The organism is Sabulibacter ruber, assembly GCF_017355955.1.
Classification (GTDB): domain Bacteria; phylum Bacteroidota; class Bacteroidia; order Cytophagales; family Hymenobacteraceae; genus Nibribacter; species Nibribacter ruber_A.
The window spans coordinates 1,151,155-1,208,825 of the sequence record NZ_JAFFID010000001.1 but is presented as its reverse complement, the minus strand read 5'-3'; the positions used below and the strand labels follow the sequence as shown (position 1 = coordinate 1,208,825).

The window sequence follows — 57,671 nt, the reverse complement described above, 5'->3', positions numbered from 1 at the left end:
GCACATCGTGGAGGACGTGTCTGAACTGTGCACCAACCTGGCCATCATCAATAAAGGAAGAATTCTGTTGGAGGCGCAAACGCAGAAGGCGGTGGCTTCCCTGAGTGGAAAGGTATGGCGCATGCTCATTGAGAAAAAAAAGCTGTCTGCTGTAACCCAGGAGCACCAGGTCATTTCTGCCAAGTCTCTGGGAGGGCGCACCCTGGTGCACGTGTATAGCCCGGTAGACCCAGGCAGCGGTTTTGAACCCGTAGTGCCAGACCTGGAAGATGTGTACTTCAGCGCCATGACCGGGGTGCAAGGGCAACACGCAACGCTTATAGAAGTGGAGGAGGTACAGCCATGAAGTTCCGGAAGATTTTTCACCTGGAGTTTACCTACCAGCTTCGGCAGGTGTCTACGTGGGGGTACTTTGCGGTCGTGTTCGTGCTGGCGTATCTCTTTCTTACGGCCAACTACGCTTCTGATGCGCGGGAAGGGTATGTCTTGCTCAATGCACCCATTGTTATTGCTGCCGTCACCGTGTTATGCTGCGTTTTCTGGCTGTTGATGAGCGGAGCGGTAGCTGGCGATGCGGCGGCAAGGGATGTGCAGACGCGCATGGTCTCCCTCACCTACACCTCGCCCGCCAGCAAAAAGGACTATCTGGGCGGAAGGTTCCTGGCAGCCTTTCTGCTCAACGTGCTCGTCCTGCTAGGCATTCCGGCGGGTATCTTCCTGACCATCTATTTCACGGGGATAGAAGCTGAAATTCTGGGTCCGTTCAGACTATCGGCCTATCTCAGTTCATACTTCTATCTGGTGCTACCCAACGCGTTTATCGCCACGGCTATCCAATTCTCTATGGCGGCCCTTACCCGCAAAGGCATGGCCAGCTACCTGGGCGGCGTTCTGCTTTTTGTGGCGGCCTACGGGGTGGGGCAGGGTTTGGGCGTGATAAAAGGCCCCATAGACTGGGGCACGCTCGTTGACCCCATGGGTTTTACGCCGGTGCTAAGCCATTTAAGTCTTGAATGGAGCCCCCTGGAGACGAATACGCGCCTACTTACCCTAGAGGGAGCATTTCTGGCGAACCGTGTACTTTGGCTGTGCCTAGCGATGGGCATGCTGACGCTCACCTATTTCCGTTTTCAGTTCATTTTACCAGAAACAGGCCAAAAACGGAAACAGACCCTTCAGCCAACTACTACAAAAGCTACGCTGTCGTGGCTGACTTGGGAAAGAGCCGAATCGTTGCCGCAGGGGCGGGGAAGCTTCAGTTTCAATACCAACCTGCACCAATTAAAGCTTCTCACATTCAACTCCTTCTGGGCACTGGCAAAAGCCAAATCTGGACTGCTGTTGTTGGGTTTTATTGCGGTGGTGGTAGGTCTGGCCATGCCCGGAAATTTAAAGAACAAGGGCGTTCCTATGCTGCCCAGAACCGACCAGGTGTTAACTATTCTGGCGGCTCCCTTCACCGAGCCCGGAAAGTTCTGGATAGTCATTTTCCTGCTCGTTATTTTCTACGCCGGCGAGCTGGTCTGGCGCGAACGGGAAAGCGGCCTCCACCAGCTCTCTAACGCGGCCCCGGTGCCCGAATGGGTGCTTTTCCTCAGCAAGTTTTTATCGCTGGGTCTCCTGTTGATGGCCTGCCTCGTTTTCCTGTTGTTTTCCGGAATTCTGGCCCAAATCGGCATCGGCGGAGCCGAGGTGGAGGTAGGACTATACCTGAAAGTGCTCTTCGGGTTTCAGTTGGTAGAATGCCTGCTTTTTGCCCTGCTGGTGCTGGTGGTGCACGTGGTGGTCAATCAGAAGTACCTGGGGCATTTGGTGATGCTGCTTGTTTTTGGTCTCCTGATGTATGCCCCTAACCTGGGGCTGGAGCACAAACTCCTTGTATTCGGGTCTAGCCCCAAATGGTCTTACACCAACATGGGTGGATTTGGTCCATCGGTGGCGCCGTGGCTGTGGTTTAAATCTTATTGGGTAGCGTGGGCGCTGCTGCTGGCGGTGGTGGCAAGGTTGCTTTGGGTACGTGGCCAGGAACAAAGTTTAAAGGCGCGGCTACAGTTGGCTCGTCGTCGGTTTACCCGCACTACGGCGTTGACCACGGTCGTGGCGGTGGGAGGGATTCTCCTGTTGGGCGGCTTTATCTTTTATAACACCAACGTGCGGCATGACTACCTCAACTACTCAACCTTAGCTGCGCAGCAAGCAGCCTACGAGCATCGCTATAAACAATACCAGAACGTGCCCCAACCTTTGCTCACTGGCGTAAAACTGCAGGTAGAAATGTACCCTTCCCAGCGGACGGTTGAGATATCTGGCACTTACCTGTTGGTAAATAAGAGCCAGGTGGCCATTGACTCAGTGCATTTGGCGCCAGGGGCGGGCGTTGAAACAACTTCGGTTCACTTTGACAGACCAGTAAATGAAGTGCTTTTGGATGAGGAGCTAGGCTTCCGCATGTACGCCCTGGCGAAGCCCCTGCACCCCGGCGATTCGCTACGCCTCAGTTTTCAGGTAACCTACAAAGCCCGTGGCTTTGCCAACAACGGAGCCGATGCACAGGTGCGGGAAAATGGCACCCACTTCCGGAATATGGAGTGGCTTCCGGTCATCGGATACCAGCCGTACCGGGAACTGGATGAGGCCGCTGCCCGAAAAACGTATGGCCTGACGCCTCGCCCCGCTACTACCTCGCTCTACGATGTGGCCGCCCGCCGGTATGCCGCGTTTCCTGAGCGCATCAGCTTTGAAGCCATTGTAGGTACCGAGGCCAACCAACAGGTGGTGGCGCCGGGTACTTTGCGCCGGACCTGGACCAAAGACGAACGCCGTTACTTCCATTACGCCACAGATGCCCCCATCCGGAATGAATACGCTTTTTACTCGGCAAATTACGCGGTGCAGGAGGGGAAATGGCGAAACCCGTCGGCTAGCCTGGGGCAGGAAGTTTCTATCCAGATTTTCTATCCGCCGGGGCTTACGAAGAACCCGGAGCGGATGGTTAAGAGCGCAATTGCTTCGCTGGACTACTACACGAAGCAGTTTGGACCCTACCCGCACCGTCAGCTTCGGTTCGTGGCGCATCCTGGGTATAGCTTCGGGAACCACGCTGCGCCCATCAACATTACCGCGGAGGAAGGCTTTTTCCTCCTGAACCCGGAGGCGGATGAGCGAGGTTTTGACTTGGTGACAGCCGTGGTGGCGCACGAGGTAGCGCACCAGTGGTGGGGAAACCAGCTCAAACAAGCTTATGTGGAGGGAGCCGGCTTGATTTCCGAGAGCCTAGCCTGGTACTCTGCCATGGGCGTGCTGGAATCAGCCTACGGATCTGCGCACAAGAAAAGGCTGTTAAGTTTTCTGATGGAGGAGTACGAAAACCCGCAGACCAAAGCAGCCTTACCGCTGCTGCACGCCGACGACTGGTACCAAAGTTACCGCAAAGGCCCCATGGCGCTGTATGCGCTGAGCCAGTACATCGGCAAAGACAAGGTAAACGGGGCGCTCCGAGGCTTGCTCCAGAAGCACCCTCCAGGCAAAGTCCCGTTCCCCACTTCCCTAGACCTCTATCAGGAACTGAAAGCGGCCACCCCAGACTCGCTCCAGTACCTGCTTCACGACCTCTTCAAGGCCAACACCTTCTGGGACCTGAAGGCGAGCAAAGCCATCGTGAAGCAGACCAAAGGGGGCGCCTGGCAGGTGAGCATCAATGTGCAGGCCCGCAAAACGGTGGTAAGCGAAGCCGGTTTGGAGAAGGAAGTTCCTTTAAAGGATTGGATGGAAGTAGGAGTTTATGCAAGTGCCAAAGCGGGAGAGGAGCTAGGCAAACCGCTTTACCTACAGAAACATTTCATTCATTCAAAACAGCAGACCATCACGGTGACGGTGCCAGACAAGCCCTCACAAGTGGGTATAGACCCCAATCACCTGCTGATTGACTGGAACCTGAAGGATAATGTAACAGAAGTGAAAATGTAGCGTCGTTACACTGTAACGACGTGTCTCTATGCAACAAAAACGGTTCCTCTTGTACATACCTTTCTTCTAGGCATAAAAAACGGTAACCTTTGTAAGGTATGGTTCAAGAAGGTTTGAAAAGGCTATAGCTGCGAAGAACCACGTCGTTACAGTGTAACGACGCTACAAATGAATCACCTCTTATGAGAAAAGAAGGCCTTGCAGATCTACGATTTGCAAGGCCTTCTTTTTTATGAGTTAAGTGTACCCTAAGCTGTAACTTCTTGAATCAATTTAATCCTAAGGTTGCAATGGGTATTTGAAGGCACATAGTCACAATAGCCCTTTTTACTTCTTTATTTACCTCTCTGCGTCACAGTCTGCGAGCTGTGCAGCGGGGCGTAGAAACTTCCCACGACTCTTGGCTGAAGTACTGACGGTTGGCAGAGGAGGGGTGCCTACGTACTTAAACAGAAGGATGTAAGTGCCACTATTTTGGCATCAGCTTCTCTTTCCATTTTCACATCCTGATGCTCAAAATACAGCCGTAGCACCCACATAAGCCCCAATGACATCAGCACTGCAACAACTGCAAGTATTACCGTAACCTTCAACCTAACCGGTTTGGGGAATCCCCGACGAACCATCCAACGGTTCATGAAGACAAGGAACGCAACGGAGGTACTGGTAAGAAAGGAAAGAAGGAAAGTATCTGAAACCATCATGTCAATTAAGCATCTGGAATAACCAGATTCCCCAACACAGGAATTCCAAACTGGAAAGGACTATTACCAACTAAAGAAGATTTCTGTCACCAGGCGAATTCCTCCCACTTATCTTCAGCTTACGATAGATGAAGAACAAGATAATAGGGGAGATGAACAAGGCAATGAATACTAGCATGGGAATGAAATTGAGGCTATAGTGCCCCTAGAGATCACATAAAGCCCCAACACGACCAACCATTCAATCAACCACCGTCATCAGGTAAACACAGACAGAGGTCAGAATAACACGGACTAGGCCAACTGAATGCAATAATAACCCAGTGTCTATGAAACCCTATCTCCCAGTTTCCTGGTCTTTGACCACCAGATACCTGATCCACAGGAAATCATCATAGATGCGGTCCACGGACTTGATTTTGAACTGCGTGGCTTTCCTATTTTCATATCCTTCCGCTGCCTCAAACACCGTAGGGGAACCTATGGTACCGTCGGCTACCGGGGCCAGAACGAGGCTGAACTCGTCTATCAGGCCTGCTTCCAGAAAAGAGCCATTCACGTGACCACCGCCGTCAATGCGCACCGTCCTCATACCAAACAGGCTGTAAAGTTTTCTGAGCACCAGGTCAAGGTCTAATTCCTCTCTTCCTCCGAAGATGTACGACACGTTCTTGCTTCTGAGGTGCGCCAAATAGCCGGAAGGCACTTTTTCGGTCAGGACCTCAATCACGTGCTCGGTAGAGACCATGTTGGTATCCCAAAAGCATTTCCCTGATGGGTCAATTACCACCGCATAGGTTTTCGCCTTCTGTTCCGCCACAAAATCTTCCTTCGGGATAGAATCATGATCTCCCTCTAGGGAATAGGTTTCTTTGCTGGAAAATTCCTGCATAGTCACCCGGCCCACTAACCAGGCATCTGCTTCAATTTTCTCGGCGGTTTCTTCAAAGTACTTATGATGGTCTTTAAATCCCCAGATATTCTGTTTGATCCGGCCATCTACAGAACCCAGCATGTGGCAGATGACATAGGGCTTATTGGTTTCTAACATTTACGTTTTTGCTTTATAAATTTAAAACTAAGCAATAAATCCATTTTAAGTGATTTGATGCTTAATGGAAGTAAGGACAAAATTCACCTTTCTTTCTGCCAAGCAAAGTTAGCGGCGAAGTAGTTGTAAGGTTTTATCGTCTTGTTTGCCGTTGAAGAATTTCTGCAAAACTTCTCTGAACACAGGGTTTGTATCTGGTAAAGAAGCGAACAAGGTCATAGAAGATTTGAGTTTCAAGTCATCAGGGCTTCCAAAAATGCGGTGGGCATTGTTCTCTTCCAGTTTCATAAGTGCCTCGCAGATCTGCACGAGCCTGCTGCCTAAAACAGGATGCTTCATATAAGCATCGGCTTCCTGTAGGTCTATGATCCCGTAGAAGTTGGAAGTCTCGCTAAAGCCCAGCCCCTTTATCTGGGGAAAGATATACCACATCCAATGGCTTTGTTTTCTTCCTCTTCTAATTTCAGAAAGCGCCACCTCATAGTCTCTTTCCTGAGCGCTCAGGAATCTTTGCAAGCCGTTCTCTTTCATGGGAGTGGTATAAAAATATTTCTTCGGATGTATACGGCAGATTCTTCTCAGAATGATGAATCTAATTTAGATGGGTCAGTTTGATTTAGCTATAAACATTGTCCCCTGTAGTACCCCTGAGAACAAGCAAGCATTAAACAACTGTTCACTTAAAAGCAAAAGGTCGGGACCAGTAATTACTGGCCCCGACTCTTAGAAATACTTACCTACTTACTCAACCACAAACTGCCGGTATGATTTAGACTTGTAGGAAAGCATTCTGGAAATGCTTTCCAGGTTTACCTGGGCACTATGCAGAGGTGATAAAGGAGATGAGGTCCCGGTTCAGCTTTTCTTTGTGGGTGTAGAAAAGCCCGTGGGGTGCATCCTCATACACCAGGTACCGGCTGCCGGGGATCATGGCGGCGGTGCGGTCGCTGCTGGCTTTAATGGGAACGGTTTCGTCGGCGTCGCCGTGAATGATCAGGGTCGGTACCCGGATGGCCTGCACGTCGGCCCTGAAGTCGGTCTGGGCGAAAGCTATGACGCACTGCTGCGTGGCTCTTGGGGAGGCGACTGAGGCCAGCATACGGTAATAGTCCAGCAGGGGCGCGCTGACCGGGTGGTTCATCAGGCTCACCCCAAAGAACTTCTTACCGAAATCGTCCAGGAACCCGATCCGGTCCTCCTTGAGGTTGGCCATGATCTCCTCAAACACGCTCTGGTCTACCCCCTCGGGGTTTTCTGAGGTCTTGGCCAGGAAAGGAGGGACGGCGCTGACCAGCACCAGCCTGGATACGCGCTCGCTGCCGTACCGGCTCAGGTACCGCACGGCCTCGCCACCACCCATTGAAAAGCCCACCAAAACGGCGTCGCGTAGATCCAGGTACTCCAGGATGTCTCTCAGATCGTCGGTGAGGGAGTCGTAGTCGTAGCCCTGCCACGGTTTGGCGGAATGTCCGAAGCCCCGCCGGTCATAGGCGATGACCCGCAGCCCGGCACTGACAAGGTCATCTACCTGGTACTCCCACATTTCCTTGCTCAGGGGCCAGCCGTGAATCAGCACAACCGGGCGCCCCGCACCATAGTCTATGTAGGAGAGCTGTAGCTCCTCACCAGTAGTCGCATCCTGCTTGACAATGAATTTCATAGGTTTATTAAGGTTGGTGGTTGGGGATATAAGTAGGTACAGCTATCCCCCTGCTTTTGTTTGCCACGTACAGTATATTCACCCAAGAAGGTTTGTTCATTATACCTCTTCGGTACCGATTCGGACACCTAAGGACCTGTCAAGGGGAAGGACGGGCATTCGCGAGAAGGGGCGGTGGGGATAGCCCTAATCACCCGTTCGACATCCAAGAGGAAAAGTTCAACTTGGGAATCCGTAAGCCCGCTTTTCTGTCTATCTCCTCCATTATGATGAGCGATTTCACCGCCATGTCCTGGTCAGAGGAGGAAACCCTTGCTATTTTCTCCAGATTGGTTTTGGATAGCCGCCTATGAAATAAGTGACTATTGGGACGTAGTTTGCAGGGACGCAGAACAGGTTGTACACCGTGTTGTTTGCGTTCAGGAGCATACTCTCTGATAGCCCACGTCAAAGCCATTAGACCCGCCCAGGTTTGTCACGGCACCTTTTCGAGCTGTGAATCTCTATCAAAATCTTGGTTAAGACTCGGCAGTCACTCCCCGGTTAGTGAAAGGTTTCTAATGGGCAAGACAATTTAACCTGTACACCTATATAGGTCTACAGTTGAATCTGCGTGCATCCTAGTGGAGGCGCCTACCGTTATACTGTTCGTACAGAGACGGAGCTTTCCGGTAGCCAAGTTGGGAACAATCCAATGCGTTAACATTTACTTATTTCAAAACAGATACACATGAAATGGCAAGGCAGAAGACAGAGCAGCAATATAGAAGACCGTAGAGGAGAAGCAGGAGGCGGGTTCGGAGGTAGGGGAGGAGGCATCAGCCCCATGCTGCTTATACCCTTGTTCCGACTACTTTTCTCGAAAGCAGGGCTGGTTGTAGTCGCTATACTGGCCGTGGTGTTTTTTCTGACGGGAACCAACCCCATAACCCTCCTCCAGCAGTTCGTGGGTGGAGAACCGCAGTACGCCCAGTCAAGCAACTCCCCGCGGAGTCCGGAGGAACAGCAACTGGCCGAGCAGACAGCCACAGTGCTGGCAGATACAGAAGACGTTTGGAACAAGTTACTGCAAGGGTACCGGGAGCCTACGCTGGTTCTGTTTTCGGACCAGGTAAAATCCGCCTGTGGGCTTACCTCATCCGCTTCGGGGCCCTTTTATTGTCCCGGAGATGAAAAGCTGTACATAGATCTGAGCTTTTTCGGGGAGATGGAAAACAGGCTGGGAGCCGAGGGAGACTTCGCGCAGGCTTATGTGGTAGGCCATGAGGTAGGGCACCATGTGCAGAAGCTCCTGGGTACCATGGAGCAGGTAAATGCGATGCGGGGCCGGTTGTCAGAAACGGAATTCAACCGACTGATGGTAAGGGTAGAGCTTCAGGCTGATTTTTACGCCGGTTTATGGGCCCACCACACGCAAAGGGCAACCGGGTTCCTGGAGCCCGGAGACCTGGAAGAGGCCCTGAATGCGGCAAGCGCCATTGGTGATGACCGCCTGCAGAGGCAGTCCACCGGGAGAGTGGTGCCGGACTCCTTCACCCACGGCACCTCTGCCCAAAGAGTCAGGTGGTTCAGGAAAGGCTTCGAGACAGGCGACATGTCACAGGGGGATACTTTCAACGCAACCGAGTTGTAGGGCAACAGCAGTGACGGAAAAATCGGGGTTGGATCACTAAGGAAGGTGGGGTTTGCAAGGTTCAGTAATTAGTCACAAATAAATCAGAGGAAACAATGACTACAAGATCAGGAGACCAACAGAAGAAGCAGCGCCAAAAAGAATTTAAGGAAAGGAAAGAGCATCAGGAACTGCTGAAAGCCGCAGCAAAGAAAGCTAAACGCGATGCAGCAGATAATGATGATGAAATTGACAGGAATCCCAAAAAATAGGATTGAATTGGAAAAGCAAGGACAGTTAGAGGTATTGGCATAGCCTGAAGTAATAGGCAAGGTAATTCTAACGATTTGCATACGCATCCATATAGGCCGTAGGAGATACCCCGTAGAGTTCCTTGAATGCACTAGAAAAAGACGTGAGGCTTGAGAAACCCACCGCAAAGGCCACCTCAGAGATATTCAGATGTTTGCTGGAGAGGAGCTCTGCCGCTTGCTGCAGGCGAACATTCCTGATAAAATCACTTGTGGATTGATTCGTGAGTTCTTTCATCTTACGATGTAAGTGTACCCGACTGATACCAATCTCCCTGGTAATCATTTCTATGTTCAAGGCCGGGTTGCCTATGTTCTTGTTGATGATCTCAATGAGTTTAGCCAGCAGTTTTTCATCTGCTGACTTAAGGGCAACTTTCTGAACTTTATCGGTCTGGTGCTGATTGCCGCTGAAGTTGTTTCGGAGCATCTTACGGTTCTTGATGATGTTCTGAGCCGTCTTTTTCAGGATTTCAATGTTGAAAGGCTTCACCAGGTAGGCATCGGCCCCAATACCCAAGCCTTCCAATTTGTCTTCTTCTTCTGATTTGGCCGTCAGGAGGATAATAGGAATGTGGTTAACGGTCACATTCTGTTTGATTTTCCTGCACAGGGTAATGCCATCCATTTCTGGCATCATCACATCACTGATAATCAAATCAGGTGTTTTGTTCAACAAAAGGGAAAGAGCTTCTTTACCATTTGAACTTTCCATAATGTGAAACTCGCTAGAAAACTCCTCACAGATATACTTCCTGATTTCATCATCATCATCCACCACCAACACGTGGCTTTTGGTGGTGGATTTTGGTTTAACCTTTTCCACTACAGGCGCAAGTGTTGGTATAACTTGCACGGCAGGCTCAGATTTCGGCAAAGAAACCGGTGTTTCCAGGAGTGTTTCTGTCTGTAGGTGGTCTTTCCCAAGGGGTAAACGCAAGATGAAGCGCGTTCCTCGCCCATCGGGGTTGCCTTCTGCCCTTATGCTGCCATGGTGAAGGGCCACAATGGACCGGGTCAGGTGCAGACCAATGCCAGTGCCTCCCACAAAATGGTTATGGGCGGCCTCCACCTGGTAAAAGCAATCAAAGATTTTCTCCCGCTCGCTTTCCTCTATGCCAATTCCATTGTCAGAAATAATAACCTCACAATAGTTGCGCAGTTCATTTGGCGCGGATAGGTCTTCCCCGGCGTGGAGGTAAACTTCAATTCTTCCGTTTTCGGGTGTGAACTTGAAGGCGTTTGAAAGCACATTAAGAATTGCCTTATCAAACTGGTTGGGATCTACCCACACCGGTAGCTTTTCAACGTCATGATGGAACAGGAAGTCGATGTTTTTGGCCTGGGCTTGCTCGTCGAAAATGGCGGAAAGCTCTTGCAGAAAGCCAACCATTTCAATTTCCTGAAATCTCAATTTTAATTGTCCCTTGTCAATCTTACGGATATCCATGAGTTGATTGATCAGGCGCAGGATACGTTCAGAATTACGTTGCATAGTAGCGTAAGACTTCTGACGCTCTCCATCTTTGTCTATGGAAATCAGTTTTTTCAGCGGGCTCAAAATCAAAGACATAGGTGTCCTGATCTCGTGGGAGATATTGATGAAGAACTGCAGTTTGGCATCGTTGATTTGTTTTGCTTGCAGGTGCTCCTGCATTTTCTGGCGGGTGCGTTGCCGAAGTCTGATTTGCATCACAACCAACATGATAAGCCCTGCCAATATAAGCGCGTAAATAACCTTTGCCCAGGCAGATAGATACCAGGCTGGGGAAATAATGATGGTAACCTCTTTGCTGTCAGAAGTAAGGCTATACTCTTTTGCCTTTACCCTAAACCGGTAAGTCCCTGGGGCTAGGTCAGTAAAGTTCACCGTGTTTGTTCCGGGCCGTAGGCTGATCCAGTCCTCGCCCTGCAAGGAGTACTGGTATGTGATCCGCTCTGGATTGGCAAAGTCCAGGGTGGCTAATTCTATACTAAAGGAGTTGTCATTGTGCGAGAGGCGGAATACGTCAGCATCCATTACTGCGGTATCAACAATATCCTGCCCACCGGAGGCCATTCCCTTCTTCACGGCTTGATTATGAAGGTAAAAGCCTGTGATACGTACTTCCAGCTTTTTCCCGGGGGCGGAAATTACATCGGGAATTTCCTCAGGGTTGAAATACGTGATGCCATTGATGCCTCCAAAGATGATTTGTCCTTTTCCATTCACAAAGGCAGCGCCTTTGCTGAATTCATTGCCTTGTAAGCCATCGTTGGCATAATAGTTTACAAACCGATCTTTGGTGGGGTTCAGCTTTGACACACCGTAGTTGGTACTGATCCAAAGGTTGCCAGCCGCATCTCCTTTCACAGCACAAATAACATTACTGGGGAGCCCGTCCTCTATGGTGTAGGACTTAATTTCATTTGTCCTGCTATCCATATACTTCAGTCCCTGTGAGGTACCAATCCAGATATTACCTTTTTGGTCTTCATACAAGGAGTAAACTATCAGGCCATGCAGCAGCCGGTTGGTCCCGAGTGTAGAGACAAAGCTTTTGGTTTTCATGTCCAGGCAACCAATGCCATCATAGGTTCCTATGTAAAGTCTATCCTTGCTGGTCAGCAACAGGCAATTGATCCAGCGGTTATGGAGGTGATTTTCTTTTCCTGTGTTGGGAGAACCAGGGACGGCGTCGTAGTGGGTGACCTTTTGCGTGCGTAAATCCAGGGAAAATAAGCCAGCTCCCATACTGGCAATCCATAGGTTCTTCTGCCGGTCTTCTGTGATACTATAGATTCGCTCCACCAAATTGGAATTCTCATCCCGAAGGGTTGAGATATAGTCACATTTTCCAGTCTTGCGGTCTAACTTCGCCAACCCATTTTGGTACGAACCCAACCAAAGGTTTCTGTTGGAGTCCTCGAAAATACTCATGATGGATGAAGACACGGAAGAGGGGGAACTCGTGCGGCTGAAATGCGCTATCTGTTTACCGTTCGCACCTAACCCATACAGGCCATCGCTGTCTGTACCAACCCACAGGGTTTTCTCGTGGTCCTCAAAGAAACTCAGAATGGCGTTGGAGCCGATGGTGTTGTTATTGATGGATTTATACCCAATGTACTTAAAGTTACTGGCACTAGCCGGTAGCAGCATTACCCCTTTCTGGTAAATCCCTAACCACAAGTTGCCCACCTGGTCTTCCAGGATGGAGTGCACCTTAGACTTTTTGAAATCAAAGGTTGTGACATTGAAATTACCTTCTGTGATGATCTTTTTTGTCAGGTCGTAGATCTTTACACCCTCACCATCGGTTCCAATGTAAAGCATGTCCTTTCTCCCCAAATGCAAAGTGTTGATAGGTAGGTTGGAGGAGGGGAGATACGGAATCTTTTCAAAGCTGTCGGTTGACCTTCTATGGACGAAGAGTCCATTGCTGGCACTGCTCACATACACATTCCCCTCCTTATCCTGGCAAATACCAGTTATGGTGTTTCGGGGAGAAGTTTCGGAACCAGGAAAATACTTTTTTTTGCCATCCTTGCTGATCCGGGAGAGCCCTTTGTCCTGGGTACCTACCCAGAGACTCTGGTCTTTGTCTTCAAAAACATAATCAATGACATCTCCTGGAATCCTCTGTTTGATTGGTTGGATTGTATATTTCTTTCCCTCAAACTTTAGCGAATAAACCCCAAAACCAGAAGTTCCGATCAGTATCTCACCATTCTGCCGTTCCATGATGTTAAGAACGTGGGCATCGTATTCCTCCCTACCTTCTGGCAGCAGGGGGATTTGTTTGAATGAATCTGTCGCATGGTCATACATCTGCAGACCATTATAATACCCTACTAACAGGTGACCTTTTCTGTCCTCAAAAAGGAAGCGAACATAATTATTTAATATGGAGTTAGGGTCCTTCTTGTCCTGTCTGTAAATAGTAAATTTTGAACCATCGTATCTGTTCAATCCATCTTGAGTGGCCACCCAGATGATGCCTTTACTATCCTGATATACCTGATGGATAAGACTGTTGGAGAGTTCCAAATCTACAGAAAACATTTTCCCAGACTGCGCAGTCGCCGCAGTATGTATCCAAAGGAGCAGACAGAAAAGTTTGAGTTTTACCTTCACTTCAAGGGGAGTTGGTTTTTTTTCCGATTCATGAAGATCCTCTAACCACCGCACCTATTTACAAGAGTGGTGATGCACCTTGTAAAGGATGAGTTACGTTTCCAGATCTAGTGAAATCCCTTTCACTTTGATGAATCCCTAACAATAAGCTATTTACTAAAAATGCCTGGAGTTTTATAAAGATATTTGTAAAAATGACAATAATCTTTTTGCTGACTCTAAAAGTGTCAATCTCTGAATCTTTCTGGCAAAGAGAAGAAACCGAGGTACAAGTGTTGCTGTACTGAAGAGACTGACCTGATCTTTAGTCTTAGCTAACTCTCTTCCTTTCTTGGTGCCTGTAAACTTACATTCGCTTTAAAGCTAATCAGGCACAAAGCCTTCTGGAGTTTACCGCACATCCATCTATGACACACCCTGTCGTTTCTTATCATCTTCAAGTCCCCATTTTACTGCTTACAATTTAGATGTCAGTCAAGGCAGTTTTGCCGATTTGTCAAATAACTTCTGTTAATGGGCCAAAATCTTTCCTCGGGCAAAAACCTTCATTCCTTTAAAATCTGGGGGGTGTGTAACATCAGATTCAATATATGTTACACTAGGTTTTGTAAATGTAACCTGCTGTGAAAGACGTGTTACATGAATAAGTTCGTCTTAAATCCTAGCAAAATACATTAGCATATGTTTTTCAGAATAAACTGAAGAATAGAAAAACCATTGAAGTTCTATTTTAAAAATAGTACAAGAACAATGATATTATGTTAACAACTGCCTGGTGCAAGACTATAGGGCAGTTACTAACCAAACCTCGGCGGTAGTCAAATAGGGGAGGCCTAAGGGCGAGAGGAAATAGAAGACTGTTTAGTGCGCAATATCTATCCACGGGTTTTGTCTTAACCATCACCAATAGAAGAGTTTACACAATTACTAGCCTGTTTAGAAAAATGTAAGGTGCAATCAGCAGATTCATTTGACTCAACACCTTCTATCCTTTGAACCAACCTGGGTGAGTAGAATCTATTCGCTGAAATTTCAATAGCTGTAGGGTTGATTCTGCTCCTGAACACCACAAAACAACCAGTTCATAAATGAAAAGCATCGGAGTAATTCAACTACTTATTAAATGAAAATGGCATGAGAAAATTTCTACGACAAAATCGGCATATACTTAAGTATGCCTGTATGGGGGTTTGTGTTCAATGCTTTTTTGTTGGTACATCATGGGCATCAAACATGAACCCACAACCCAAATCCAGGAGTGAGTTCAACCTGTTAGCAGAGAAAACTGAAAGCTTGGTTGATAGGAACAATTCTCAGCAAAGCAGGACAGTCACCGGCAGGGTTTTACTGAGCGATGATGATCAAGGCTCACCAGGAGTGAGTGTGTATGTGAAAGGTACCACCATTGGTACCTCTACCTCACTGAACGGAGAATATTCCATTAATGTCCCTTCTCCGGAAGCAGTGCTGGTTTTTAGCTTTATCGGGTATGTTACCCAGGAAGTAGTTGTAGGCAGTAAATCGCAGGTCAATGTTACCTTGAAGGCGGATGTCAACAGCCTGGAAGAAGTTGTGGTGGTAGGTTACGGAGAGCAGAAAAAAGAAAGTGTGGTTGCCGCCATCACTCAAACAACCGGCAAAGTGCTGGAGCGTGCCGGAGGGGTGTCCAGTATTGGGGCAGCATTGACGGGAAATGTACCGGGCGTAGTTACGTCGGCCAGTACGGGTATGCCTGGTGAAGAAGATCCTCTGATTGTGATTAGGGGATCAAGCTCCTGGAATAACTCCTCACCACTAGTGCTGGTGGATGGTATAGAGCGCCCCATGAATAGTGTGGACATTAGCTCAGTGGAGTCCGTCTCAGTGTTAAAAGACGCTTCTGCTACGGCTGTGTATGGTTCCAGAGGGGCCAATGGAGTCATCATTATCACCACTAAAAGGGGAGCCGAAGGGGAAGCCATGATTCGTGGACGGGTAAACTCCACCGTGAAAGTTCCTTCCAAATTGCCCGGCAAATATGATGCGTATGATGCATTATGGGTCCGTAATAGGGCAATAGAAAACGAACTAGCACTTAGGCCCGCTGCCTGGAATGATTATCTTCCTTCAGCTATCATTGACAAATACCGTTTTCCGGCTAATGAGGAAGAAAGGGAGCGCTATCCAAATGTAGACTGGGCAAATACCTTGTTCAGGGATTATACCATGTCTTATAACGCCAGCTTAAATGTAAGCGGTGGTTCTAAATACGTGAAGTACTTTACCAGTGCGGATTTCCTGCGTGAGGGAGACCTCATGCGGCAATTTGACAACAACCGCGGGTACAAACCAGGCTATGGCTTCAACCGGTTGAATGTACGCAGCAACCTGGATTTCCAAATCACCCCCACCACTGTTTTCAAAGCCAACCTCTCCGGTTCATACGGAGTGAAGAAAAGCCCCTGGGGGGCTACCGGGAATGAGTACGGTATGTGGATTGCCGCCTACAGCAATGCCCCTGATGTGTTTCTTCCCCAGTATTCAGATGGCTCCTGGGGGTACTTTGCACAGAATCCAGGTTTAGCTGAAAACTCAGTAAGGTCCTTGGCTATCAGCGGAATCCAATATAGGACAACGGCGCGCCTTAACACAGATTTTGTACTGGAGCAGAAACTGGACATGCTCTTGAAAGGGCTTGATTTCAGAGGAATTATCGCTTTAGATAACACTTTCATTGAAAGAGACAGAGGTGTAAACGACTTGTACAATACTACGCAGGAAACCTGGGTAGATCCTGCAACCGGCACCGTTGTTTACCGCCAGAGCTTTGACCCTAATAACCGATTTGATTTTCAGGAAGGTGTCAAGTGGTCTGCCACCCCGGGAGCAGTTGATAACGGGGCTTCTTTCCGAAGACTTTTTTACCAGGCTCAGTTGAATTACAAAATCACCGTAGCAGAAGACCATGACATCACCGCTATGGGGCTTGTGAACCGCAATGAATTAGCTACTGGTAGTGAGGTCCCACAGTTTAGGGAAGACTGGGTATTTCGTACTACTTACAACTACGCAGGTAAGTATATGCTGGAGTACAACGGCGCCTACAATGGATCCGAGAAATTCAGCAAGGAAAACAGGTTTGCTTTTTTCTCTTCTGGAGGCATAGGATGGGTACTTTCCAGGGAGAAGTTTATGGAATCCCTCACTTTTCTGGATATGCTGAAGGTACGGGCATCTTATGGCGAGATAGGGGATGATAATATCAATGGAAGATGGCTCTACTTAACCCAATGGGCCTACGGCGGGCGGAGCCGTCTTGGTATCTCTGGAGAAGCAGCTGAGCAGAGTCCGTACACCTGGTACAGGGAAACCTCGGTTGGGAACGAGGACGTTCGTTGGGAGACGGTTAAGAAATATAATGTTGGTCTTGACTTCGGATTTCTCAACGGGGCTATCCACGGGAACATAGATTTCTTCCGGGATGAACGCAATGATATTCTCCTGGCTGGTGGCAGCAGATCAATCCCCTCTTATTATGGTACGGTTGCTCCCGTTGCCAACTTAGGAAGAGTTCAGAATCAGGGGTATGAGTTTGTGCTTAACCTTGAACACAAACTAAGAAACGGAATGCGCCTGTGGTCTAACCTTAACATGACCCATTCCAAAAATAAAGTACTGGATGCCGATGACGCCGGATTGTTACCCGAATACCAGAAGAGGGAAAACAAGCAGATTGGACAAGCCTACTCTTATGTGGGTCAGGGATATTATAACAATTGGGATGAACTGTATGCGAGCACGCCACACAACACCAATGATAACCAGAAAATGCCTGGTAACTATTTAATCACTGACTACAATGGAGATGGGGTAATTGATCAATTTGACAATATCCCTTACGGATTTACTGGTACGCCGCAAAACACCTACAACAGTACCGTTGGGTTAGACTGGAAAGGGTTCAGTGTATTTGTTCAACTCTACGGCGTGAACAATGTAACCAGACAGGTGGTGCTTACCAGCCTGAGTTCCCAGAACCATGTGGTGTACGAAGAGGGAAGTTACTGGTCTAAGGAGAATACCAATGCTGACACTCCTATGCCCCGTTGGCTTTCAACTCCAAGTGGATACAACAGCGCAAGCCGGTACATGTATGACGGCTCCTATCTACGCCTGAAGAATGCGGAGATCGCCTATACCTTCAATTCCAAGGCAGTTAAGAAAATTGGGTTCAACAATGTGCGGGTGTATCTGAACGGAAATAACCTCTATGTGTGGACCAAAATGCCAGATGACCGGGAGTCCAATTTCGCAGGGACAGGCTGGGCTTCACAGGGAGCTTACCCCACAGTGAAGCGCTATAATCTGGGAGTTGACATTGTTTTTTAACTGAAAGAATATGAAGACAAATATACGAACTTTATTACGGTGGAGCCTGGCGCTCTGTATGATGTTAACGGTCTCCTGTGAAAACTACCTGGACGTAACCGATGAGTCTGTCATAGCGCCGGAGGAGGCATTTAAAAACTTCACAAACTTCCAAGGGTATACCGAGGAGCTTTACCACTGCATCCCCGATTTCTCCAATGCCTATTGGACAAACTCATGGAACTGGGGAGATGATGAAATACAGTCTACGGCCCGTGATTTTCATTTTGGGGTTAAAATAGACAATGGAAATTTCTGGGGTTGGCAGTCTCAGCATGACGGTTGGCAAGCCGGCTGGATGGACAGAAACAACACCTCCACCAATGATGACCGATTCACTAAGTCCATGTGGAGACTAGGTTGGTACGGAATCAGAAAAGCCAACATGGGCTTGGAGAACCTGGATAAGATGACAGATGCCACCGAGGAAGAGAAGAACCTGATCAAAGGGCAACTGCTGTTCTTCAGAGGCTGGTTCCACTTCCAGTTCATGCAGTATTTTGGCGGGCTGCCTTACATTGATTACGTACTACCCAGCGATGAGAAATTGACCTTGCCTCGCCTAAGCTACCAGCAATGCGCGGAGAAAGCGGCTCAGGACTTCAGAGCTGCCGCCGATTTACTGCCTGTCAACTGGGACAATACCACTGCAGGAAAAAGAACGCTGGGAAAAAATGACCTCCGGATCAATAAGATCATGGCGCTTGGGTATCTGGGCAAGAACTATCTGTGGGCTGGGAGTCCATTAATGAATTTGGAATCAACCGGGAACAGAAGCTACAACCCTGAACTGTGCAAGAAGGCCACAGCGGCGTTTGCTGAGTTGCTGAAGTTAACCGAAAGCGGTGAGGCTCCCCATAAGCTCGTACCCTTCAAAGACTATTACAAGAATTTCTATACCACTGGTCAGAACTGGCAGATACCCGGTAGTACCGAAGCCATTTTTCGGGGGCCTTACTACGGGGCAAATGGATCAAACTGGGGTACCAGTAAGCAATATCAGCCATCACCTATCTTAACAGATGGCGATGTAAAATTCCTGCCTACGGCTAACTACGTAAATTACTACGGAATGGCCAATGGCCTTCCCATCACTGACATCACAAAGGCTGATCCTGAATCTGGGTATGATCCTGAGTACCCATGGCGCAACCGTGACCCCCGGTTTTACAATGACATTGTGTATGATGGGGTAAAAGTTGTGATGGGATCCATTCCTGATGCCGTCAAGGATGACCGGTATGCCAACCTTTTCACCGGAGGGAATTACAGGAATGTGAGTACCGGGAGCCGTACGGGGTACCTGCTCTACAAATTCATTCCTATCACTGCCAATAAGTATGACAACGGATACGATTACGGCAACAGCCTTAATATTCACCTTCCCTGGATGAGATTGGGGGATGTCTACACCATGTATGCCGAAGCAGCCGCGCAAGGGTATAGCTCCCCCGTTGGCAAAGACCCAGGATACAGCAAGACCGCTGTGGACGCAATCAATGTGCTCCGTGACAGAGCGGGCGTAGGGCATGTAGCCGATAAGTTTCTGGGGTCACTTGACCTGTTTATGAGTGAGGTAAGACGCGAACGAGCCGTGGAACTCGCTTTTGAAGGCCACCGGTTCAATGATCTTCGTCGCTGGTTATTGCTGATTGAAAGCCCTTACACACTGAAGACGTCACTTGAATTTAACCGTACCGGAGTTTTCAATACGACAGATCCTAAACAGAACAGGGTGGTCAATCTACGTGAACAGGTTATTCTGGAGCGGAAATTCAGTAGTAAACACTACTGGTTGCCTTTAAAGACCGCTGATGTAAGCATGTACTTAGAATTCAGCCAAAACCCAGGCTGGTAAAGGGCAAAATCCAAAATAGGTATTCAAAACTTGAGCAAGATGAAACACATCTATATAGTATTCCTATGTGCATTGGTCACGGGTTATCCCTTGGTACTGAAAGCACAGACAACGGACAAGATTGATATAAAAGCTACTGTTCGCGGAGTGGATGGAAAGCCGCTCAGAGGAGCGACCGTCAGCCTTGGAAACGATGACGCTGATACGGTAACCGATTCATTAGGAGCCTTTTCTTTGAAGGTTTCTCATAATTCAACTTTATCGGTGAGTGCTTCCGGTTACGAGCAGAGATCAATTGAGGCAACTCCTGTATTAAGTGAAATCAACCTGGCGCCTCTTGACGATGCCCTTCCAGTACAAGTCGCTTTTCGGAAAGTAAACAAAGGGAGTGTTCCGGAGGGGGTTTCAGTGGTTCAATTATCGGAAATTCTAGAAAAGAGTTACACTACGAGCAGCCTGGAAGGGATGGAGGCGTTTGCCGGCGGGTTCAACGGCAACATCTGGGGAATGGACGGCTACCTGTTACTGGTGGATGGCGTGCCCCGCGATGCTGGCAGTGTCATGCCTACGGAAATTGAACAGGTGACTTTCCTTAAGAGCGTGTCCGCTGTGGCTCTTTACGGAAGCCGGGCTGCCAAGGGTGTTGTGTACATCACCACCAAGAGGGGAGAAGCGCAGGAACAACAAATCAAGGCAAGGGTAAACGCGGGTATGTTCGTCCCGAAGGTGTATCCAAAGTACCTCGGCTCCGCTGAGTATATGACCTTGTACAATGAGGCCCGGCAGAACGATGGCTTGGATAAACTATACAGTGATGCCACCATTTACAACCACGCTTCAGGGGCCAACCCTTTTCGGTACCCAGACGTGGACTACTTTTCGCCTGATTATCTGAAAAGGACCTATAATCGGTATGACGGTACCCTGGAAATCTCGGGCGGCAACAAGCAAGCCCGCTACTACACCAATATGGGTTTCAATACCGCCGGGTCTCTCCTGAACTTCGGAGAAGCGAAAAAGAACAACAGAACCGAACGCTTCAATATACGGGGGAACGTTGACATTGATCTGAATAGCTTTATCACTACCCGGGTAGATGCTTCCGCGATCTACTACAATGGATACGGGGTAAACACAAATTACTGGAACGGTGCCGCCACACTTCGGCCCAACCGTTTTGCTCCGCTCATCCCCATCAGCATGATAGAGGAGAGTGACGAGGCTTCCCAACAGCTGATAAAAAACAGTAATTACATCATTGACGGTAAGTATCTGCTGGGAGGTACCCAGTTAGACCAGACTAACCCGTTTGCTGCTATCTACGCCGGCGGCAATAATAAATTCACCAGCCGTCAGTTTCAGTTTGGCACTGGAGTAGGGGTAAATCTGACTAATGTGCTGCAAGGATTAACCTTTGAGACCAACTTCGGAGTGGATTATTCTACCTCTTATAACCAATCCTTCAACAATAATTACGCAGTATACCAACCAACCTGGAACAATTATGCCGGGTATGACCAAATCAGCAGCCTGACCAAATTTGGGCAGGATTTTAAAACCGGGGCTCAAAACGTCAGCAATAGCTGGTACCAGCAAACGCTTGCCTTTTCTGCCCAATTCAATTACCTGACTACCGTACAGGAAAACCACCATGTATCGGCTTTGCTCATAGCCAATGGTTTCCAACAATCCCAATCTGCGGTGTACCATAAAACCAGCAACGCCAACCTGGGACTCCATGTAGGGTACGATTTTCAGAATAAATACTATGTTGACTTCAATGGTGCCCTTGTACACTCAGCTAGATTGCCCGAGGGTAACCGGCAGGCTTTTTCACCAACGGCCTCTTTAGGCTGGCGCATTAGTGAAGAGGATTTCTTAAAAAATTCTTCTGTGGTGGATCATCTAAAATTGTCCCTCTCAGGAGGTGTATTGCACACAGATCTGAACATCAATGACTATTATCTCTACCAGAGTATCTACACCCAGACAGACGGAGCCTGGTACAACTGGAGAGATGGCGCCCTTAGCCGAACCACTGACTCAAGGCGGGGAGAGAATCCTGACTTTACGTTCTCAAAAAGAGAAGAAGTAAGTCTTGGGATAGAGGCATCCTTCCTCAATAGACTGGTTACGTTTGAAGGCTCTGTTTTTGCCAATAAAATGACCGGCAATGTAGTACAGGCTTCAGTTCTATACCCCAGTTATTTTAACACTGGTTGGCCAAATTCCTCCTTCATTCCCTATGTCAACTACAACGATGACCAGCGGGTAGGTTTTGATTTCAATGTAAACCTGAATAAACGCTTGGGGGAAATAGACTGGACCTTGGGATTGGTAGGAACTTACTATGATTCTAAAGCCACCAAGCGGGCCGAATTGTACGAAGACGAGTATCAGAACCGGAAGGGTAAACCGCTGGATGCTCTTTGGGGATTACAGAATGCCGGTTTCTTCAAAAATCAGGAGGATATTGACAAATCACCCACTCAGTCTTTCGGTCAGGTAAAACCTGGAGACATCAAATACAAAGACCAGAACGGAGATGGCATCATCAATACCCAGGATGAAGTCTATCTTGGAAAAGGTGGTTGGTACGGGAGCCCCCTAACCATGGGCATCAATCTAACTGCTAAGTGGCGGAACCTTACCTTCTTTGCTTTGGGGGTAGGTAGATTTGGCGGGTATGCCATGAAGAACAGCTCCTACTTCTGGGTAGACGGAGAAGACAAGTATTCTGAAGTGGTGCGGGGTCGCTGGACCCAGGAAACCCAGAATACGGCTACTTACCCACGGCTTACCACCCTTAACAGTGACAACAATTTCCGCTCTTCTGATTTCTGGCTTTACAGCACCAACCGGTTTGATTTAGCCAAAATACAGGTCTCCTATGGTCTTCCTACTTCCTTCCTGAAGAAATCCTTTCTCCGGGAGTGGGATGTGTATCTCAGTGGCGCTAACCTGCTAACCATCTCCCCAGAGCGCAAAGTGATGGAGTTGAACGTGGGGAGCTCACCCCAAACCCGGTTTTACAATTTTGGTCTGAGAGCCTCATTCTAATTGGTTTTGAATAAGCATAATCATATGAAAAAGAAATTACTCTTATTCCTGGCGGTCGCTTTCATGGCTGGCAGCTGTGACGATTTGATTGAACCAGGCTTAGAAAACCTCCGGGGTCTGGATGACATGTATGAGGAGGCAGAATATGCCCAAGGGTTCCTGTTGAACGGGTATGCCCGCATCCCCACCAATGGGTGGGCCTTTACGGATGTTGCCACTGATAACGCAGTCAGTAATGACAGAAACAATGCCTACCTGAAAGTGGCAACCGGACAATGGACCTCTAACAACAACCCATTTGATGAGTGGCGGAACTCCAAAGCAGCCATCCAATACCTGAACATCCTGCTTCAGGAGAGTGAAAAAGTGAAATGGGCCAAGGATGAGAAAGTTAGCCAGATGTTCAAAGACCGTATCAACGGGGAGGCGTATGGGTTGCGGGCACTTTTCATGTATCATCTGTTGAGGACGCATGCCGGAAAGAGCGCAAGCGGTGAGTTGCTGGGGGTTCCCATAGTGCTGGAACCTGAGAAAACAAACTCTGACTTCAATAAGCCCCGGGCAACCTTTGAGGAGTGCATGCAACAAATCTACCGGGATCTGGATAAGGCGGAAGAACTGCTTCCGCTGGATTTTGAGGATGCTTCCAGTTTACCACCAGCTTACAGCGGAAGCAATTTAGACGAATACAACCGGGTGTTCGGCCAGTTTGCCCGCCAACGCATGTCAAAACGGATTGCGATGGCCATTAGAGCCCAGGCCGCGCTGTTAGCGGCAAGCCCAGCTTATAGTTCAGGCAATACCACCACCTGGGCCAAGGCAGCCGAGGATGCTGGAAAAGTTTTGCTGCTCAAAGGAGGAGTAAGCGGGCTGGACCCCAATGGCCTGAACTGGTATGCGGCTGCATCTGTGATCAATGAATTGGCGGCAGGAAATAACCCCCCGGAAATCCTGTGGCGAAGTGATGTGTCTTTAAGCAATGACCTGGAACGGCAGCATTTCCCCCCAACCCTTTTTGGCAACGGTCGGTTAAATCCCTCGCAAAACCTGGTAGACGCTTTTCCCATGGCAAACGGCTTTCCCATTACAGATGCCGCCAGCGGATATATGAGCACAGCACCGTATGACAACCGCGACCCACGCCTGAAGCTCTTCATCTCAGTGAATGGGAGTACGGGCGGGCCGAACAATACGGCCATCATCACAGCCGCGGATGGTACTACCAATGATGCCCTTAACAGGGTGGAGACTTCTACCAGAACAGGGTATTACATGCGGAAACTGCTTCGGCAGGATGTCAACCTCAACCCTGTGACCACCAACACCCAGAAGCACTACAAACCCCGCATCCGCTACACTGAGATTTACCTCATTTATGCCGAGGCGGCAAATGAAGCCTGGGGCCCTACCGGGACAGGATCAGTGGGGTTCTCTGCCTATGATGTGATCGCGGCTATCCGGAAACGCGCCGGTATCAGTCAGCCAGACAATTACCTGGAGTCTATCAAATCAGACAAGGAAGCCATGCGCGCCCTGATCAGAAATGAACGTCGGCTGGAATTATGTTTTGAGGACTTCCGCTTTTGGGATTTACGCCGCTGGAACGCCAATCTAACAGAAGAGGCAAGAGGAGTAAGGATACAGAATGGAAACCATGAGACGATTCCCGTGGAAGCCAGAATTTATGGAAGTCATATGACTTATGGCCCAATTCCTTACAGTGAAATTCTGAAGTTCAGTAACCTGGCACAAAACAGGGGATGGTAACAGGACCCCGCTTATTCGCTTTACACCTAGGTTTCCTTTATTAAAAATCAGAACAATGAAGAAGATATATCTAAGCTTTTTAACCCTGCTGGTAGGTTTAACTTCCTGTGAAAACGAGGAATGGGAATTCCCGGATTATGAGTTCCAGTCTACCTATTTCGCCTACCAGTATCCGGTGAGAACCATCGTGCTGGGGGAAGACATCTTTGACACGACGCTTGATAACCAACATAAGTGTAGCATTATGGCTACCACTGGCGGGGTGTATGAAAACAAAAAAGACGTCACCATTGCCGTAACCGTGGACAATTCATTGAGCGCTGGCCTTCTATTCGGCCCCAATGGAGATGCTCTCACGGCCATGCCCAGTAATTACTACCAACTGGCCTCAGACAAGATCATCATTCCGCAGGGGAAAACCATAGGAGGGGTGGAAGTACAACTCACCGATGAGTTCTTCGCAGATCCGCTGGCCTTGAAGAAAACCTATGTCATTCCCATGCGCATGACGGCGGTTCACAATGCAGATTCCATCTTGTCTGGCAAGCCTTTGATTGAAAACCCTAACAGGGCAGTGGCTGGTCATTGGAGCATTGTTCCCAAGGATTTTGTCCTGTACGCGGTTAAGTACGTCAACCCCTGGCATGGAAATTACCTGAGAAGAGGCAAGGATATCATAGAAGGGAAAAACGGGAACACCTCCCTGAACCAGACCATTGTGAGACACCAGCCCTACGTGGAAAAGGATGAGATAGTAAAACTGACGACCCAGTCCTTGAGCCAGGCAGAGTTACCGGTTCAATTCAAGGACAAAACCGGAAAAACCATCACGTGCAATCTACTTCTCTCTTTCGCAGAGCAGGGAAATTGTACTATTTCGGCTAATTCTACGGCCTACACGGTAACTGGAACCGGCAAGTTTGTGAAAAGAGGAGAAAAGAAAAGCTGGGGGAATGCAGACAGAGACGCTCTTTACCTGAACTACAAAATTGAGTTGGAAGACATGAGCGTCACTTCTACAGATACAGTGGTGCTGCGGGACCGTGGGGTGGCTATGGAAACCTACACGCCGGTGCTCAAATAAGGGGATAAACGTTTGATTCAGACAACATGAACCATTTCTATAAAATAGGATTTTGCCTTGCCAGTTTCTTCCTGACCACCTCCTGTGGCTATGAGCCGCTTGATTTTGAGGTTGAGAAACCGGCCAGTTTCGCCTTACAGGAGGAGATTGACGCCTATGCCGACCTGAAGACCTTCGTTAATCGGGAAGCTAACCCAGGTTTCAAGCTAGGTACAGGTGCCATAATAACAGACTACAGCTTGCAAGGGGTATTGTACAGACTCATTAACCGTAACTTTGATGAGATAACCCCTGCTTCCGGCATGATGCACGGGGCCATAGTGCAGGCTGATGGAAGTCTTAACCTGGAAAATGTATCCAAGTTCCTCACCACCGCGGAGAAGGCAGGTATGACCGTTTTTGGCCATACCCTGGTGTCGCATGCCAACCAGAACGCGAGTTACCTGAATGGCTTGCTTACTCCCTTGGTGGTAGAGTCTCCGGCTTATGCCAATTCTTTGAATACTAATAGCCTCAAAGCTGGAACATTTGACGGCTATTCTACTTTAGGGGCATCAGTTTTAATTGTAGATAACGAGGGGATGGGGGGCAATGTGAAAGCCATAAAGCTGGTGTCTGGGGCTTCCGCCTCTGCGCCAACCGACCTCCAATTGGTAACTCCCGCAGTTCCGGTGGTGCAAGGCCATGAGTATGAGGTTGTTTTCTATATCAAGTCTGATGCCCCGGGCCAGGGGAGAGTGGCCTTTGAAGGGTTAAAAAATAATACTCCTGCCAAAGACTGGACGGGTACCGGTAGTTCGCCAACCTTTACTACCGGCCCTGGGTGGAAAAGGGTCAGGTTCAAGGTGAATGATTTTGATGCTGGTTCTATCAAACTGCACCTAGACCTGGGGTATGCCCCCAATGTGACGTATTACGTAGATATCAACAATTTCTATGTGTATGACACCCAGGGAGACCCGCTGATTACCAACTTGGTGGCCAACGGCAATTTTGAGTCGGGGTCAGGCTGGGGAGGTTGGGGGAATGGTTCCACCAGGGGCATCACCGCAGACGGAATGGGCCTGAACAACGCAGGTAAGGCGTTCTTTGTCACCAATCCTTCTGTCGCGGCCAATTATTACACCGTCCAAACCTCGTATGAACTGGGCAAGCCTCTGGACAACGGAAAAGCTTACAAACTGAGTTTCTGGGTAAAAGGTACTGCCACGGGTGTCATCAGGCCAGAGCTGCAGAGTCCCAACTACTCATCTAACGGCTTTGGGATGGTGAACGTGACCAAAGACTGGCAACTTGTCTCCCTCACCACCACCGCCACCGCTGCAGACCGAAGCCGCCTTGTATTTAGCTATGGCGAGTTTGCCGGTACCGTGTACATAGATGACGTGGTCCTGAGCACAGCCATATCTGTGGGGGGGACCACCCTGGTGCAGAAAACCGCCGCAGAAAAAGAAGCCATTATTACAAGCCAGCTAGACCGTTGGATCTCCGGCCTGGTCACCGCAACCAAGGGGTCTGTCAAAGCCTGGGATGTGGTCAGCGAACCCATGGATGATGAGAAGCCTTCTGAACTGAGAACAGGAAAAGGCAGAACCCTGGCCTCGGATGAGTTTTACTGGCAAGATTACCTGGGGAAAGAGTATGCGGTGAAGGCTTTCAAAGCTGCCCGAGCAAAAGGCAATGCCACCGACCTGCTCTTCATCAACGACACCAAACTGGAGCAGAACCTGGACAAAACCCGAGGGCTGATTGAGTATGTGAAGTACATAGAAGCAAATGGCGCCAAAGTAGACGGAATAGGCACCCGATTGAACCTGAGCCTTACCTCAGATAAGCAGAACATTACCACCATGTTCCAGCTACTGGCCGCCACCGGAAAAATGGTAAGGGTATCCGGGTTAAGCGTATCCTTAGGCGTGACTGCCGACAAAGCTACCCCGGAACAATACCTGGCGCAGAAAGAGATGTACCAATACGTTCTGAATGAGTACATAAAGACAGTGCCCGCTAAACAGCGTTACGGCGTTACCATCTCCAATCCACTGGATACCACTGAACCCGCTGGCCTTTGGACCCAAGGGCTCGTTCGGAAGCCAGCCTACGCAGGATTTGCAGAGGGTCTGAAAGGTTTGAAGTAATTTGTGACAAGATCTGATTTGGAGCCGTTTTTCCAAAAACTGCCCCAAAACACGAGTTCACTTGTGAGTTGATTAAAAATATACAACTAACTGTGATTCAAAGCAGCTTATTGTGATAAATTAGCAAAGCAAAGCCAATCTGGCCTGATTCTTTGGTAATCCATTGCAATAAGCTGTTTCTCTTTACTTCAGAGGCACTTAAGAAGAAGCCTGTTAATTCTTGATCGGGTTCGTCAAGGAATAAGTGGCTAACTCAATCCTTGTTTTTACATCGGTTTTGGAAAAGCAGCCCAGAAACGGATCTGATTGCTGCTTCAATTATTGCAGGTGAGCCCTGGCCAACTAACACCTTCTGTTTCCATTAAGTCACAATAAAGATGGTGACTTCTAAGATTAGACTATGAGAAAAATTTTATTGACGGCCCTTACCATAGCACTGTTCAGTATGGTGGCATGGGCTCAGGACTCGGTGAAGGTAGCGCCCCCAGGATTTGATAAGCTCCGGACAGGGATTTCGCGGTGCCAATTGGATACGGTGGAATATGCTTCTAAATTTTTAGGCACCGCCCGAAAAGCGTTGGTGTACACGCCTCCGGGGTATACCAGGAAAAAGAAATATCCGGTCTTATACCTGCTGCACGGCATTGGCGGTGATGAGTTTGAATGGCTGCGGAACGGTCAACCCCATATCATATTAGACAATTTGTATGCCGAGGGCAAACTGGAACCCATGATTGTGGTGCTGCCCAACGGCCGGGCTATGAAAGATGACCGGGCGGTGGGCAATGTCTTTGATAGCGCCAAAGTGCAGGCGTTCACCGCCTTTGAGAAGGACCTACTGGAGAATTTGATTCCGTTCGTTGAAAATACCTATCCCGTGGAGAAAGATCGGAGGCGGCGGGCCCTTGCCGGCTTATCCATGGGTGGCGGACAGTCCCTGAACTTCGGGTTAAGGAACCTGGATAAGTTCGCGTGGGTAGGCGGGTTCTCGTCTGCCCCCAACACAAAAATGGCCGAGGAATTATTCCCCAATCCGGGGAAGGACAAAGGCAAACTACAGCTCCTTTGGATCTCCTGCGGAAAAGATGATAACTTATTGCACATCACTCAGCGCACCCATGACTACCTGGCACAGCATGGGGTACCGCATATTTATTACATAGAACCAGGCGGACACGACTTCAACGTCTGGAAAAATGACCTGTACCTGTTCTCGCAACTCTTGTTTAAGCCAGTAGCTGCAACCAAGTACCCTAAATAAGATTCCGGTTCAGCATGCTTCTGTTCTGGTACGGTTCAACTTCCAAATACATACAAAGAACTTGGTCAACTTTCTGCCTGGGTGCTTCTCTCTATCTGCCCAACGTTTCACCAATGCCAAAGAGATAGCCAGCCTATTCAAACCAGACTTCTTTTGCCAAGGAAAAATCCGAAATTTTTCCTGAGGCAAGAATCTGTTTTGGGCTTGGTTTTAGGAAAGCAGGCCTGAAACGATAACCTCTTTCTCCCTTCAATTTCATCGGGCCGATCACTTCCGAAAGGGGAGAAGTCTCTGGCAAATTATCCAGGTTGTGGCGTTCGCAGACCCTTGGCTGCTCCTTTGACCAAGAGCCTGCGAACAAGTTACACCAACCTTTTTCCGTCTGCCCTGTTGGATGTAAAATATGCGTTTTTAGCGCTTTAAGATGGGTAATGTAACATCAGGCTAAGTTTTTGTAACACGAGATGTAACGGATGTAACATCGTGGAAAAGAAATGAAACACTCCTATGGGGAGCTTTTGCTGCTGCTTAGATACATTTGATTTTTGTACCTTCTGGTAAAGGAGGAGGATGCGGGAGTTTGGGTATATTAGACTGCGAGTGCAGGTCAAGTGCTGAAAAGCGTTAGCCATGCCGCCAGGTAAATAGCTTGAGAGCCGGAGTTCCGTTGGCAAAACCAATTATGAAAATGAATAAGAAAACACTTTATAACACCGCAAAAGTCGCCATCCTTAGCGTCATGCTTTTTAGTGGGGCCTGCAAGGTTGCTAAAACCGATTCCGGTGAATTAAGCCTGAAAGATGCGTTTAAAAACAAGTTCCATATTGGCACAGCACTAAATGCCCAGCAGATTACAGGGCAGGACGCGGCGGGTATTCAGGTAGTAAAAGAGAACTTCAACGCAATTGTGGCGGAGAACTGCATGAAAAGCGGCATGATCCAGCCCCGGGAAGGCCAGTTCAATTTTGACCTGCCAGACCGTTTCGTGAAGTTTGGGGAAGAGAACAAAATGCTGATCAATGGCCATACCTTGGTCTGGCACTCACAGGCACCCCGGTGGTTTTTCACCGATAGCTTGGGCCGTGATGTGTCTAGGGAGGTATTAATCCAGCGCATGAAGACCCATATTCGTTCCGTGGTGGGCCGATACAAGGGGCGGGTGCATACCTGGGATGTGGTGAATGAGGCGATTCTGGATGATGGTTCCTGGCGGAAAAGCAAGTTCTATGAAATCATTGGGAAAGACTTTATCAAGCTTGCCTTTCAGTTTGCCAAAGAGGCCGACCCTAAAGCAGAATTATACTACAATGATTACTCCATGGCCATACCCAAGAAAAGAGACGGAGTGGTGGCGATGGTGAAAGAACTGCAGCAGCAGGGGGTTAAAATAGACGGGATAGGCATGCAGGGCCACATCGGGTTGACCTTCCCTACTACGGAGGAGTTTGAGAAAAGCATCCTGGCTTTCTCTGGCCTTGGGGTAAAAGTCATGATCACGGAGCTGGACCTGACAGTGCTACCCTCGCCTGGCGGAAACGTAGGAGCCGATGTGGCGGCCAATTTCGAATACCAGCAAAAGATGAATCCTTACCCCAATGGATTGCCAGATTCTGTGAGCCAGGCCTTCAATGAGCGGTATCTTGATTTCTTCAAGCTCTTTTTAAAGCATCAGGACAAAATCTCCCGGGTGACCTTATGGGGAGTAAGTGATAAAGACTCCTGGCGAAACGGCTGGCCGGTTCGCGGCCGAACGGATTACCCGTTGCTGTTCGACCGAGACAACAAACCCAAGGCGGTGGTGAAATCCATCATTCAGGCTGCTAAACAATAAGCTAGGTATGCGATTGAAAGAAGTTAAAAGCCCATTACAGCGAATCATTTGTTTCCTTTTCATAGTCCCTTTCTGGGCGCAGGCGCAGAACCCTTCCGTGAAAAGCCCCGACGGCCAGCTACAAGTAGAGGTATTTCTGCAAAGCGGTCAGCCTCATTACCGGGTAACGCACGCGGGAGAAACCATTCTGGAGAATTCGCCTTTGGGGCTGAAAACCAACCTGATTGATCTTTCTCAGAATCTTACCCTGCAGGACACCAAGCAAAACAAGATAGACCAGAAATATAGTCAACAGAAAATCAAAAAGTCACAGGTGCATTACTTGGCCAATGAGCTGGAGTGCTCGTTTGTGAACAAAGACAAGAAGGTGCTGCAGGTGGTGTTCAGGGTGAGCAACAATGACATTGCTTTCCGGTACCAACTACCTGAGCAAGGAGACCCTAGGGCTCTGGTAGTGGAGAAAGAAGTAACCGGTTTTAATTTCCCCCAGCAGGCCAAAGGCTTTTTGACGCCGCAATCCAAATCCATGGTGGGGTTTGCCAGAACCAAGCCCAGCTATGAAGAAGGATACCAGGTAGAGCAGGACATCGCTGCCAGATCGGCCCATGGGCTTGGTTACACGTTTCCGGGCCTTTTCAAGGTAGGAGCCCACTGGGCCCTTATTTCTGAGACTGGCGTCAGAGGGCTTTACTGCGGGTCTCACCTTAGTGACCCAACTGCTGATGGCACGTACTCCATCGCTTTCCCGGATATCACCGAGAACAACGGGTTTGGCAGCACCGGGGCCGCTATTGGCGTTCCGGGAATTACCCCATGGCGTACCATCACGGTAGGCAAGGGCCTGAAGCCCATTGTGGAGACCACCATCCCGTATGACGTGGTGGAGCCGCTATACGAGCCTTCCATGGAGTATGCCTTCGGCAAAGGAACCTGGAGCTGGATCATGTGGCAGGACCAAAGCATGAAATACGAGGACCAGGTCACGTACATAGATCTGGCGGCTCAGCTGGGCTACCAGTTCATTCTCATTGATGCCCTGTGGGATAAGAATATTGGGTATCCGCGCATGGAAGAGCTTATCAAATACGCCGCGTCTAAAAATGTAGGTGTTTTTCTGTGGTACAACTCCAACGGAACGGTCAACGATGCCCCCCAAACACCTCTCAACAAAATGAATACTGCCATTGTCCGCAAGAAGGAAATGCAATGGATGAAACAAAACGGGGTAAAAGGTATTAAAGTCGATTTCTTCGGCGGAGACAAGCAGGAAACCATGCGCCTCTATGAAGACATTCTCTCTGATGCCAACGACTACGGCTTGATGGTGGTTTTCCACGGCACTACCCTCCCAAGAGGCTGGGAGCGCATGTTCCCCAATTATGTGGGCAGTGAAGCCGTGCTAGCCTCCGAGAACCTGATGTTCAGCCAGCATTCCAACGACCGGGAGGCTTTCAGTGCCACCTTGCACCCCTTCATCAGAAATGCTGTGGGCAGCATGGAATTTGGTGGGGTGGTCTTGAACAAACGCTATAACCGCACCAACAACGGGGGTAACCATCGGAAAACCACCGATGCGTTCCAACTGGCCACATCGGTGCTGTTCCAGAACCCAGTTCAGTTTTTCGCCCTCGCACCCAATAACCTGCAGGATGCCCCCGCTTTCGCGATTGATTTCATGAAGCAGGTACCCACCACCTGGGACGATACCCACTTCCTGGACGGCTACCCCGGCAAGTATAGCGTACTGGCCAGACAGCATGGCAGCAACTGGTACGTGGCCGGCGTGAACGCCCAGGCTGAGCCCATAAACCTGAAACTCAGTTTACCCATGTTTTCCGGAAAAGAGGTTGTTTTCTACGGCGATAATAAGGACGGCACCAGCTACACCAAAAAAGTGAAAGTTGCCAAAAACGGTGAGCTGAAAGTCACCATTCAGCCGCAGGGAGGCATTGTGCTGGTGAACCGGTAAGAAACAGTGAAGTATGGGCTGACTTGTTCAGGCTTACCCAGAAACCACCAACCATCTGTGCTCATTAGCAAAGCTTTCAAGGAGTAAAACCGATTTCTCCTGTTTATCTTTCTTATATTCATTTTGGAGCTACTTTCCAGAAAACAGCCCTGAAACGAATGTTGAGTACCGCTTTGAATGAACAAGTGGGAAGGCGATTTAAACCGAAACAACTGATTATCCATATTATACCTAATAAGTAATAGCATGAACTTTAAGAGAAGCCTCACCCTTTTGGGTATTTTGTTTACCATCCACACGGCGGCCTTCGCCCAGGACCCCAATTTCTACATCTTCCTGTGCTTCGGGCAATCTAACATGGAGGGACACGCCAAATTTGAGCCGCAGGACACTACCGCCAACAACCGGTTTAAAGTCTTGGAAGCAGTAGACTGCCCCGAACTGGGGAGAAAGAAAGGCGAATGGTATCCAGCTACCCCTCCGCTGGCCCGGTGCAATACCGGTCTTACCCCCGCTGACTACTTCGGCCGAACCTTGCTCGCCACCCTTCCGGATAATATTAAAGTAGGGGTGATCAACGTGTCTGTGGGAGGCTGCAAAATAGAGCTGTTCGAAAAAGGCACCTATCAATCCTATGTGGCCACGGCACCTGACTGGATGACGGCGGCGCTGGTACCCTATGACAAGAATCCCTACGGCCGATTGGTGGAAATGGCAAAACTGGCCCAGAAAGACGGAGTCATCAAGGGCATTTTGATGCACCAGGGAGAGTCCAACACCGGTGATGCCTCCTGGCCCACCAAGGTGAAAGGGGTGTACGACAACCTGATCAAAGACTTAAACCTCAATCCCAAAAAAGTGCCCTTGCTGGCCGGGGAGATGGTAAGCAAGGAGCAAGGAGGTAAATGCGCTAGCATGAACGCCATCATCGCCAAGCTTCCCGAAGTAATACCAAATGCCCATATCATTTCTTCGGAAGGTTGCCCGGCCGTGGACGACCAACTGCATTTCTCCGCCGAAGGGTACCGAAAGCTAGGAAGAAGATATGGGGCTAAGATGCTGTCCTTGCTGGGGTATAAAAATGTTCGGGTGGAATAACAGTTTTCTAAAAGGGAACATAGCTTTCTATGATGAACAAACTTTCGCGCATAGGTTTACTTACCCTACTTTCCCTCTGCTGGACCTTTTCCTCGCAGGGGCAAGGGGCCCAAAACCCCATCATTCACGCCGATGTGCCCGATCTGGCCATGATCCGGGTAGGGGACACCTATTACATGAGCAGCACTACCATGCACATGAGCCCGGGTGTGCCCATCATGAAATCAAAAGACCTGGTGAACTGGCAACTGGTAAATTACGCCTATGATACCTTGGCCAATGTAGATGAAATGACCCTGACAAATGGGAAAAGCACCTATGGAAGAGGCTCCTGGGCCAGCAGCCTGCGGTACCACAAGGGCACCTACTATCTGACCACTTTTGCGCAAACCACCGGGAAAACCCATGTGTACACCACCAAGGACATCGAAAAAGGTCCTTGGAAGGCTGTTTCTTTCAGGCCGTCTTACCATGACCATACCATTTTCTTTGAAGATGACGGGAAGGTGTATCTAATTTATGGTGCCGGCAACCTGAAAATGGTTGAGCTTCGGGAAGATCTTTCGGGAGTGAAGCCAGGCACGGAAAGGGTGCCCATTGATAATGCCAGTGCTCCGGCAGGACCTAATATCAACCTTCAAGCCGAAGGGTCTCAGCTTTTCAAGGTGAACGGGAAATATTACTTGTTCAACATTGCCTGGCCCAAGGAAGGCATGCGCACCGTCATCGTTCATCGCGCAGATAAGATAACCGGCCCTTATGAAGGCAAGCTGGCCCTGCAGGACAAAGGCGTGGCCCAAGGCGGACTGATTGATACTCCGGGCGGTGACTGGTACGCGTACCTGTTCCGTGACTATGGGGCCGTGGGCCGTATCCCGTACCTGGTGCCGGTTACCTGGAAAGACGGCTGGCCCGTTTTGGGAGTGGACGGCAAAGCGCCGGATAAGCTGAACCTGCCCGCCAGCAAAGGCCTGATGCCGGGCATTGTGGCCTCAGATGAGTTCACCCGCAGGAAAGGCGAGGCGGCCCTGCCTTTAGTTTGGCAGTGGAACCACAACCCCGATAACAAGCTTTGGTCCGTCACGAAGCGGAAAGGCTACCTAAGCCTGACCACCGGCCGGGTGGATACCTCTTTTCTGCTGGCCAGGAACACCCTTACCCAGCGTACCATCGGGCCGGAAAGCTCCGGTTCCACTTTGATAGATGTGACCAAGATGAAGGATGGTGATTTTGCCGGGCTTGCCTTGTTGCAGCAACGGTATGGCTTAGTTGGGGTGAAATCTGAAAACGGGGTCAAATCCATAGTCATGGTCAATGCCCAGTCAGGCAGGCCGGAGGAAGTTGGGCATATTCCACTCAAGCAGAACAAGGTGTATTTGAAAGCCGAATGCGATTTTAAGGAGCGGAAGGACGTGGCGAATTTCTTCTACAGCCTGGACGGAAAGACCTGGACCAAAATTGGCACGCCGCTGAAGATGGCCTACACCATCCCGCATTTCATGGGTTACCGCTTCGGGCTTTTCAACTACGCCACCAAAACGCCGGGCGGCCAGGTAGATTTTGATTATTTCCGCATTCAGGACCAGATCACAAAGGCAGAGTAGCCACTATTTCTTGCAACAAAGATAAAGTCACGGGAGGGTGGCTTTCAGAAATACCAGACGTAAAATGAAGATTCCTTTCAAAGTCATCTCTTGGATGTGGGTTCTTTGCCTGATCACTTTTTTTGCCCGGGCACAGAATCCTATTATCCAGACCATCTACACGGCTGACCCGGCTCCCTTGGTGCACAGAGACAGAGTGTACCTGTATACCGGCCATGACGAGGATACGGCCACCTACTTCAGGATGAACGACTGGCGGGTTTATTCGTCAGCAGACATGGTCAACTGGACGGACCATGGTAGCCCATTATCCTTTGAGACGTTCAAGTGGGCCAGCGGAGATGCCTGGGCCTCGCACTGCATTTCCAGAAACGGGAAGTTCTACTGGTACGTGACAGCCACAGACAAAACGCTGAAGAGACCAGTCATCGGCGTAGCCGTGTCAGACAGCCCTACCGGACCTTTCAAAGACGCCATCGGAAAACCGTTGATCACAAACCAGTGGGGAGACATTGACCCCACGGCATTCATTGATGAGGACGGGCAGGCATATCTGTATTGGGGAAACCCCAAGCTGTGGTATGTGAAACTTAACCAGGACATGGTTTCCTATGACCAGAAGGTTGGCGTGGTAGAGGTTCCTTTAACGAAGGAGAGCTTCGCGGTACGGCCCAATAACACCCAAAGAACCACCTCTTACGAAGAAGGTCCCTGGTTAGACAAGCGAGGCAGTTTGTATTACCTCTTGTATGCGGCCGGCGGGGTGCCCGAGCACCTGGCTTACTCCACCAGCACCAGCCCTACCGGGCCATGGGTTTACCGGGACACGATCATGACCGTGATCAAAAAAGGCGGGGCATTTACCAACCATCCGGGTTTGGTTGATTTCAAAGGGAAGTCCTATCTCTTTTACCACAACGGTGCTTTGCCCAACGGGGGAGGCTTCAGACGATCAGTAGCCGTGGAGGAGTTTTCCTTTAACCCTGATGGGACCATTCCCAGGATTTTACCCACCAAAGAGGGGGTGACCACCAGTGCGGCGTTTTTGAACCCTTTTCAGAAAACCGAGGCAGAAACAGGTGCCTGGATGCAGGGCGTGGAAACCAAGACACAAGGCAACACAGGAGTTTACGTGACCGATATTCAGGAGGGTGACTACATCAAAGTAAGATCCGTGGACTTCGGAGCGGGTGCCAAATCGTTCCAGGCTTCTGTGGCGGCGGGTGGTACAGGCGGAAGAATTGAGGTACGCCTGGACAGCCCCTCTGGCCAACTGGTGGGTACCTGTCCGGTGAAAAGCACCGGGGGAGAACTGAAGTGGAAAACCGCCGCAGGCAAAATTAAGGGTGCGACCGGGGTGAAGGATCTGTATCTGGTGTTCAAGGGAGGGCAGGGGGCTCTCTTCAACTTTGACTGGTGGAGATTCGCCTCTAAGTAAGAGCAGGAATGGCTTTACTTACTGTCAACGTGTTTTTCATCGTCCTTCGTCCTCCTGAAAGTGAAGGGTTGCTAACGTGAAATCTTGAGAAGTATACCAATTTACCTTTTCCTGCACTCCTGTTTTAGGAGAGTTTTCAGGAAAATACGCTTAAAACCAAACAGCTAATATTTAAAAATGAAGAGAATCAAATTTGGATTTGCTCCTATTAGAAATGGCCGGGTAGCCTTGCTCTGTGCTCTTGTGGTCGTGTTTTCTTGTATAGGGTTCAAGGCAAACAGCCAGAGTTCAAAGAAGGTTAAAAACGCCCCGGTGTTTTCTAATTCTGTCTATGAAGGCAACGATAAAGTCTATAAGGACTACCCGTTGAAGGAGGGGGAATTTTACAATCCTATTTTGCAGGGAGCGTATCCAGATCCTGCCATCACCCGCAAAGGCAACGACTACTATCTGGTGGCCTCGTCCTTCGCCATTTTCCCCGGGGTACCTATTTTCCATTCTAAGGATCTGGTCAACTGGACGCAGATCGGGAACGTGTTGGACCGGGTTTCGCAGCTGGATGTGCATGACACAGGAATCAGCGCCGGTGTGTATGCCCCGGACATTGAGTATAACCCTAACAATGACACGTTCTATATGATTGTGACGGCATTTGCCGGAGGGGCGGGGAACATTGTGGTGAAATCAAAAGACCCGGCCAAAGGATGGAGTGATCCGTATAAGTTGAAATTTGGCGGGATAGATCCTTCCCTCTTCTTCGATGACAACGGGAAAGCCTATGTGGTGCACAATGATGCCCCGGATAAAGGAACAGAACTGTATGAAGGCCACCGCGTGATCAAAGTGTGGGAATATGACCTTGAGAAGGACCAGGTCATTGCCGGAACCGACAAGATCATAGTAAACGGTGGGGTAGACCTCGCGAAAAAACCCATCTGGATTGAGGCTCCGCATATCTACAAGAAGAACGGACGGTATTTCCTGATGTGCGCCGAAGGCGGTACAGGCGGGAACCATAGCGAAGTGGTGTTCGTGAGCGATTCTCCCATGGGCCCCTTTACCCCGGCTCCTAACAACCCTATCCTGTCTCAAAGAAGTTTGAATCCCAACCGGGCAAACAAGGTGGATTGGGCCGGCCACGCCGATCTGGTGCAAGGTCCCGATAACAAATACTATGGCGTGTTCCTGGCAATCCGCCCAAATGAGAAGAACAGAGTCAACATTGGCCGCGAGACGTTTATCTTGCCGGTTGACTGGTCAGGTGAGTTCCCCATTTTCGTCAATGGCCTTGTTCCGCTGGAGCCAAAGCTGAAAACCCCGGCAGGAGTGGTGAACAAAACCGGAAAAGAAGGTTTCTTCCCCAACGGCAATTTCACCTTCACTGACAACTTTACTTCTAAAAACTTAGATTACCGCTGGGTGGGATTGAGAGGGCCCCGCGAGGCGTTTATTTCTCAATCAAAGAAAGGGTTGCAGATCAACCCCTTCCCGGCAAACATCAAGGAGCTTAAACCTACTTCAACGCTCTTCCTTCGTCAGCAGCACAACAGTTTCTCCTATACTACCACCCTTGATTACAAGCCTGCATCAGAAAAGGATCTGGCGGGGATTGCGTTGGTGCAAAGCGAGAAATTCAACTACGTGTTTGGTCTCACTAAAAAAGGAAATGACTCTTATCTGGTGCTGGAAAGAACCGAGAAAGGAGCCTCCAAAATCATTGGTAGCCAGAAAATAGATGCCAGGAAGCCTATCCAACTTCGGGTAAAAGCCGAAGGGGATGCCTACCAGTTTAGCTACTCCACCAACGGAAAAGACTTTGTGGATCTGGGCGGCCCTGTTTCTGGTGACATTCTCTCCACCAATGTGGCCGGCGGTTTTACGGGTACTTTGATTGGTTTGTACGCCACCTCGGCAAATGATGCACTTCCCCAGTAGAAGGGCATCGTTTACTCTCATTTTGCTTCACTAAGGTACAATAACCGAAGGGCAGGCAAAGCCATGTATCAGACCATCGATTCTCAGTAATGCATACATGAAAACCCTAACAAAATAACTTATAAAGTTCTCACCTATAAATTATCTCTCCATGGCTTATAGACCCATAAACTTCGCTAAAGCGTTTCTTTTGGCCACCTGCGTCATTTTCGCTGCCCCAGCAACGGCGCAAGACGGTACCATTTATCCACTCAAAACCCCTGCCGAGCCCAAAGCCATTCCGCTAGGTACGGGCGGGGTGGATGACCAGAAAGCCCCCGAGACCTGGTTCAAGCAGTGGGGCGATCCTATGGCGCGGAACATCTCCACTGCAACCCTGACGCCCTTTCTGCCTGCGCCTGGTAAGGCGAATGGCACAGCCGTGATTGTTGCACCCGGGGGCGGTTTCCGGTGGCTCTCCATGAGCAATGAGGGCTGGGAAGTAGCCCAGGCACTGGCTGATAAAGGAATTGCTGCTTTCGTGCTGAAGTACCGGCTGCACCCCACGCCGGAATCGCTGGAGGACTTCAAGGCCTGGATGGACCGACCCCGCAATGCCCCAGCCCCCTCCACCACTGCCTCGGCAAGTGCCACCCCGCCCAGCATGCCCCAACTAGACCTAACGAACCAGCTGGAGGATGCCGAAGCTGCCTATGCCCTGATTCTTAAGCGGGCCAAGGAATGGGGTGTGGATACGGGCAGAATTGGCATGATCGGTTTTTCGGCGGGTGCCGGTCTCACCATGCACTCTACCCTCAATTCCAAGACTATGAAGCTGGCCTTCATCGGCCCTATCTACGGCGGTATGGGTCCGGTGGAGGTGCCCAAGAACGCTCCGCCCATGTTCAACGTGATTGCCACCGACGATTTCCTTTTCCGCGGCCAGTTTGGGGTGATTGATTCCTGGTACAAAGCAGGCATTCCAGTGGAGTTCCACCTCTACCAGAACGGAGGCCACGGTTTCGGCCTCGGTAACCCAGACAAAACCAGCAACCGCTGGTTCGATGCCTTCATGCACTGGCTGGATGTTAATAAATTCCTCAAGCCCCAAGCTAAGAAGTGATCATACCCCTACTTGATAAGCAACACATCTAAGAACTGACAAATGAACCGACGGCTATTCACACCAAGAAGTAGCCGTCGGTTCATTTGTAAGGAATACACCTTCAACCATGCTCCTGGAAGGACTTACTCCCAGTGAGAATGGCCTTGCTGTGCTCAAGAAAGCTGAGGGATGTATTCTTCAGGGCTTACATGATGGGTATTCTGGTACATTTTGATGAGTGAAATTTCAAGAGTCAGGCTTTGTTAAGCCAAGAAGAGCTTAGCGCTTGGATTTAGCCAACTGCCAATCCTTGCCTTAATCAAGAGTAAAAACTTAATTCCCGTCAGCGGGAAAATTCAACTGCAATTCACTTGAACAGGATAGTTTAAATAAACAGCTATGGTGAAGCTTGAACCCAACCTATCGTATCAGCAAGATGGAACCCAGCAAACGAAAGCTACTGGCGGAAGGATGAAGTATTTAGGCCAAGCTAGGGTTCATGTTGCGGTTGATTGTATCATATTTGGGTTTGACGGAGATGACTTCAAACTTTTATTGATAAAGAGGGGATTTGAGCCTGAAAAACATAGGTGGAGTTTGATGGGAGGCTTTGTTCAGCCGTGTGAGAGCCTGGAAGCGGGTGCCCAGCGCGTTCTGAAACAACTTACAGGGTTGGAGGGCGTGTACCTGGAGCAAATCTCGGCGTTCGGGGAACCCAACCGGGATCCTGTGGAGCGCACTATTTCTGTTCCGTACTTTGCCTTGATTGACATCCAAAAATATGAGGCTCAATTAAGCTCTGATTACCACGCCGAGTGGTTTCTGCTAAGCGAGATGCCAAGCTTGATTTTTGACCATAATTCTATGGTGGAAATGGCGCTGACACGTTTACGCTATAAAGCAGCCCTACACCCTATTTTGTTTGAGTTGTTGCCCGAGAAGTTTACCCTTCCGCAACTGCAAACCCTCTATGAAAAGCTGTATGACTCCGCCTTTGACAAACGGAACTTTACCCGGCGAGTACTCTCCACTGGCCTGCTGGTGCGGCAGAAGGACAAAGAGAAAAAGCGTTCCAGAAAAGGCGCCTTCTACTTCAAGGTAGACAAAGAAAAGTACTACAGTAACTTTGAGGCTTGCCTGAAATTCATTCCAAACTTAGAGAAACTCTTAGGGAAAACAGGGAACTGGCGATAGTTTGCACAAAAGAGCCGGAGGCTTGTACCTGATGGCGTAAATGGCTTTCTGCTTGGTGTACTACTGGTCAGAAGTGCAATTCTTTTGTAAGTGTTCTATAAAGGTTCATTCCTTCGTGAACGTGAGCGGCCACTCTCCTTGATAGCTTCAGAACCAATCATAACATTTTTGTTAAGCGCTCCAAAGGTGGCAGTTGTCATACCTTAGCGCTAATCGGTTTCAAAATCGTATGATGGGGAATATGGCCCAACGCCTTGCATAAACAACGTGCGCGGCCGTCCGTTCTAGCATGGCTGATGCGCAATGTTGGGCTTAGTGCTTCTTTTAACTATTGCCTAGCTTCTTAATTAATTCTTCTACTCTTTTCCTTACGAATTGAGCTTTATCATCTATAGCTATCATTCTGCTGTCATTACCAGCGAACCCATTGCTGTTCTCTGCTGCGTATTCCTTGTCAACCTTTTTGAAATATGCATCTCTTTTCCCGAGCCATTTTAGTTGCTCATTTTTAAGTGCAGCTTTTCCAGATGGGTCAAGTGGTCTTCGAAGCTTGTTGTAGACTACATTTAACAAACTGTCCATTTGGCTGTAATATAATTGGGAGCAACCAAGCATGTTAGTTCCTCGGTCCAAACAAACTTTGTATTTATGTTCGATAGTCGTCAGTTCTTCTAGAGTCTGTGCCTGACTTGTGAAGGTAAGAAAGGCGAAAAAGGTAAAAAGGAGAGTAAATCGTTTTTGCTTCATTTTGTTTTTTATGCATTGCACCCAACGCACTAAGCTAAACGACGGGCGAGGCCGTCGGCCGAGACTGCCGTTTAGGTGTTGTTGTGGTACGTAGTTTTATTTGCAATTTGCTAATTGGGCAAAATCAACCATCACTTCATTTTCTTTACTGCTATACTGAAAATTTATGCTCTTTTTCCAATTATAAGGACAGGGAATAGTATTAGAGTTTAGATTCATTCGGGTTGTGTCAATATAAGCGATAAGGGTAGACCAGTGATAAAGTGGTTTCATTTTTGCCTGTTCTTCATTTGATAGCTTTGCATAATCATCAACTTTTATTTCTTTATTATAAACCAAAATAAATTTCCCTAAGTCTACAGTATCTTGATTTGCTTGAATATTGGCAATTCTTATGCTTGGACTATATGCGGTTCTTATTACAATGTCGAAGCGTTGCCTATTCTTCATTGATGTTCTAATTTGAAATTTGCCTTCAACATCAGTTATAACTTCAGTCTTTGATGTGCCAACTGTAATTTGACAACCAGGAACCGCCTCCCCAAACTCGTCAACTATTGTTCCCTTTACTTCAGTTATTTTTCCGCTATCTGAGAACAAAAAGGCAAGAAGTAAAGCGAAACAGATTTTCATATTTTTAATTTCTATGTACCACAACTACTGTATAAACGACAACATACGTTTATCTGCGCTATATACAGAGTCAAACATACGTTTAACCAGTTACCGTTGGTCGGATAAACGTAACTGGGCTAACGAATATACTATACATGACTTTGGGAATTCAAACTTCTAAGGGATTCCACGTTTAAAATTTCTAAGCGATACTCCTTAGCTTCGTATTTAACTAGCACTAAAAGAATCTATACTGTCCCTGTATCGTAGCCTAAAATCAAAAAAGCCTTGCAAACTTTCGTTTACAAGGCTTTTGGAGTACCCTCAAGCGGACTCATGTCGAACTTTTTTGTGGAAGATTTGGAGAGAATCATCAGATTTTATGATGATCATGAAGACCTATTCTTTTAAATGCGGTTAATTCATCTTCTAATTTTGGCTTCAACCTAGTACAAAATAACAAAGTAAGAACTGATTGTTCTATATAGCTTGAAGCTGTTTCAATAATTGATTCAGATGCTTTTCAAGGGAAGGTACCCTGCAATGGGAGTAGCTTAGTTGCTAAGCTTCGCACATACTTGCCTTATGTTATCTTTCCTATCTCAAAGTATTGAATCTATTGATACAATACGAGTGGAGGAATAAGAGGGGAATATGCACTAAAAGGAATGCCATATTCCAAAACTAGTAATTTGTTCCAATCGAGGGGTCAACTAAACTCATATAACTAATAAGTTTGGCTACTTCTTGATATAGTAGTTATAATATTAATTGATGATTGATTTATTAATATAAATTTTCTAAGTTGATTAATGGATTCAAAAAGCTATCTTGATTAACTGATTTAATAAGAAGATAGGAAAAATCATATTAATATATAGGTATTTGCTTATTAATGACATAATAGTATAAAAATATAAATGATTTTTACAAAAAAAATATATAATTATATTTTAGAAAATTTGTTGTATTTTAATTTAAAAATGTTTAAAATGACATAAATATATTAATAACCTTATAAACAAAATTCTATATGTTTAACTATACTCAATCTCAAAAGCTAATAGGTCTACTGACTAATGTTAGTAAAGTTTTATTTTGTCTTATTGCATTTGTTTTAATTTGCTCAGAATCCTATGGTCAGTATGTTCGCTTAAATCGTACTTCTGTAAAACATTTACAAAATATTGGTGAAGAAGTAGAACAGTTGGGAAATCCACTTAAACTAGGAGTTAGTCTCGGATATAACCTTGGTACTCGAAGTTTATACAACATGAGTATAAATCCAACAAATTATACAGTACAGTTCGAAAGAATTTCTCCAGCCACTGTTGTACTTTCAACTGCTGTTATGTTTAATGTAAAAACTTACTTCCTCAGAGAAAAAGTTAATCCTGCAGGACCTGCGACTCTAGCGAATACCCGAGGTCAGGTTTTTGCAATACCTGCAAGATGGTCTGTTGGAGCAGTTGTCAATCTTGCTCAATTCTCAGCAGAATCTAATCTATATAATGAGCAGATAGATGGAGGATTGGGAATAGGGTATGAACTGAATGAGAATATTTTTGTTTTAGGTTCGTTTGAGTTTATGTCAGTTAAACAACCTAGAGATTATTTTATTGATCAGTATAAGGGAAAAAATAGCCAATTGATAATTGATGAAGTGCCAGTCAAGAATTTTAATTACGATGATGATAATATCTTTATAAATAAGTATATACCAAGTGTTTCTTTAAAGATTGTATTCGGGTTAGCTTTGACAAAGCCAGCTACCAATGTTGATAATGCTAGTACTAAATCATTGATTAAAAGTTCTCCTAAGGAGTCTGAAGATGATGAAAAATAGAGATAATTTTTTAGATTATGAACTATCTCTGATGGAAGTTTAAGTCTTTATTATTCCAAATAAATAAGTTAATTGTAATATCAGTACTTGAATTAAATGCTTTGATGACTTGTAATTATAAAAGAGGGGTTTGAGTTTATGAATATTTCGCTAAGTATTTTTGAAAATATTGGAAGTAAGTATTCATGTTTTGGAATGTTACTTTTCATTTTTTCTTGTAGCGATGACGATGATTATCTGCGGACAAGATGTATGTCGTGTATTGCTGAGTCTAACAGTGGGAGAATTGTTAATTATTTAATCGAATGTAATAATGATGAATATTTAAAAAGCTACGCTGAAGGAGTAAGATTGTATTACAAAGAAAATGGTGATACTGTATTGGTAAGATGTATATATGGACAATATAATAACTAATTAATGCTCTGTCGGAGAAAAAAATAATGGTTTATAGAGTTTTTGTAAAGCAAATCAGTCTTTTTTAAATTGTAGAACAGCAAGTCGTAAATAGATCTAGTTTGATAATGTTTCCAAATTCTTTGAATTGAGAATTCGTTATAACACATTTATTGGTAATTTGTTTAAATGAAATAAAGATTGAAGATGTCGAACCGAAAAGATTAACTAGGTCTATCGCATAATTAACCCAATAGCAGCAAGTTACGGCAATAAAAAAGCGGACGTGTCACTGTCTAATATGAACAAGTCCGCTGGAGTACCCTCTAGCGGACTCATGTCTAACTTTTTCATAGAGGATCTGGAAAGTATCATTAGTTTCTATGATGATCATGAACATCTGTTTATTTGAAACTAGAATTTGCATAGGATGGAATAAGCAGAAGACTGTCATCGCTGATTTAAACCAGCAGCTGAACCTTGTTTCCGCTCAGAAAGGAACCTCTGCCGGTTTTGGCGCATGATTAAAAACTAGCGGTATTCGCTGCAAAATTCCAGCATCCTGAGACTAAGGAAGAAGTTTCCGCCAATGGTTTAGCCAAAAGTGCCGTATTGGTGAAGCTGCTATTGAAGAAAGGTCCAAGCCTTCTGAGTGGGCTTTTTCAATTCTAGATCACAGGAGCCGTAAGAAGTGTATTTTATATATAAGTTGGATAACCAAGGCAAAGATAGCGCGCCTGGTATACGCAGTATCGTGTTCGTGGCGCCTATCTCATGGTTCAACACCATCGCAGAGCCGGTGGAGTCTGCCACTGCTGGAAGCTCGGTGACCATCACGGGGCCGCACACGTTCAAGGCAGGGTATGGCTGGTTGCAGATGTACACCACCAAAGACACGCAGGAGTTCAAGCTGGAGCCAATCGGTGACGAAGACTCTGAGTCCGGTAAGATCACCGGTGAGATGTTCAACCCAGGGGATGATGCCATCAAGGCGGAGTTTGCCCGTCACATCAAAAACCACCAGTGCATTGTGGTCACCAAGTCATTGGAAGGCCGTCAGCTGCAGTGGGGCACCAAGGAACTGGGCGTGAAGATTGCCCCAAGCTACACCACCGCGAAAGTGAGTGGCGGTAAGCGCGGGATGACCTACGCCGTAAGCGGTTACCAGCTGGGCTTGCTCATCTATGAAGGTGCGCTGCCGTTGAAGGCTGATGCGGTGGTAACTCCGTAAGCATGGCCAAGGTGAAGCTTCCGGAAGGGGTGGCGCGGGAGTTTATCGCGCCTACCCACCATGTGAAGTTTGAGGTGCCCAACGTGGGCGCCGTTGACCTTCGGGAGATCACGCTGGAGCAGGCCAGGACACTCAGTGCGGGAGCACTCAAGGGTTTTCTGGTTCCCAAGCGTAAAAAGAAGTAGTTTTAACTTTCAATTGGTATTAAGGCCCTAGCTAATAGCTGGGGTTTTTTATTAGAATATTTTAATAATATATTTTTATAGTTATATTAACAAAGTATTACACTATACTTATTTTTTATGGTAAAAATTTATTTTATAATTCTAACAGTCTGTTTGATATGTAGTGTTTCTTCTTTTGGACAAAATCCTACAGAATCAAAAATTAGCCCTTTAGACTCTAACCTTAGGAAAAAGCTGGAAAGCGCTACCCCTGTAAAAGAGAGGAGTAAAGGAGAAGATGCGGAAAATGATACTAAAACAGGTGATATTGAAGTATCGGATTACAATTATGAATTATCCAAGTACTTATCAACATGTGTACTCATTTTCGGAGTATTAATCATGATTATGATTATCTATTTGATAAAAACGGCTCCAGATAAGTTTGAAACTGAGGCAATTGTTAGACTTTTAACTTTCCCGGTGATAATTATCAGTATCATTCTCCTAATTACTGCAGGATTTACTGATAAGCAAATTGCACCAGCTGTAGGGCTTTTGGGGACCTTAGCTGGTTATATGTTAGGTAAAGGCCAATAATGTATCAAGTCCAATGAAGAATATATATATATTAATCATAATAACTACTTTTTTAAATAGCTGTGTATCTAATGGAAGAGTAGTAAAAGTTTCTAATTGGGGGATTAAAGAAAAAAAACAATACAAGTTTCCACAAACACAAATTGAAAGATTATCGGGGAAAGCACCTACACGTATAGGTAGAGATATCATTTTAAGGAATGAAACTGAAAAAGAGTCAATTGTAGTTTATTGTAGTTTGAATGGAGACAATTATCAACGAATATATCTACCTATTATTCCTGATAAACGAATACACATGAAAAAAAATGACTCTATTCGATTACTTGTGATGACTCCAACCAACTCCCCCAATAAACCAGATATGGTAAGCGAGAAAGTTGCTGTAAGAGGATCTATTATTATGGTGATATTTAACGAACAAAAAGGAGTATATGATTTTTTTGAATTATGATATAAATACTTGTGTCATTGATTATTATGTTGATTTTACCTCTAACCCAAAAATATCAATAACATAAACACTAACACCACCAGCGCGGCAATCTGCGCTTTTCTGGGCGATTCTTCCTCTCCATAGCCGAAGAGGAAGGCCGCCCAGGCCTTTAGTAGTTCATGGAGTATCTTCTTCATAGGTTTGGTTTACGTTTAGAACTTATATTAGGTGAGTCTTGCTGAAATGGCAGCATACTTACGTATTTTGGGGCAAACTCACTCATAATCTATGTCTGAACAGCCCACAGTTTATCGCCTTATTTTTGATGAGCCAAATAAGCCATTCATAAATCATTTGAATTTGCCCCACAACGATCGGATAATATTCTCCGGTGCTTATGGGCTAGGAAAGTCATCTTTTATTTTAGACTTCTTCTCTGATGAAACCCAACAGGCTAATTTTGGCAAAAAGAGGTACAATCCTATCTACCTTAAACCAGTCAATTACTCAGTTGCGGCTAATGAGGATATTTTCAAATACATCAAGTTTGACATTCTGGTAGAACTGATCATCACCCATAAAGTGCCCTTGGATAATGAGGAAATAATTGACGAAATGTTAGCTAGTACATTCATAGCCAATAATGCTGCTGACATTCTTGCACCCCTTTTAGTGATGATCCCCTTTTTGGGAAAGGATTACTATGACATTTACAAGGAATTCAAAACCCTGCATACCCAGTTCCTGCAATTTAAAGCTGAACAGAAAACCGATCAAAGTCATGCTGATGAATTCTTAGACTCTGTATTCAGACAAGAGGGATCAATCTATGAAAGCAATATTTACACAGAGCTTATAAAACGGATGCTGGTTAAGTTAAAGGAGCTTACAGATCCCGAGATTGAAAACATCCTTATCATTGATGACCTAGACAGGATTGACCCGCATCACATATTTAGGCTGTTTAACGTTTTCGCCTCGCACTTCGATGAAAGGGTGGAGAAAGGAAATAAATTCGGCTTTGATAAGGTAATGTTTGTGTGTGACATCAATAACATTGAACATATCTTCCGGCACATTTATGGTGCAGGAACAGATTTTAACGGGTATTTAGACAAATTCTTTAGTAGACATATTCACTTCTTTGATAACAGAAAAGCTGTTGAAGCTATAATTGAAGATGTAGTAAATGGATTTGTCTTTGATGAGCCTAACAGTGAAGAACTTGCTAGGAATATGTTTCAGCGGGGAGGACTAGGTGAGACATTGAAATATATTTTAAGAGAACTGGTTGCACATGGTAGGATTAATCTGCGTGCTTTGTTTAGGTTCTCTAAAGAGAAAGTTCCTCTGCCTGTTAGATCAGTCCCCAATTTAGGGAGATCTGATATCTACAATATCCATGTTCCAATAGTATTGTTGGTTGAGGCCTTATTAAGGATTTTCGGTGACCATCATGACCTAAGCCAAACCCTTTTAAGTTGCAGGGTAGAGAAAGCCTCCATGGGAAGTTGGCTGGATAGGAATGAATTCTTAGGTATGATGGGTGTTGTGCTAGGGTATAGAACTCACAAGTTTATGGTAGATAGCAAATACCATTTCATCGATAGTGAGGCAGGGGTTGATTTTGAAGGGAGACTAGCTTATACAAGAAAACCTGATGGTTTTTATAGTGCTGAATTCAAATTAAACCAGCGTTACTCAGGCCCACAGCAACATACCTTTTATTTTTTATCTCAAGTTGTTCAGCTACTTAAAGAAATTGGCTATTTGAGATAGATCAAAAATATGCGAATGTAAAAAAAGTATACTTGTAAAAAATAATGTAGGTATGAATGATAATTCAAATAGCCTTAAAGACCTTATTCCGGTATTTGGCGTGTTTGCTGTTGCCATAGGATTGATAAAGATTTATTGTTTTTATATAAATTTTAACATTAACATTACTGATTACCTAGAAATATCTGAGGTGCTTACTCTTTTTTTTGATTCTCTGTTGTTGATTGGTTTTGGGTTTGTTTTTGGATTTATTGCACAAATCTTAAATATTGGGCTTATGGGTAGCCAATTTCAACAAAGCGACAACAACGAATACCTTAAAGAGAAAAACGTTTTTAGAAGGTATCTTAACTATTTTAAGAACAAAAAAAAGGTTTTGCTCATTTCTTTATTTCTTATAATCTTGATTTCTGCGCCATATGCAATAGTAAGCGGTCACTTGCATTCGCTTAAGTATACCGTCTTGATGGTTCTTTCCCCTTTTTTTATAATGTTTGTTTTAAATGAATTGGACTATGTTTATTCTAGTTTTACTGGTCTAAATTTAGAAAAATCAGTTAAATTTTATGTTATTATACTTTCTGTTGTTACATGCTATGTTGTTTTAAATTCTAAAGAAGAGGCTATAGTGACAAATGAAAATAAAGGCTTGTTTTCTATTGAATTAGGGTTTGAAAAGGAAGTCCTAAAAAGTAACGATTCAGTCTTTTATGTAGGCAGGACAAAAAATTATTTTATATTTTATAATTCTATTTTAAAACAATCAGAAGTGTATTCAAGTAAGGATTTGAAATTTGTAAAAATAAAAAATAAACCCGTTCACTCTTCTGGACACCCAGAGTCAGTTACTATATACAGCTCTAAATAGGGAAAATGATTATTACGAAGGTCCTGCTTCCCTAAAACCCCGTGGCAATTGCCGTCCTTTTTAGCCATTCCTGAATCCTTGAATTTTGCTTCATGGGTATCCAGGAATGGCTTTCTTCTGACCAAGACTTTGAAACCGGCAGGCTTCTGTATGAGGCGCACGACTCCAGCAGCGTGCTTAAATTCCTTTTTAAGCAAGGTGCCACACTCTACAACCAGAACCGCTTGGTGCGGGAGTTGGAAGATTTATGCCCTGTTAAGGAACCACTTCAGCCTGTCACCAAGGCACTGAGCAGGTATTGGAGAAACTTAGGCCTCTTATCTCCGCAAGGGCTGCCTATCACGCCCAACTGGGCATCAGTACCAAACAGGATGAACGCAAAGAGCTTGCGTTCAGAATCCTTGACTTATCTGATAAAATCACGCCGCTCTGGGATCTGTATGAGCACGCCAAAGAGCACGAGTACCTTCCTGAAGCCAAGAAAGAAGAACCGCTCACGAGGGACAAGGGGCTTCTGTACAAGTCCCTCACCAACCTACGCGCCCAACGCTCCAAGCTGAAGAAGAAGCCTGAGCGCCTGCTAGACTTGCAGGAGATGGAGCGGAACATCAAACGAATAGAGGAGGCGTTGGCATATGAATAAAATATAGGAGCGGCCCGTGGCCAGCGCCGATGAAACTACCTTTGAGTGGATCTATGCCTCCTGCCTAAGTGAAAGCGCGTCAAAGTAGTTCACCATCCACGAGAAGGAGCTGGAAGGAAATAATAACCCGGGTACGAAGGATGAGGACCTTACAATACAGAATGCTTCAGCTACTTACAAGGACTGACTGCCACCTCCAGCTACTCAGATATAAGCGTAGGGGATGGCTATAGATAAACCTTAAGGAGATAATAATTTACAAAGCCAAAAGGCGGACCTTATCAATCAAAACAAACATCCTAGCAGTACCATACAATATGCAGCGGAACAAAGGGGAAGATATAAAGGTGACTGATCAGCAATACAATGCCTTGGTTCGGCAGCGCGAAGAGCTTCGAGAAGAAGTAGTGAAGTGGCTTGCCCGGGACAGCAGCAGAAACGACTACATTGTGGAGGAATACCTGACAGGCAGGCATGATTAAACCCATCTTTTCGATAATCGCCATTTATGGTGCATCTCTAAAAAAGGAAAGCTGATGCAGAAGGCTAAAGAGTGTGGGTAGTATTTGAAGGTTGAAGCTGTTTTCTCCACCACCACCTTTGACGGTAGAGTGGAGGAATTGAACAGGTGGTCCTCGGAGGAGGTCACCAAGATACTACAGCAGTTCAAGTGCATTTAGTTTGAAGTTCTGCTGAATTTTGAAATTATGACCGAAGAAACGAATGTTCCAGATGCCAATACTTTTTTCTTCACCAGCCAGACCACGAGCAACATCCTTTTAGGGATGGAGTTTATACATCCTGTTTATTTTTATATTATTAAATTTGTTATCCTTCTTGTTGTAAGTTAATCCATCAATGGCAATTGTTTTTAGAAAAGGTTTCTTATCATAAACACTAAGTCTATTGTAAAGAGTATTCGGGTTTTTTATAAGGTTAATTATTTTTTGATGAATCAACTGAGCTTCGGGGACTTTTATGTCATTTAATTCATCCTGCAAAATTATTATGTTGCTTTCTGTATCATTCTTAATTTTTTTGTAAGTAGAGTTGTCGATCTCTCCATCCAGTTTAGAAAGCAAAAGATTTTCAAGCCTACTATCCAGCTTATCTAGTTCTTTGCGTTTGATTTTTTGTTTTTGAATAGCTTCTGAATATTTCTCTTTGTACTTGATTTCAATAAGATTAATTATATCCTTAATGAATGTTGTGTCAAGTTGTAGGCTGCTTAACAAATTATCATTCACCCTATGGACCTTTTTTCCCGGTATGTTCAACTTGCAACCGTGATTGCACTTGTAATAAGGTATGCCCTTTGTCAGATATCCAGTTAGATTTTTCTGGCAAGTATCACATCTGAGTAAACCGTTTAGTGGGATTTCTTCCTCATTCGTTTTCTTTTTCCTTTTAAGTGCTTTTTTTGAAAGTAGTTTTTGAACTTTATCAAATTCAGATATACTGATTAATTTCTCATGCCTTCCCATCACAAATGGAATTCCCTTGTCCATCAATGTTTTGTCAACCAACTTGCCGCAGTAAATTGGTTTTCTAAGTAGTTCTCCTAAATACTTTCTGTTTATATTTAATCCAAAACTATTTATCTCTGCTGTAACTTCTGTTAGAGTTCTTTTTTGTAGAATAAGTTTAAACGCCTTTTTTATCAACGGTGCATTCTTTGGGCATAATTGTATTGATGGTAGAAGGATATTGTTATCATCAAGCTTTCCTCTGTTATTACTAGTTATATACCCAAGCGGGGGTTTACTGGCGGATACACCTTGCTTTAATTTTGCCATCCTGCTAGTGATAGTGATTTCTTTCCGCTCATGGTTCTCTTGATTTGCCCTAAGAAACTCTTGAAAGATGTCCATTACTCCTTTGTCGTTTTCCGAGGTCATCCTGCCTCTGACAATATGAATATATATACCTACTTTTTTTAACTCCATTAAAGTGTTGCTTGCCAGTGGTAAGTATCGAGAAAATCTGCTAGCAGATAAGACTATCAAAGCATCAAACTTGTTTTTCCTATCTGTAAGTTTTTTCATCATCTGTTTGAATTTTTTGTTTTCTGCTTTAGCGCTTTCATATGCAGATTCGTGTTCAATAACACAAAACCCTAAACTCCTGGCATATTCGGTGCACAATGTGAGTTGAGTGTTTAAACTTCCATTTTCAAGTTGCTCTTGTGAGGATACCCTAGTCCATATCAAACATTTGTTCCTAACTATTTTCATGCTCATCCTCTTTCTCTTCTTCTTCCAAAACTAGGTTGATAGCTAGTATTATAATCGTTTCTAAATCTATTTGACTTTCCATCTAATCAGTGTCTAATCTGAGTATTATATAAAATGGAGTAGGGGAAGTTTTAAAATCGGAGAAAAATATTTTTAAGCATGTTTTATACAACTGATTTCTTGCTTTTGTATTTATTTGAATGTTTTAAAATTCTGATAATTAATAGATTGTAATCTATGTGAAAATTTAAATTTCAAATTTCAAAACTTTACTAAAGTGAGATTATATAAACATTATCAACATATTATAAATTAAAGTCATGGAAGTATCACAAGCAAGGAGTTACACAGAGAAGGGTTTGGAGGTTGAGGAAAGTTTAATTGAGACTTTTAGGAATGTTGTTTTGGAACAAAGGAATCTGGATGTATATGTGTCTTTAAAAAGTATAAGATCAGGTAAATGTATTACAGTTGATCAATATCATCTGAAAGGAGTAGGAGAGGGGTTCTGCTTGAAATCAAACAACAGGGTTAAAAATTATAAATTATCTAAATCCAAGGCTTTTGATGCCTATGGTGGTTTTTTTGCCGTCGTAAGAGAAGCCAAAACATTCACTTTTAATAACAAGGAAGGTAGATATACTTGTTCTGTTAGTCTGGAGCCTAATGATCCAGAAGCACAAATTGCGGTTTGTAGCTTTATTTTCGAAGGAATTGCTGCTAGGCATTATAAGATTGAGTCTTTATTATCAATTATGTAAACCCCTTTACTGAGTCTTCTTCCTAATGTATGTAGTTCCTACCAGGGCAAGGAAGAATAGGATTGTAATAGGCAATAAAGATTTGCTTGGGTCACATACTGGTGACGCTGAATTCAACAGAATGATGAAAGTATTTAGAGCTTTCTATCAGGAGACTTATGTTGTGGTGGAGTTAGTTGCAACCCTTGTGGAACCAGATTTTCAATTCCAGTTTTATAAATCGAGCGACGGCCTAGATTAATCTCCGGCCTAAATATAAAGAGCTGGGTGGTATTCTACGGGTACCATCCAGCTCTTTTGATTCTTCTAGGTGTTACTATTGTAAAGGGGCTGAGCGAAGATTGTGGCAACTTATAAATAGAAGCTTGGAAAGAAGCGCCTGTTCAACACCAATGAAATTATTATATTTACCAAAAGACATAAAGGAAAGCCATGATAGGTTTTTTGTTTAGTGAAAGGGGTTTTCTGCTTGTTTAACTATATAAAAAGTTAACGATCAACTATAAAAGTTACTATGGGGCCATCAACCGCTCAAAACAAACCATCGGTTTAACTATTTCACATGGCAACTAATAAACATGCAACCATAAGATACCATGCCCTAGACCGATGCTTCAGTAATCATGGCAAGAAATTCTTCATTGATGATCTTATAAAGGAATGTAATGACGCTATCTATGATTTCAGTGGAATAGAGGATGGCGTGAAGAGAAGGCAGGTATTTGATGATATCACTTTTATGGAAAGTGAGCAAGGCTGGGCTGTTCCCCTAGAACGGATAAAGGAAGGTAAGAGAGTGTATTACAGATATTCAGACAAATCATTCTCCATCAAGAACCAAGGAATCAATCAATCCGAGGCTGAACAGCTTAAAGAAACGCTATCCATTCTTAGTCGATTCAAAGGTTTGCCACAGTTTGAATGGGTAGAAGAAATGCAAATCCGGCTTGAAGACACCTTCAAGCTTAAAAGTGATACACAGACAGCCGTAGGTTTTGAGCAGAACCCTTATTTGAAAGGGCTAACCCACTTTACTGATCTATTCAATGCTATCCAAAACCAGCTTCCATTAGCAATTAAGTATCAGGGCTATAAACAAGAGAAGGCTTCGGACTTTGTTATTCATCCATGGCATTTGAAGCAGTATAACAATCGCTGGTTTTTATTCGGGTTGAATGAAGAATATCAATCTCTTTCAATTCTGGCAATTGACCGCATAATCTTTATCAGGGAGTCCAGAGAGAAGTTTATACCAAACTTAGATATAGACTTCGAAGAATATTTTGATAATGTAGTAGGGGTTTCAGTTCGGCCAGATGCCCCGATTGAAAAACTGGTAATCTCAATCTCTAACGAAACTTGGCCCTATATTGAAAGCAAACCTTTACATGGTTCTCAAAAAATAAAAAGTAAAAGTGACTCACAGGTGGTTATTGAACTATATGTTCAGGTCAACCATGAGCTCATAGCGCTTTTGTTCTCTTACATGAGTGGAATCGAAATCATAGAACCAGAGTCTTTAAGAGAAAGGTTTGAAAGCATAGCAGAAATCATTTATAAAAAATATATTTAACCAATGCACTTGTACTGCACAGATGGATCAGAGCTTTGGTTCATCAATCAGATACTTGTTTTATGATGAGAGAATTTAAGTTGGAAGATATTAATCCTGTAGCAGCAATCAAGGAGCAGATTTGGTCTATTTTCAATGTTCTGAGGAGTGAAAGCCTCTCTTCTGAGGATTACCATGTCGTGCTGTTTTTGCTATCAGCATATAATGATGGAATAGTATCAGAGGAGGTTCTTACTAACCATCACCATCAAAAAGCATTGTTTCAGCTTGAGTATTTTTTGTCCGATTTAAACATTTTGGATGAACAACTTGGAGCATTATACAAGTTTTTTGAGCCAGCCATAAAGCAGTTAAGTACAGCTGGATTAGCGGAAATTTTCCAAATTTTAAGCGGAATAGACAAAAATGTGCTATCAAAAAATTTTTTGGAGGTTTTTGATAGCGTGTTATATAGAATTTCTGAATCTCAGGGCAGAGTTGGTATAGAGTTTATTCAGCCGCTTGAATTGACCAGCTTAATTTGTAGGCTCGCTGATTTACCTGCAAATTCAAAAGTGTTTAACCCATTTGCCGGGTTGGCTTCTTTTGGTGTATTCTTTGACAAAGGGCAGGAGTATTTTGGTCAGGAGCTCAACCGGAAAACTTGGGCGTTAGGAGCATTACGACTTAAAGCATACGAGCGACCGGGAGCTTCTCGTTATGTTTGCGAAGATTCTATTCTAAATTGGCCTGATCCTACTCAGAAATTTGATCTTATTGTATCTAACCCTCCTTACGGTTTACGCCTGAATAATCGTTATAAAGATATTGAACCAGGCATTCGTACTGTTGAACAATTTTTACTTGAAAAGGGGGTGCATTCTCTTACTGCTGAAGGCAAGCTCATCACTGTATTGCCTCATGGATTTCTATTCAGAGGAGGGTATGAGCATCGTTTGAGAAAAGAATTGGTGAACAGTGATTTAATAGAGACTATTATTTCATTGCCAGCCGGACTTCTTTTAAGTACCGGAATTCCTTTAGTTATACTGGTCATCAATAAGGTCAAAAAGCTACCAGGCAAAGTTCGCTTTGTTGATGCTACAAAGTTTGTGGAGTCTAAAGGCTCCCGTAGGAAGGTGCTGAATGTATATCGATTAAATAGTGTGCTGCATGGCAGTAAGCCAGACAATGAAGTAGATCGGATTGTTGGTATCGATGAAATTCAAAAGCTAGATTATGACTTACAGGTTTCCCAATATTTTCAAAAGTATATTGAGGGAGTAAAACTCCGCGATATTCTAGAATTTGTCAGTGGCCGAAAAGAGAATATGCCACACACAGGAAAGGTGGTTCGAATTAAGGATCTGAAAAATGCCAAAGTAGATTTTAAACTTGATGTTAATTCTGTTCAGGAAACGACATTGAAGAGGCCTGGTATTCATTTGATTAATGAATCGTGTTTGCTTCTTGCAGTGCGGGAGAAAACACTTAATCCAACACTCTTTGAATTTACTGGCGAACCCATTTATAGGAACCAGGATATTCTTTCTTTCAAAGTAGATGAATTGGTTGTAGATGTTGCCTATATAATTAACGAGCTCCATGCTGATTATGTCCAAGAGCAATTAAACTCATATCGCATGGGGGCTTCAGTTATGCCTTTTATTAGAAGAGAAGACCTACTGGAGGTTAAAATAAAATTACCTTCTCTTAGAGAGCAAAAGGCTAAAGTAGAAGGTATTAATGAGTTAGCTGGAAAACTTAAGGATCTTCAGAGAGAGAGAAATGCTTTAGCGCACGGAAACTCTGTTAAGCAGTTTAGTGAATTTGCTTCTCTGAAACATACTTTAGGTAGACCTAGACAAAACATTTTAGACTGGTCAGACAACTTGTTGCATTTTTTTAGTACTCAAAGTGAAAGCTTTGCTTCTTTGAATAAAGCTTTTGCTGAATTTTATGATATCGATATCATAGCTTCTCTTAAAGAGATCAAGAGAGATGTAAACTTCATTACTGATGTACTTGAAAAAGGAGAGAATGGCTTTGTGCTGTCCGAATATGAAAAGGATATTATTCCTCTTTCGGATATTAATAATATTATTAATGACATTTCAGGTAATGGTTTCAATTTCAAAATCAAGAAGCTTCTTCTGAAAGGCGAGAAACTCAAAGAGCGTGGAATTTATGGCCACAGAACTCCTTTTATAACGATTCTCATCAATCTGTTGACCAATGCCAGTAAATATGGATTTGAAACTAAAGAGCTTGGTAATGAGGTAGTTATTGAACTAACAGAAATAGAAGAAATTCTTTTAGTTGAAGTAAGGAATAATGGTAAGCCTTTTCCTAAAAATTTCGATAGGGAGAAATTTATTACAAAGTTCTCTACAGCTAACTCAAATGCGGGATCTGGGTTGGGAGGATACGATATTCATCGCATAGCGACAGATTTTAACAATCCCGATTGGGAGCTATCTCTAAATGAGGATCCTATTTACCCCGTAAAGTTTAAGTTTCAATTTCCAATTAAATTAGTGAGCTAAGCATGGAAGAAAATTACTATAATATTTTGTGGATAGACGATGAGCATGAAACGTTCACAGCTACAAAAGGCAGAGCCAAAAGGAATGGTATTAACCTTATTTCT

At 45.7% G+C, this 57,671-nt stretch carries 40 protein-coding genes (2 of these 40 only partly in view); 32 read left to right on the top strand and 8 right to left on the bottom strand.

The features are described from left to right. On the top strand, window positions 1-346 hold the end of the coding sequence (locus JT719_RS05010; protein WP_207433268.1) for an ABC transporter ATP-binding protein. Its footprint begins 584 nt before the window's first position; 346 of the gene's 930 nt are visible here — the last part of the coding sequence; its start codon lies beyond the left edge, outside the window; its stop codon occupies window positions 344-346. Beyond that, entirely contained in the window at window positions 343-3,966 is a 3,624-nt protein-coding gene (locus JT719_RS05005) for an ABC transporter permease/M1 family aminopeptidase (RefSeq protein ID WP_207431396.1), read from the top strand. The genes JT719_RS05010 and JT719_RS05005 overlap by 4 nt, the downstream gene beginning before the upstream one ends. A 1,041-nt stretch (window positions 3,967-5,007) precedes the next feature. On the opposite strand, the gene JT719_RS05000 is transcribed toward JT719_RS05005, so the two are convergent. From JT719_RS05000 to JT719_RS04990, 3 genes are all read right to left on the bottom strand, one after another. Further along, the gene (locus JT719_RS05000) at window positions 5,008-5,721 is read right to left on the bottom strand and encodes a RibD family protein (RefSeq protein WP_207431395.1); all 714 of its coding nucleotides are present in this window, start codon (window positions 5,719-5,721) and stop codon (window positions 5,008-5,010) included. 108 nt (window positions 5,722-5,829) lie between these two features. Continuing rightward, a complete protein-coding gene (locus JT719_RS04995) occupies window positions 5,830-6,252 on the bottom strand; it encodes a DUF1810 domain-containing protein (protein WP_207431394.1) in 423 nt (140 codons plus the stop codon). 289 nt (window positions 6,253-6,541) lie between these two features. Continuing rightward, entirely contained in the window at window positions 6,542-7,381 is an 840-nt protein-coding gene (locus JT719_RS04990) for an alpha/beta fold hydrolase (protein ID WP_207431393.1), read from the bottom strand. A 730-nt stretch (window positions 7,382-8,111) separates the two neighbouring features. On the opposite strand from JT719_RS04990, the gene ypfJ reads away from it, so the two are divergent. Together ypfJ and JT719_RS04980 are read left to right on the top strand one after the other, a co-directional pair. Next, window positions 8,112-9,014 (top strand): KPN_02809 family neutral zinc metallopeptidase, encoded by a 903-nt coding sequence (gene ypfJ / locus JT719_RS04985; RefSeq protein ID WP_207431392.1) that lies wholly within the window; start codon window positions 8,112-8,114, stop codon window positions 9,012-9,014. A 95-nt stretch (window positions 9,015-9,109) separates the two neighbouring features. Beyond that, the gene (locus JT719_RS04980; RefSeq protein WP_207431391.1) at window positions 9,110-9,265 is read left to right on the top strand and encodes a hypothetical protein; all 156 of its coding nucleotides are present in this window, start codon (window positions 9,110-9,112) and stop codon (window positions 9,263-9,265) included. Between the two features lie 67 nt (window positions 9,266-9,332). Here JT719_RS04980 and JT719_RS04975 read toward each other — a convergent pair whose 3' ends face one another. Further along, window positions 9,333-13,349 carry a hybrid sensor histidine kinase/response regulator transcription factor gene (locus JT719_RS04975; protein ID WP_207431390.1) on the bottom strand — a complete coding sequence of 1,339 codons (4,017 nt, stop codon included), beginning with the start codon at window positions 13,347-13,349 and terminating at the stop codon, window positions 9,333-9,335. Between the two features lie 1,305 nt (window positions 13,350-14,654). On the opposite strand from JT719_RS04975, the gene JT719_RS04970 reads away from it, so the two are divergent. The 15 genes from JT719_RS04970 (at window position 14,655) to JT719_RS04900 (ending at window position 41,149) form a co-directional block, all read left to right on the top strand. Beyond that, window positions 14,655-17,789 carry a SusC/RagA family TonB-linked outer membrane protein gene (locus JT719_RS04970; RefSeq protein ID WP_207431389.1) on the top strand — a complete coding sequence of 1,045 codons (3,135 nt, stop codon included), beginning with the start codon at window positions 14,655-14,657 and terminating at the stop codon, window positions 17,787-17,789. A 58-nt stretch (window positions 17,790-17,847) separates the two neighbouring features. After that, entirely contained in the window at window positions 17,848-19,686 is a 1,839-nt protein-coding gene (locus tag JT719_RS04965; RefSeq protein ID WP_242693073.1) for a RagB/SusD family nutrient uptake outer membrane protein, read from the top strand. Between the two features lie 39 nt (window positions 19,687-19,725). Then, window positions 19,726-22,746 carry a SusC/RagA family TonB-linked outer membrane protein gene (locus tag JT719_RS04960; RefSeq protein WP_207431387.1) on the top strand — a complete coding sequence of 1,007 codons (3,021 nt, stop codon included), beginning with the start codon at window positions 19,726-19,728 and terminating at the stop codon, window positions 22,744-22,746. 24 nt (window positions 22,747-22,770) lie between these two features. Next, on the top strand, window positions 22,771-24,513 hold the full coding sequence (locus JT719_RS04955) for a RagB/SusD family nutrient uptake outer membrane protein (RefSeq protein WP_207431386.1): 1,743 nt from the start codon (window positions 22,771-22,773) through the stop codon (window positions 24,511-24,513). A 55-nt stretch (window positions 24,514-24,568) separates the two neighbouring features. Next, window positions 24,569-25,597 carry a DUF5627 domain-containing protein gene (locus JT719_RS04950; protein ID WP_207431385.1) on the top strand — a complete coding sequence of 343 codons (1,029 nt, stop codon included), beginning with the start codon at window positions 24,569-24,571 and terminating at the stop codon, window positions 25,595-25,597. 26 nt (window positions 25,598-25,623) lie between these two features. Further along, complete coding sequence (locus JT719_RS04945; protein WP_207431384.1) at window positions 25,624-27,735, top strand: endo-1,4-beta-xylanase; 2,112 nt, start codon at window positions 25,624-25,626, stop codon at window positions 27,733-27,735. Window positions 27,736-28,135: 400 nt separating this feature from the next. Then, on the top strand, window positions 28,136-28,996 hold the full coding sequence (locus JT719_RS04940; protein ID WP_207431383.1) for an alpha/beta hydrolase-fold protein: 861 nt from the start codon (window positions 28,136-28,138) through the stop codon (window positions 28,994-28,996). Window positions 28,997-29,684: 688 nt separating this feature from the next. Next, complete coding sequence (locus tag JT719_RS04935) at window positions 29,685-30,827, top strand: endo-1,4-beta-xylanase (RefSeq protein ID WP_207431382.1); 1,143 nt, start codon at window positions 29,685-29,687, stop codon at window positions 30,825-30,827. Window positions 30,828-30,834: 7 nt separating this feature from the next. Then, window positions 30,835-32,796, top strand: coding sequence for a glycoside hydrolase family 97 protein (locus tag JT719_RS04930; RefSeq protein ID WP_207431381.1), 1,962 nt, complete (start codon window positions 30,835-30,837; stop codon window positions 32,794-32,796). A gap of 246 nt (window positions 32,797-33,042) precedes the next feature. Continuing rightward, window positions 33,043-33,894: a sialate O-acetylesterase gene (locus tag JT719_RS04925; protein WP_207431380.1), complete on the top strand. Its 852-nt coding sequence runs from the start codon at window positions 33,043-33,045 to the stop codon at window positions 33,892-33,894. Window positions 33,895-33,923: 29 nt separating this feature from the next. Next, on the top strand, window positions 33,924-35,498 hold the full coding sequence (locus tag JT719_RS04920; RefSeq protein WP_207431379.1) for a glycoside hydrolase family 43 protein: 1,575 nt from the start codon (window positions 33,924-33,926) through the stop codon (window positions 35,496-35,498). Between the two features lie 64 nt (window positions 35,499-35,562). Further along, window positions 35,563-36,936 carry a glycoside hydrolase family 43 protein gene (locus JT719_RS04915; protein WP_207431378.1) on the top strand — a complete coding sequence of 458 codons (1,374 nt, stop codon included), beginning with the start codon at window positions 35,563-35,565 and terminating at the stop codon, window positions 36,934-36,936. A gap of 177 nt (window positions 36,937-37,113) precedes the next feature. Continuing rightward, window positions 37,114-38,871, top strand: a complete 1,758-nt coding sequence (locus JT719_RS04910) for a glycoside hydrolase family 43 protein (RefSeq protein ID WP_207431377.1) — start codon at window positions 37,114-37,116, stop codon at window positions 38,869-38,871. A gap of 151 nt (window positions 38,872-39,022) precedes the next feature. Further along, window positions 39,023-39,973: an alpha/beta hydrolase gene (locus JT719_RS04905; protein WP_207431376.1), complete on the top strand. Its 951-nt coding sequence runs from the start codon at window positions 39,023-39,025 to the stop codon at window positions 39,971-39,973. Window positions 39,974-40,426: 453 nt separating this feature from the next. Continuing rightward, window positions 40,427-41,149, top strand: a complete 723-nt coding sequence (locus tag JT719_RS04900) for an NUDIX hydrolase (protein ID WP_207433267.1) — start codon at window positions 40,427-40,429, stop codon at window positions 41,147-41,149. A 324-nt stretch (window positions 41,150-41,473) separates the two neighbouring features. Here JT719_RS04900 and JT719_RS04895 read toward each other — a convergent pair whose 3' ends face one another. Both JT719_RS04895 and JT719_RS04890 read right to left on the bottom strand, forming a co-directional pair. Further along, window positions 41,474-41,764, bottom strand: a complete 291-nt coding sequence (locus JT719_RS04895; RefSeq protein ID WP_278251848.1) for a lysozyme inhibitor LprI family protein — start codon at window positions 41,762-41,764, stop codon at window positions 41,474-41,476. A 228-nt stretch (window positions 41,765-41,992) separates the two neighbouring features. Further along, entirely contained in the window at window positions 41,993-42,529 is a 537-nt protein-coding gene (locus tag JT719_RS04890) for a hypothetical protein (RefSeq protein WP_207431374.1), read from the bottom strand. A gap of 1,015 nt (window positions 42,530-43,544) precedes the next feature. On the opposite strand from JT719_RS04890, the gene JT719_RS04885 reads away from it, so the two are divergent. From JT719_RS04885 to JT719_RS04865, 5 genes are all read left to right on the top strand, one after another. Continuing rightward, a complete protein-coding gene (locus JT719_RS04885) occupies window positions 43,545-44,357 on the top strand; it encodes a hypothetical protein (protein WP_207431373.1) in 813 nt (270 codons plus the stop codon). 1,156 nt (window positions 44,358-45,513) lie between these two features. Beyond that, window positions 45,514-45,984, top strand: a complete 471-nt coding sequence (locus JT719_RS04880; RefSeq protein WP_207431372.1) for a hypothetical protein — start codon at window positions 45,514-45,516, stop codon at window positions 45,982-45,984. A 2-nt stretch (window positions 45,985-45,986) separates the two neighbouring features. Continuing rightward, window positions 45,987-46,169 (top strand): hypothetical protein, encoded by a 183-nt coding sequence (locus JT719_RS04875; protein WP_207431371.1) that lies wholly within the window; start codon window positions 45,987-45,989, stop codon window positions 46,167-46,169. A gap of 117 nt (window positions 46,170-46,286) precedes the next feature. Beyond that, a complete protein-coding gene (locus tag JT719_RS04870) occupies window positions 46,287-46,748 on the top strand; it encodes a hypothetical protein (protein ID WP_207431370.1) in 462 nt (153 codons plus the stop codon). A 13-nt stretch (window positions 46,749-46,761) separates the two neighbouring features. Further along, window positions 46,762-47,202, top strand: a complete 441-nt coding sequence (locus tag JT719_RS04865) for a hypothetical protein (RefSeq protein WP_207431369.1) — start codon at window positions 46,762-46,764, stop codon at window positions 47,200-47,202. 41 nt (window positions 47,203-47,243) lie between these two features. Here JT719_RS04865 and JT719_RS04860 read toward each other — a convergent pair whose 3' ends face one another. Beyond that, window positions 47,244-47,381, bottom strand: coding sequence for a hypothetical protein (locus JT719_RS04860; RefSeq protein WP_207431368.1), 138 nt, complete (start codon window positions 47,379-47,381; stop codon window positions 47,244-47,246). Window positions 47,382-47,472: 91 nt separating this feature from the next. Between JT719_RS04860 and JT719_RS04855 the strand changes: the two genes are divergently transcribed. The 4 genes from JT719_RS04855 (at window position 47,473) to JT719_RS04840 (ending at window position 50,956) form a co-directional block, all read left to right on the top strand. Next, a complete protein-coding gene (locus tag JT719_RS04855) occupies window positions 47,473-48,963 on the top strand; it encodes a P-loop NTPase fold protein (protein WP_207431367.1) in 1,491 nt (496 codons plus the stop codon). Between the two features lie 52 nt (window positions 48,964-49,015). Next, window positions 49,016-49,831: a hypothetical protein gene (locus tag JT719_RS04850; protein ID WP_207431366.1), complete on the top strand. Its 816-nt coding sequence runs from the start codon at window positions 49,016-49,018 to the stop codon at window positions 49,829-49,831. A gap of 298 nt (window positions 49,832-50,129) precedes the next feature. Further along, window positions 50,130-50,474, top strand: coding sequence for a hypothetical protein (locus tag JT719_RS04845; protein WP_207431365.1), 345 nt, complete (start codon window positions 50,130-50,132; stop codon window positions 50,472-50,474). 317 nt (window positions 50,475-50,791) lie between these two features. Further along, window positions 50,792-50,956, top strand: a complete 165-nt coding sequence (locus tag JT719_RS04840) for a hypothetical protein (protein WP_207431364.1) — start codon at window positions 50,792-50,794, stop codon at window positions 50,954-50,956. 297 nt (window positions 50,957-51,253) lie between these two features. Here JT719_RS04840 and JT719_RS04835 read toward each other — a convergent pair whose 3' ends face one another. Beyond that, window positions 51,254-52,708 (bottom strand): recombinase family protein, encoded by a 1,455-nt coding sequence (locus tag JT719_RS04835; RefSeq protein ID WP_207431363.1) that lies wholly within the window; start codon window positions 52,706-52,708, stop codon window positions 51,254-51,256. A gap of 320 nt (window positions 52,709-53,028) precedes the next feature. On the opposite strand from JT719_RS04835, the gene JT719_RS04830 reads away from it, so the two are divergent. From JT719_RS04830 to JT719_RS04815, 4 genes are all read left to right on the top strand, one after another. Further along, window positions 53,029-53,469, top strand: a complete 441-nt coding sequence (locus tag JT719_RS04830) for a hypothetical protein (protein ID WP_207431362.1) — start codon at window positions 53,029-53,031, stop codon at window positions 53,467-53,469. Window positions 53,470-54,031: 562 nt separating this feature from the next. Next, window positions 54,032-55,042: a helix-turn-helix transcriptional regulator gene (locus JT719_RS04825; protein ID WP_207431361.1), complete on the top strand. Its 1,011-nt coding sequence runs from the start codon at window positions 54,032-54,034 to the stop codon at window positions 55,040-55,042. 62 nt (window positions 55,043-55,104) lie between these two features. Beyond that, window positions 55,105-57,567, top strand: coding sequence for an N-6 DNA methylase (locus JT719_RS04820; protein ID WP_207431360.1), 2,463 nt, complete (start codon window positions 55,105-55,107; stop codon window positions 57,565-57,567). A 2-nt stretch (window positions 57,568-57,569) separates the two neighbouring features. Further along, window positions 57,570-57,671: the 5' end (the start) of a hypothetical protein gene (locus tag JT719_RS04815; protein ID WP_207431359.1), read on the top strand. 1,086 nt of this gene lie beyond the right edge of the window; only the first 102 of its 1,188 coding nucleotides appear in the window; its start codon is at window positions 57,570-57,572; its stop codon lies beyond the right edge, outside the window.

Excerpts from the sequence above, each read along its gene's own strand:
- JT719_RS04930 (WP_207431381.1), top strand. The coding sequence starts at position 30,835 with ATGCGATTGAAAGAAGTTAAAAGCCCATTACAGCGAATCATTTGTTTC.
- JT719_RS04960 (WP_207431387.1), top strand. The coding sequence starts at position 19,726 with ATGAAACACATCTATATAGTATTCCTATGTGCATTGGTCACGGGTTAT.
- JT719_RS04945 (WP_207431384.1), top strand. The coding sequence starts at position 25,624 with ATGAACCATTTCTATAAAATAGGATTTTGCCTTGCCAGTTTCTTCCTG.
- JT719_RS04955 (WP_207431386.1), top strand. The coding sequence starts at position 22,771 with ATGAAAAAGAAATTACTCTTATTCCTGGCGGTCGCTTTCATGGCTGGC.
- JT719_RS05005 (WP_207431396.1), top strand. The coding sequence starts at position 343 with ATGAAGTTCCGGAAGATTTTTCACCTGGAGTTTACCTACCAGCTTCGG.
- JT719_RS04990 (WP_207431393.1), bottom strand. The coding sequence starts at position 7,381 with ATGAAATTCATTGTCAAGCAGGATGCGACTACTGGTGAGGAGCTACAG.
- JT719_RS04910 (WP_207431377.1), top strand. The coding sequence starts at position 37,114 with ATGAAGAGAATCAAATTTGGATTTGCTCCTATTAGAAATGGCCGGGTA.
- ypfJ (WP_207431392.1), top strand. The coding sequence starts at position 8,112 with ATGAAATGGCAAGGCAGAAGACAGAGCAGCAATATAGAAGACCGTAGA.
- JT719_RS04970 (WP_207431389.1), top strand. The coding sequence starts at position 14,655 with ATGAACCCACAACCCAAATCCAGGAGTGAGTTCAACCTGTTAGCAGAG.
- JT719_RS04975 (WP_207431390.1), bottom strand. The coding sequence starts at position 13,349 with ATGTTTTCTGTAGATTTGGAACTCTCCAACAGTCTTATCCATCAGGTA.
- JT719_RS04835 (WP_207431363.1), bottom strand. The coding sequence starts at position 52,708 with ATGAAAATAGTTAGGAACAAATGTTTGATATGGACTAGGGTATCCTCA.
- JT719_RS04865 (WP_207431369.1), top strand. The coding sequence starts at position 46,762 with ATGAAGAATATATATATATTAATCATAATAACTACTTTTTTAAATAGC.
- JT719_RS04940 (WP_207431383.1), top strand. The coding sequence starts at position 28,136 with ATGAGAAAAATTTTATTGACGGCCCTTACCATAGCACTGTTCAGTATG.
- JT719_RS04830 (WP_207431362.1), top strand. The coding sequence starts at position 53,029 with ATGGAAGTATCACAAGCAAGGAGTTACACAGAGAAGGGTTTGGAGGTT.
- JT719_RS04980 (WP_207431391.1), top strand. The coding sequence starts at position 9,110 with ATGACTACAAGATCAGGAGACCAACAGAAGAAGCAGCGCCAAAAAGAA.
- JT719_RS04920 (WP_207431379.1), top strand. The coding sequence starts at position 33,924 with ATGATGAACAAACTTTCGCGCATAGGTTTACTTACCCTACTTTCCCTC.
- JT719_RS04925 (WP_207431380.1), top strand. The coding sequence starts at position 33,043 with ATGAACTTTAAGAGAAGCCTCACCCTTTTGGGTATTTTGTTTACCATC.
- JT719_RS04855 (WP_207431367.1), top strand. The coding sequence starts at position 47,473 with ATGTCTGAACAGCCCACAGTTTATCGCCTTATTTTTGATGAGCCAAAT.
- JT719_RS04995 (WP_207431394.1), bottom strand. The coding sequence starts at position 6,252 with ATGAAAGAGAACGGCTTGCAAAGATTCCTGAGCGCTCAGGAAAGAGAC.
- JT719_RS04935 (WP_207431382.1), top strand. The coding sequence starts at position 29,685 with ATGAATAAGAAAACACTTTATAACACCGCAAAAGTCGCCATCCTTAGC.
- JT719_RS04875 (WP_207431371.1), top strand. The coding sequence starts at position 45,987 with ATGGCCAAGGTGAAGCTTCCGGAAGGGGTGGCGCGGGAGTTTATCGCG.
- JT719_RS04900 (WP_207433267.1), top strand. The coding sequence starts at position 40,427 with ATGAAGTATTTAGGCCAAGCTAGGGTTCATGTTGCGGTTGATTGTATC.
- JT719_RS04870 (WP_207431370.1), top strand. The coding sequence starts at position 46,287 with ATGGTAAAAATTTATTTTATAATTCTAACAGTCTGTTTGATATGTAGT.
- JT719_RS04825 (WP_207431361.1), top strand. The coding sequence starts at position 54,032 with ATGGCAACTAATAAACATGCAACCATAAGATACCATGCCCTAGACCGA.
- JT719_RS04840 (WP_207431364.1), top strand. The coding sequence starts at position 50,792 with ATGCAGCGGAACAAAGGGGAAGATATAAAGGTGACTGATCAGCAATAC.
- JT719_RS04915 (WP_207431378.1), top strand. The coding sequence starts at position 35,563 with ATGAAGATTCCTTTCAAAGTCATCTCTTGGATGTGGGTTCTTTGCCTG.
- JT719_RS05000 (WP_207431395.1), bottom strand. The coding sequence starts at position 5,721 with ATGTTAGAAACCAATAAGCCCTATGTCATCTGCCACATGCTGGGTTCT.
- JT719_RS04895 (WP_278251848.1), bottom strand. The coding sequence starts at position 41,764 with ATGCTTGGTTGCTCCCAATTATATTACAGCCAAATGGACAGTTTGTTA.
- JT719_RS04950 (WP_207431385.1), top strand. The coding sequence starts at position 24,569 with ATGAAGAAGATATATCTAAGCTTTTTAACCCTGCTGGTAGGTTTAACT.
- JT719_RS04850 (WP_207431366.1), top strand. The coding sequence starts at position 49,016 with ATGAATGATAATTCAAATAGCCTTAAAGACCTTATTCCGGTATTTGGC.
- JT719_RS04965 (WP_242693073.1), top strand. The coding sequence starts at position 17,848 with ATGATGTTAACGGTCTCCTGTGAAAACTACCTGGACGTAACCGATGAG.
- JT719_RS04890 (WP_207431374.1), bottom strand. The coding sequence starts at position 42,529 with ATGAAAATCTGTTTCGCTTTACTTCTTGCCTTTTTGTTCTCAGATAGC.
- JT719_RS04820 (WP_207431360.1), top strand. The coding sequence starts at position 55,105 with ATGATGAGAGAATTTAAGTTGGAAGATATTAATCCTGTAGCAGCAATC.
- JT719_RS04905 (WP_207431376.1), top strand. The coding sequence starts at position 39,023 with ATGGCTTATAGACCCATAAACTTCGCTAAAGCGTTTCTTTTGGCCACC.
- JT719_RS04860 (WP_207431368.1), bottom strand. The coding sequence starts at position 47,381 with ATGAAGAAGATACTCCATGAACTACTAAAGGCCTGGGCGGCCTTCCTC.
- JT719_RS04885 (WP_207431373.1), top strand. The coding sequence starts at position 43,545 with ATGTTTAACTATACTCAATCTCAAAAGCTAATAGGTCTACTGACTAAT.